Below are 57,671 nucleotides of genomic sequence, written 5' to 3' on the forward strand. Positions count from 1 at the left end.
TGCCTCTTCCAGCACCATCCGGATTTCAGACATCTTTTCGATGACCAGATAAACCTTGTGACCCAGCTTTTCGCCGATCAGTGCCAGGCGGATGTATTCGCGGTCTTTGTAGCCATTACACACAATCACCGTGCGGGTCATTCCCGCATGGCCCAGTACCGCCATCAGTTCCGCTTTTGAACCGGCCTCAAGGCCTAACGGCTCACCGGAATTAGCCAATGACTCAATGACGCGACGATGCTGGTTAACCTTGATCGGGTAAACCAGAAAATAGCCGCCTTCATAGCCAAACGATTCGCGAGCCTGTTTAAACGCAGCGTTGATAGAACGCAGGCGATGCTGAAGAATTTGCGGAAAGCAGAACAGCGCAGGAAGGCGCTGATGGTGATCTTTCTGCATATCTTTGACCAATTTGGCCAGATCGACGCGAGCTTCTGGGACGTCGGGGTCCGGGCACACGCTAATGTGACCTAACTCATTGACGTCATAGTAATTATTTCCCCACCAGGCAATATTATAGGTACGAAGCATTTCGCTGGCATTACGGTCATTCATGGCAACCTCCTGCATAGAGCGCAAATTTTCATGTTTACCCGTCGCTGACGAGCCGTGATGAATCATGTCGTCAGACATAACGAACCTCTTCTTTTTCTATACTGCTAATCACATCAGTACCTGAATAAACAGCCCACATAAGCATACCTGCAACATGCGGCGTCGACAGTGAAAAAACCGGTCTAGTGAAGTATGCCGTCACTTTATTACTCTTATTAGTGTAAAACACGTTGTCAGGCTCCGTGTTACGGGTCGCGAAAACTCGTTGTGAAAACCACCGGGCGAACGTGACCAGAAAGGCGTTAAACGCTTCTGGCAGAAAGAATAACAGGCAGATTAACCAGCCCTGGAGTCCTGTGTTGAATTTAACGACAGGCTACGTCTGGATACGGAAAAGAAGGGTTGAGTCGCTGACGCGGTCGCGTCAAAAGGGACGTATTGCGAAGGCAATACACTCAGTAAACAACGGATCATTAATCCAATCACCTCCACGCGCGCCGCAGCCATGCGGTCAGCTATCAATGAGAAATTCAAGATGTTGCGGATTAGATTACCTCTAACCGCCCGCGCGTTTATACAGAGATGCTGCCAGAAAAGCAAAATGAAAATTATCGCCAGTCATCTCTTGTAAAAGAAAAAATGGCCGATGTTTAAATGTGATGGCGGGCTAACACGAAAAACTACTGGCACTGAGACCAAAAGGTGACCTAGAATAGCCATCCAGATGTTAATCCGTCTATACCGATTAACCGATACATTGCTTAGCGGCTTTGATTTGAAGGTAAAGAAACTCATGGCTAAACACCTTTTTACGTCCGAGTCAGTCTCTGAAGGACACCCTGATAAAATTGCTGACCAGATTTCTGATGCGGTTCTTGACGCCATTCTGGAGCAAGATCCAAAAGCGCGTGTCGCTTGTGAGACCTATGTAAAGACCGGAATGGTGTTAGTCGGTGGTGAAATTACTACCAGCGCCTGGGTCGATATCGAAGAAATTACCCGTCGTACCGTGCGTGACATCGGTTATGTCAATTCTGAAATGGGCTTTGATGCCAACTCTTGTGCCGTATTGAGTGCCATTGGCAAGCAGTCTCCTGATATCAATCAGGGCGTTGACCGCCGCGACCCGCTGGAACAAGGTGCAGGCGATCAGGGTTTGATGTTCGGCTACGCGACCAACGAAACTGACGTATTGATGCCAGCACCTGTAACTTATGCACACCGTCTGGTTCAGCGCCAGTCAGAGGTTCGCAAGAGCGGTTCTCTACCGTGGTTGCGCCCGGATGCGAAAAGCCAGGTTACGTTCTTGTACGACGATGGCAAGATTGCCGGTATTGATGCCGTGGTGCTGTCTACCCAGCATTCAGAAGACATTAGCCAGAAAGATCTGCATGAAGCGGTGATGGAAGAGATCATCAAACCGGTTCTGCCTGCTGAGTGGCTGTCTGCCAATACCAAATATTTCATCAATCCGACAGGGCGCTTTGTTATTGGCGGCCCAATGGGTGACTGCGGTCTGACCGGTCGTAAAATCATCGTTGATACCTACGGCGGCGCTGCTCGCCACGGTGGCGGTGCGTTCTCCGGTAAAGATCCGTCTAAAGTAGACCGTTCTGCTGCCTATGCTGCACGCTATGTCGCCAAGAATATCGTTGCTGCGGGTCTGGCCGATCGCTGCGAGATTCAAGTGTCTTATGCTATCGGCGTGGCAGAACCTACCTCCATCATGATCGAAACCTTCGGCACAGAGAAAGTGTCTACCGAGCAACTCACGCTGCTGGTGCGTGAATTCTTCGATCTGCGTCCTTACGGCTTAATCCAGATGCTGGATCTGCTGCATCCGATTTATCAGGAAACGGCAGCCTATGGTCACTTTGGCCGTGAACATTTCCCATGGGAAAAAACGGACAAAGCTGCACAACTGCGTGAAGCTGCGGGTCTGTAATCCAGCAACGCAATAAAGACCAAACAGCGAATGAAGATTCGCTGTTTGAGGTTACTGATAAAGTCCGTAGAGCGAGAGCAACGGATAGATCGTAAAGACGCTGTAAACACGTCCCTGTGCGCTCGGCTTGCGCCATCCTTGGCGCAAACGCTTTACTCTTCTATTCCGTTACTCTCGTTTTCGTTCGACAAATAGGTTTGTCAACTGTCTGAAACGGCGAATTCTCATTCGCCGTTTTTCATTATGATTTCCCTCTGCTCCACCTATTGCGTCTCCCTGCCACTCAATTTATGCTCACAGCAATGAACACACCCCGAATCCCCATTGCCAGCCATCAGGCTGTGATGCGCTGCCTGCGTGATAAATTACAGCAGGCCAACCTCACCTTGCAGACTGACTACGCTGAACCCACAGTGAATTACCAGCAACGCGGTTCAACCGCTGGAACAGCCTGGCTGCAACACTGGGAAATTCGGCTGAACCCCGTCTTGTTGCAGGAAAATCAGCAGGCTTTTATCGATGAAGTCGTTCCTCACGAATTGGCTCATCTGCTGGTCTACGCCCGTTTCGGCCGTGTCGCACCGCATGGCAAAGAATGGCGCTGGATGATGGAAAGCGTCCTGCTCGTCCCGGCAAAACGCACGCATCGGTTTGCAGTGCAATCCGTGCAGGGGAAGACCTTTACCTACCTGTGCGATTGCCAACGGCATGAACTTACAATCCGTCGGCACAATCGAGTACAACGGGGCGAAACAGAATATCGCTGCCGTCGTTGCGGGAAAACCTTACGTCATGATGTAAAAAACTCTATTTAAACGGGAATTTCCAGTTTTAAAAACTGCTTTTACGTTTGCTTGCCGCTAAGACATCCGGTAGTCTGCCAACTTTACCGCCTGTGGATTATTTGGAATATGCTACGCAAAATTCTCGCTATCGCTGCCGTTGGCGCGGGTCTATTTTCGGCCATCGCGCAGAGTCAAAACATCAATAATTTTTCGCAGGCAAAAGCCGCCGCTGTCGACATTAATCGCGATGCGCCTGGGTCGTTCTACTGCGGCTGCAAAATTACGTGGCAGGGCAAGAAAGGTACGCCCGATCTGGAATCCTGCGGTTATCAGGTTAGAAAGAATGAACAGCGTGCCAGCCGCATTGAGTGGGAACACGTTGTGCCCGCCTGGAAGTTCGGCCACCAGCGCCAGTGCTGGCAGGATGGCGGCAGAAAGAACTGTAACAGCGACCCCGTCTACCGTGAGATGGAAACCGATTTGCATAACCTGCAACCTGCTATCGGCGAGGTAAATGGCGATCGCGGCAATGCCATGTATGGTCAGTGGAACGGTGGTGCATCCCAATATGGTCAATGCGAGATGAAGGTCGATTTCAAAAACAATCTGGCAGAACCACCGACTCGCGCCCGCGGCCAGATCGCACGAACCTATTTCTACATGCGCGACCGCTATCAGTTACGCCTTTCCAGCCAGCAGACTCAGCTGTTCGAAGCCTGGGATAAGCAGTACCCCGTCACGCAATGGGAATGTACCCGCAACCAACGCATCGCCGCAAAGCAGGGAAACCCAAATCCCTACGTTCAACAGGCTTGCCAGCGCTAGTTCGTCTACCTACTATAGCGAATCAGTTTCCAGTGCAACCACCGTCAAATGACGGTGGTTTTACCTATTTCTGGCGTCTCTGCGCCGGTTAATTTTCATTCAAAGGTCTTAATTCAGTATGCGAGTACCCCGCATTTTCCACCCAGAGACGCTCCCCCTTAACGGTGGTGAAGTCGAACTAAGCGACGATGCCGTCAACCATGTTGGTCGCGTGTTACGCATGAATACGGGCCAGTCATTGCAGCTATTTGATGGCAGCAATCATGTCTTTGATGCAGAAATTATCGCGGCGGGAAAAAAGAGTGTGCGCGTTAGCTTCGCAGCAGGTAAGTTGGAAGATAAAGAATCTCCCCTGCATTTGCATCTGGGACAGGTGATATCGCGCGGCGAGAAGATGGAATTTACCATTCAGAAATCCATCGAGCTGGGCGTCAATGTGATTACGCCGCTGCTGTCTGAACGCTGTGGGGTAAAACTGGATGCAGAACGTATGGAAAAGAAAATTATCCAGTGGCAAAAAATTGCGGTTGCTGCCTGTGAACAATCTGGCCGCAACTGTGTGCCGCTGGTTCGGCCAGCGATGACGCTGGAAGCCTGGTGTGCGGAGCAAGACAACGCGCTGAAATTGAATCTGCACCCACGTGCGACACAGAGTATCAATACACTACCGCTGCCGGTAGATCGGGTTAGGTTGCTGATCGGCCCGGAAGGCGGGCTCACCGCCAGTGAAATTACCATGACCTCAGAACACGGATTCACTGATATCCTGTTGGGGCCACGCGTCTTGCGCACAGAAACCACTGCACTCACCGCCATGACCGCCTTACAGGTACGTTTCGGCGATTTGGGGTAAAGGAGAAAAGAATGATCAAACTCGGTATCGTGATGGACCCAATCGACACCATCAATATCAAGAAAGACACCAGCTTTGCCATGCTGCTGGAAGCACAGCGCCGTGGTTGGGAACTGCATTATATGGAGATGAACGATCTCTATATGCACGCAGGCGTCGCGCGCGCAACAACGCGCCGCCTGAGCGTCCAGTACGACTACGACGGCTGGTACGATTTCTCTGGCGAGCAGGATATTGCGCTGGAAGAGTTGGATGTGGTGCTGATGCGTAAAGATCCGCCGTTTGATACGGAGTTCATCTACGCCACCTATATTCTGGAACGTGCGGAAGAGAAAGGCACGCTGATCGTCAACAAGCCGCAAAGCCTGCGCGATTGCAATGAAAAGCTCTTCACTGCCTGGTTCCCGCACCTGACGCCCGATACGCTCGTCACGCGTCGTGCAGACAAACTGCGTCAGTTCCATGAAAAACACGGTGACGTTATTCTCAAACCGTTAGACGGCATGGGCGGCGCGTCTATTTTCCGTTTGAAGCAGGATGATGCCAACGTCTCGGTCATCATCGAAACCCTGACCGAACACGCCAGCCGCTACTGCATGGCGCAAAACTACCTGCCTGCGATTAAAGACGGCGACAAGCGCGTGCTGGTGGTTGATGGCGAACCGGTTCCTTACTGCCTGGCGCGTATTCCCAAAAGCGGTGAGACACGCGGCAATCTGGCTGCTGGTGGTCGTGGCGAAGCACGCCCGCTAACCGAAAGCGACTGGAAAATCGCCCGTGACGTCGCACCAACGTTAAAAGCCAAAGGCCTGATTTTCGTCGGTCTGGACATCATCGGTGACCGTCTGACAGAAATTAACGTCACCAGCCCGACCTGTGTGCGTGAAATCGAAGCGGCCTACCCAGACGTGTCCATCACCGGCATGCTAATGGACGCGATTGAAAAACGTCTGGCCGCACGTACCCGTTAATACCAATTACGCAATCCGGCCCGCGCAACACGGGCCGTTTCTCCAACGCTGACGGATATCGATAAAAATACACAATGAATTTACAGCATCACTTCCTCATTGCTATGCCAGCACTACAGGACTCTGTATTTAAACGTTCGGTGGTCTATATCTGCGAACATAATGAAGACGGAGCCATGGGGCTGATCATCAACAAACCGATGGATCAGTTTTCCGTGGAAAATGTGCTGAAAAAGCTCAAAATAGACCCAACGCCACGCGATCCTGCCATCCGGTTAGATAAACCCGTATTTATGGGTGGCCCGCTGGCAGAAGATCGTGGTTTTATCCTACATACCCCCTGCTCCGGCTTCGGTTCCAGCATCAGTATTTCTGAGGACACCATGATTACCACCTCAAAAGACGTACTGGAAACGTTGGGCACCCCCAAGCAGCCAAAAAATACACTGGTCGCCTTAGGCTATGCCGCTTGGGATAACGGCCAGTTGGAAGAAGAACTGTTGGATAATGCCTGGCTGACGACGCCAGCCGACAAAGACATTTTGTTCCACACACCGATTGCCGAGCGCTGGCGAGCGGCAGCCAAAAAACTGGGTATCGATATTCATAATATCTCTACTGAAGCAGGACACGCTTGATGACCAGCAGAACCATTATTGCCTTTGATTTTGGGACAAAAAGCATCGGCGTCGCAATTGGTCAGGAGATTACCGGTACAGCACGTGCCCTCACATCGTTCAAAGCGCAGGAAGGCATCCCCGACTGGCAAAAAGTGGAGAAGCTGTTATCAGAATGGCAGCCCGATCTGGTCGTCGTCGGCCTGCCGCTCAACATGGATGGCACCGAGCAGCCGCTGACGGCACGGGCGCGAAAGTTCGCTAACCGACTGCATGGCCGTTTCGGCGTCGCTATTGAGCTACACGATGAACGCTTGAGTACGGTGGAGGCGCGCGCCGATCTCTTTGAACGCGGTGGCTTTAAAGCGCTGGATAAAGGTAGCGTAGATGCTGCCTCTGCGGTGATTATTTTGGAAAGCTGGTTCGAGGCTCAGTGTTAGAAAAAGCGGTGAGTATTTTTTAAAATCGCTGCAATGACGAACAAAGATGGCGTACTGGATAGCACGCCATAAGCAGTCATCCCGCATTGGCAGATTACCCGCCGACACGAGACAGCATTAATTAGGCATCGGGAAATTCACGGATGAAACGTTCAACGTCATCAACCATGGATTCCGTTCCCACAAAGAACGGTGAGCGCTGATGCAGTTTCTCTGGCGTGATATCCAGAATACGGTTTTTACCGTCGCTCGCTTTACCGCCCGCCTGCTCCGCCAGAAACGCCATCGGGTTGCATTCGTACAGCAAACGCAGTTTGCCTTTCGGATAGCTCGCCGTACTTGGATACAGGTAGATTCCGCCTTTCAGCAGATTACGGTGGAAATCTGCGACCAGTGAGCCGATATAACGCGACGTATAAGGACGCTGCGTCTCTTCATCCTGCTCCTGACAGTATTTGATGTATTTCTTCACACCGACAGGAAACTTGATGTAGTTTCCTTCGTTGATGGAATACATGTTCCCTTTTTCCGGGAAGCAAACTTTTTCATGCGAGAGACAGAACACGCCGAGTGACGGATCGTAGGTAAAAGCATGAACGCCATGACCCGTGGTGTACACCAGCATGGTAGAAGAACCGTAAACGATATAGCCCGCAGCAACCTGCTGGCTACCCGGCTGCAAGAAGTCCGCTTCCGTGACGGAGGTTCCCAGCGGCGTAATACGGCGGTAAATAGAGAAAATCGTACCGACAGAGACGTTTACATCGATATTCGACGAGCCGTCCAGCGGGTCCATCAGAACAACATACTTAGCGTTTTCCGCCTTATCGCCTTCAAAGATAACGATCTCGTCTTCTTCTTCAGAGGCAATACCTGCCACTTCACCACGCGCCTTTAATGCCGCTTTCAGTTTCTCATTGGCATACAGATCGAGCTTCATCTGCACTTCGCCCTGAACATTAGAAACGCCACTGGCTCCCAGGATATCAACCAGACCGGCTTTATTGATATCACGGTGAATAATCTTGGCACCCAGTTTAATAGCAGACAGCAGCGCGGTAAGCTCACCTGTGGCGTGAGAGAAATCGTGCTGTTTTTCGACGATAAATTCGCCTAACGTTTTCATAACACTATTCCAGAATCTACGGATGAAAAGCGGTTTCATTTCTGCACCGCCAACGTTTGCGCATGCAGTGTAGCCCAAAGAGAAAGTGAGTACCTAGTCAAATCCATTTCTTATGGCGGATTCATAGCGTTAGAATATGACGCAGACTCACTGCGAAGATGGAAAATGTATGCGTATTCATATTTTAGGTATCTGCGGCACCTTTATGGGTGGCCTTGCCCTACTCGCCCGCTCTTTGGGGCATGACGTCACGGGCTCAGATGCGAATGTTTATCCCCCCATGAGTACCTTACTGGAAGAGCAGGGAATCACACTGATTCAGGGATACGATCCGGCACAACTTACTCCCGCCCCCGACCTGGTCATCATCGGTAATGCCATGTCTCGCGGTAACCCGTGCGTCGAGGCCGTGCTAGAACAGGGGTTACCTTATGTTTCTGGTCCACAGTGGCTGCATGATTATGTGCTGCGCGATCGCTGGGTGATTGCCATTGCGGGAACGCATGGTAAAACCACTACGGCGGGGATGGTCACCTGGATTCTGGAAGATTGTGGCTACCAGCCTGGCTTTGTGATCGGCGGCGTTCCTGGCAATTTCACCGTTTCCGCACGGTTGGGTGGCAGCCCGTTCATGGTGCTTGAAGCTGACGAATATGACTGCGCATTCTTCGACAAACGTTCCAAGTTCGTCCATTACTGCCCAAGAACGCTGGTGCTCAACAACCTTGAGTTCGATCACGCCGATATCTTTGACGATCTGAAAGCCATTCAGAAACAGTTCCACCATCTTGTTCGACTAGTACCGGGCAGCGGGAAAATCATCTCTCCAACCAATGATCTTAACCTCAAACAGGTAATGGCAATGGGGTGCTGGAGTGAACAGGAGTTGGTCGGAGAAGAAGGCGTGTGGCGCGCACAGAAAGTGGCTATTGATGCCAGCCAATATCAGGTTTACCTGAACAATGAACTTGTCGGCGAAGTTCATTGGAAATTGGTGGGTGAACACAACATGCATAACGGGTTGATGGCCATCGCGGCGGCGCACCACGTTGGCGTCTTGCCCGCAGATGCCTGCCGCGCACTCGGTGGTTTTATCAACGCCCGTCGTCGTCTTGAATTACGCGGCACAGAACATGGCGTCGCGGTGTATGACGATTTTGCACACCACCCTACTGCTATTCTGGCTACGCTGTCGGCATTACGCAGCAAGGTGGGGGGAACAGCCCGTATTTTGGCCGTACTGGAACCCCGTTCGAACACCATGAAATTGGGGATGTGCAAAAACGAACTCGCCCCGTCATTAGCCCGTGCCGATGAAGTTTTCCTCTTCCAACCGACGCATATTCCGTGGCAGGTCGTAGAAGTCGCGGAAGCCTGCATACAACCCGCACACTGGAGCGCGGATATTGATACGCTGGTAGAAAACATCGTCAAAACTGCACAGCCAGGCGATCACATTCTGGTCATGAGCAACGGCGGGTTCAGTAACATCCACAATAAGCTACTGGATAGCCTGAAGAAGAAAGCGCAGAAGGCGGAAGAAGCTCAAGAATAACGCGTCAGAAGCCGCTGTTGTTCACACCGCCGCGGTGAAACGGTAGATAGCAAAAAGGACGGGAATCCCGTCCTTTTTCATAGTTGCATCACCCATTAAGAATGGTGCAATCAAGCATCAAACGGGTCACGCAATATCATGGTTTCGCTGCGATCTGGGCCGGTGGAAATAATATCAATCGGCACACCCGTAACTTCTTCGATACGTTTAATGTAGTTCAGCGCAGCCTGCGGCAGCTTGCTGTGATCTTTCACGCCAAATGTGCTTTCAGACCAACCCGGCACAGTTTCGTAAATCGGCTCAAGACCTTCCCAACCTTCAGCAGCCAGCGGGGTGGTATCCACTTCGGTGCCATTCGGCAAACGATAACCTACGCAGATCTTAATCTCTTTCAGACCGTCCAGAACATCCAGCTTGGTCAGGCAGAAACCTGACAGCGAGTTGATCTGTACCGCACGACGCACGGCCACGGCATCCAGCCAGCCAGTACGACGGCGACGACCTGTCGTCGCGCCAAACTCATTACCTTTCTGAGACAGATGCTCGCCGACTTCCTCAAACAGTTCAGTCGGGAAGGGACCTGCACCTACACGGGTAGAGTAAGCTTTAACGATCCCCAGAACGTAATCTACATAACGTGGACCCAGGCCAGAGCCAGTAGCAACGCCACCCGCCGTGGTATTTGAGGAGGTCACATACGGGTATGTACCATGGTCAATATCCAGCAACGTGCCCTGTGCGCCTTCAAACATGACGAAATCGCCACGCAGGTGCGCTTTGTGCAGCAGATCGGAAACATCAACAACCATAGCGGTCAGGATGTCGGCGATCGCCAACACATCGTCCAGCACTTTCTGGTAGTCGACAGCATCAACTTTGTAGTAGTTAACCAGTTGGAAGTTATGGTATTCGATGATTTCTTTCAGTTTGACGGCGAACGTTTCTTTATCAAACAGATCGCCAACGCGCAGGCCGCGGCGTGCAACTTTATCTTCATACGCTGGGCCGATACCGCGACCCGTCGTACCAATCGCTTTTGCACCACGCGCTTTTTCACGCGCGTTATCCAGTGCGACGTGATAAGGCAGAATTAGCGGACAGGCTTCAGAAAGCAGCAGACGTTCGCGTACCGGGACGCCACGCGCTTCAAGCTCCGTCATTTCTTTCATCAATGCGTCAGGCGCTAGCACGACACCGTTACCGATGATGCTGACGACATTTTCACGCAGAATGCCAGAAGGAATTAAATGAAGGACGGTTTTTTCACCGTTGATAACCAGCGTATGGCCCGCGTTGTGACCACCCTGATAGCGCACAACATATTTAGCCCGTTCAGTCAGCAGGTCAACGACCTTGCCTTTACCTTCGTCACCCCATTGGGTGCCCAGTACGACGACGTTCTTACCCATTTCAAGAATCACCAGGTTGCTTAAAAAAGGATTCTACCATCTCATTTGGATGCTTTCAGTACTTTTAGCACACGATTGCGCACATTTTTCCGCTTAATTTTAGCCACCCATCCGGCTACGCAACATGTAGTAGATCACGCACCCTGCAACAACTATTCCGCCGCCAAAACGGCGCAAAATATTATCCGGCAACTGTGCCATACCCAAAATCATCCGCCGCCAGAGGCGGGGAAACAGCAGCGGCCCCAGCCCTTCAAGCACCAACACCAGCCCAAGCGCCAGCCAAATCGTTGAATTCATAACCACCTCTTTTCCCACGCCAAGCACAAACGGGACTAAACCCTGTAAATGATCTCTGCCAGCAAACGACAAAAAAAAGCCCGGAGAATAACCCGGGCTTGATAACGACGTCAGTTAATAGCGATCAGCGGCGCGGTGCCATGCTGCTTTCCGGTGACTTCATGTAGCGGAAGAAGTCGCTATCCGGGCTGAGAACCATCACGTCCTGATTATTACTGAAGCTACTTTCATACGCACGCAGGCTACGAACGAAAGAGTAGAAGTCAGGATCTTCACTGAATGCATTCGCAAACAATTTCGCTGCTTCGGCATCACCTTCACCGCGGGTGATTCGCCCTTGGCGCTCGGCTTCAGCCAGCGTACGGGTCACTTCATAGTCTGCCGTTGCTTTCAGCTTTTCAGCCTCTTCCTGACCTTGTGAACGGTGGCGACGCGCTACCGCTTCACGCTCTGCACGCATACGTTGATAAATAGCGTCAGACACTTCGGTTGGCAGGTTGATTTGCTTAATCCGCACATCGATAACTTCAATACCCAGCGCAGCCATACTGTTAGGGTTGATGTGAGGTTCGTTGCTTGTCGTCTCTTTCTCAACGCGCGCAGCAGCCGAAGCAATCGCATTATCGGCCTCGGTGGTTTCACCCGTACCGGTATTCAGCGCTTCACGCACGTCCGACATCAGTTGACCACGTGAGTCGGTAACAATGCCTTTTACATCCAGACGACCAATCTCAGAACGCAGACGGTCACTGAATTTACGTTTCAGCAGCACTTCAGCCTGAGAGATGTCACCACCGCCCGTCGCCAGATAGTAGCGGCTGAAATCGCTGATACGCCATTTCAGATAGGAATCGACAATCAGGTCTTTCTGCTCTTTAGTGATGAAGCGGTCAGCCTGATTTTCCATCGTCTGAATACGCGCATCCAGCATTTTCACTGAGTCGATAAACGGAACCTTGAACTGCAATCCCGGTGCATAAATCAGCGGCTTGTTTTCGTCATCACGCAGTACTTTACCAAAACGCATTACAATGCCGCGCTGGCCTTCCTGCACCACAAACAGTGACGCATAGACCACCATCAGTACCAGGATCAGGATAAATAGTAAGGGCTTACGCATCGATTATTCTCTCCCTACTCGAGTGAAGTCATCACGCTGCGCATTTGCTTTGCGCTGATCCATGATATTTCCATTGTTACTGCTGCGCGTTGGGTTGCTATTCGCCGCACTGCTGCTGTTACCAGGCAAACGCAGTGGGTTAGCGCTGCTGTTGCTTTGCGTATTTTCACTGCCTTGTCCACGCAGCATCTGATCCAACGGTAGCACCATCAGGTTACTTCCTTTGTCATTGACCAGAACTTTACGGGTATGGCTTAGTACGCGCTCCATCGTTTCAATATACAAACGCTCGCGGGTAATTTCCGGTGCCGCTTTATATTCCGGTAATACGCGGGCAAAGCGGGCAACTTCACCTTGAGCTTCCAGAACGGTACGGGTTTTATAAGCGCGAGACTCTTCCAGAATACGCTGAGCCTGACCGTTGGCGCGCGGCTGCACTTCATTCGCGTACGCTTCCGCTTCACGAATGTATTGCTGCTCGTTTTCACGCGCGGCAATGGCATCATCAAACGCGGCCTTCACTTCTTCCGGTGGACGAGCGGTCTGGAAGTTGACGTCCAGCAGCGTGATCCCCATGTTGTACGGACGAACAGTTTCTTCCAGTACACGCTGGGTATCCGTACGCACAATGGTACGGCCTTCAGTCAAAATTTTGTCCATCGTGTACTTACCAATAACGCCGCGCAGCGCGCTGTCAGTCGCCTGACGCAGGCTGTCATCCGCATTGGTTACGCTGAACAGATATTGTTCAGGCTGTGTGACACGATACTGTACGTTCATTTCAACGCGCACGACGTTTTCATCCGATGTCAACATCACACCTGACGTCGCCAGTTCGCGTACCGACTCAACGTTCACCGCGCGAACCGAGTCGATAAAGGAGGGTTTCCAGTTAAGACCCGGCCCAACCAGATGGCTGAACTTACCAAAGCGCGTGACGACACCGCGTTCCGCTTCTTTAATGGTATAGAAACCCGTAGCAGCCCAGATGACAACCGCGGCGACGGCAGCGATACCGACGATCCGGCCACCCAGTGCTGGGCCGCCAGAATTTCCGCTGTTGTTCGAGCCTGAACCTTTCCCGCCACCCAGATCGCTGAGTTTTTTACTCAGCTTACGGAAGATGTCGTCCAGATCCGGAGGCCCCTGATCTCGGCCACCTTTATTATTATTTCCGCCAGAGTTGCCGCCATTATTGCTGCTGCTCCCCCACGGGTCGCGGTCTTGTCCGTTATTACCGGGCTGATTCCACGCCATGTTTTAGCTCCATTCTTTATGATAGGTGTTCTTCAGGTTCAATATCCCAGAGTCCGTCAGACTATTTCGCCGTACAGACTGTATCTACCAGTCAAATCAGACAATATAGTCCATCAGTTCCTGCTCTTTTTTGCAGAGGCGGTGCCAGTCGGCAATCGGCATACGAATAACCAAACCAATTTGCCCATCCTCTTCAATCCATTCTTTTTCTATTGCCTGAAGCTGGTAAAAACGACTACGCAAGCGTCCTGCCTGCGGGGGAAGATGCAACGTATGTTGTGCGATTTCCCCGGAAAGCCGCTCAGTCAATGCCTGAAATAACAACGGAATACCGTCGCCAGTCTGTGCTGAAAGCCAGACCCGTACCGGTAGATTCTCTTCGTTGCGATCGATACGCGGAACGAAATCATCCAGCATATCAATCTTGTTCATTACCAACAGCGCAGGTATCTCATCCGCTTCGATTTCCGCCAGTACGTCATGAACCGCCTCGATGTTCTCGTCAAGACGAGGATCGGCGGCATCAACAACGTGCAACAGCAGTGAGGCTTGACGTGTTTCCTGTAATGTAGCCTTAAACGCAGCCACCAAATCGTGGGGTAACTGACGGATAAAACCTACGGTATCCGCCAGCACTGTATCACCGACATCATCCACCTCAATGCGGCGTAATGTTGGGTCCAGTGTGGCAAATAACTGATCGGCGGCATAAACGCCCGCCGATGTAATCTTGTTAAACAGCGTGGATTTACCGGCGTTGGTATAGCCCACCAGCGAAACAGTGGGAACATCGGCACGAACCCGCGACCGACGTCCTTGTTCACGCTGCTTTTCTACCCGTTCGAGACGCGACAGTATCTGAGAGATACGATTACGCAATAAACGGCGATCCGTTTCAAGCTGGGTTTCACCTGGGCCACGTAAACCGATACCGCCTTTCTGGCGTTCAAGGTGCGTCCAACCGCGAACCAGTCGGGTCGCAAGGTGACGCAGTTGTGCCAGTTCTACCTGTAATTTCCCCTCGTGAGTACGCGCACGCTGGGCAAAAATATCTAAAATCAGTCCGGTACGATCGATCACCCGGCACTCACACAAACGCTCCAGGTTACGTTCCTGAGCCGGCGTCAGCGCGTGATCAAACAGCACGACAAACGCGCCAGTTTCTTTCACTACCTGAGCAATTTCTTCGGCTTTGCCCTCCCCGACAAAATACTTGGGGTGAGGTGCCTTACGACTACCAGTAACCACCTGCAAAGATTCAATACCGGCTGAAGAAACCAGAGATTCAAACTCTAGCAGATCGTCCGTATCTCTATCTTGCGAGAAAAAAATATGAACTAATATGGCCCGTTCACCTGATTCATAACGGTCAAACAAGCGAGTAACCTCTCAAACGAGCAAAAAACACCACAGCGAAGGAGCCGAGCGATGCGTCCAGCTCTCCCGCGCCGTGGTGAATTGACAATACGCCTTATTCAGCGTCATCAGCATCCTGCGACTGTTGCTGCGCAGTCGTGTTACTACCATGATAGTTGCTACCGCCGCCTGGATTGTTGCTATGGTGAGACACTGGGCGAGAAGGAACAACTGTAGAGATGGCATGTTTATAAACCATCTGACTGACCGTGTTTTTCAACAAAATCACGAACTGATCGAAAGATTCGATCTGACCTTGCAGCTTAATACCGTTCACCAAATAAATCGAAACCGGAACACGTTCACGACGCAAAGCGTTCAAGAACGGATCTTGCAAAGATTGCCCCTTAGCCATTCTATATTTTCCTTATTTGTATGTTGTTTGTAACAAAGAACCCTATGGCTCTAAAATAACGGTGTAAAAAAACTTGCACGCTGAGACTCATCGATTGTACACAATCACCCAACCTATGCACTAACAACCTCTATTACCTCGTCCAGTGCTTCCGTCGGTTTTTCGCTATCCAACCAGCAGACATCATCCCAACCGCGCAGCCAGGTCATTTGCCGTTTCGCTAACTGACGCGTCGCACAAATGCCTCGATAAACCATCTCATCGTAATCAATTTCACCGGATAAATATGACCACATCTGGCGGTAACCAACACAACGAATAGAGGGCATATTCGTATGAAGATCCTGCCGGGCAAACAATATCCGGGCTTCTTTCTCAAAACCCGCTGCCAACATCTGATGAAAACGCTGTTCAATTCGCTGATGCAACAATTCACGCGTCGCCGGGGCGATAGCAAACTGATGAACCTGATAGGGCAGTGCATCGCCAGACGTTTTTGTCAGCTCAGTTAAAGTGTTACCTGAAACGAAAAAAACTTCCAGTGCTCGCGAGAGTCTCTGCGGATCATTTGGATGAATCCGAATTGCCGCTACCGGGTCGATCTCACTAAGTTGCCGATGCATTGCTTCCCAACCGACTTCTTTTGCCTGCTCTTCAATGCGCTGACGCACCGCAGCATCGGCTGACGGCAGAGGAGAAAGCCCCTCCAGCAGCGTCTTGAAATACAGCATCGTCCCCCCGACCAGAAGGGGAATGCGCCCGGCGGCGATAATCTCCGCCATCTCGCGTAGCGCATCGCGGCGAAAATCAGCCGCAGAATAGGATTCAGCCGGATCGAGAATATCAATTAACCGATGCGGTGCCTGCGCCAGTTCTTCTGCGCTTGGCTTCGCCGTCCCGATATCCATACCTTTATAGATGAGGGCGGAATCAACGCTAATCAACTCCACTGGCAAATATTCTCGTAACGCCATTGCCAATGCCGTTTTTCCTGACGCAGTCGGCCCCATAATGAAAATAGCGGGCGGCAACGACGTTTTTTCTACATCACTCATGCTTTAACGCCTTGATGGCATCCTGGATGTCCATCATAAATAAAAGTTCAGACGGTGGCGCTTTCGCCAGTTGCGGACAAAGCCGTTCGACATCCGCCAGTAATTGTATAGCCTGAGAATGGCTCCAGTTATCCTGCTCGCTCTGCAATCGCGTTGCCATCCACGATGCTAACGCGCCAGACTCCACCTGCTGTGACTCAACCGTCTGATTGTCGGCCAGATAGCCTATCAGTTCAGAGATCAAGTTTTGTAAATTTTGTTGGCGCAATGGTAAAGGTACAGCACGCAACGTGGCACGCTGTGACTCAACCAATACATCAATACCAAAATGCGTCAGCAAAGCATGATGGGTAGACAACACGTTCAGTTCGGATTTGCTTAGCGTCAGCCGCTGAGGAATCAGTAACGGCTGTGCCCGTAGCCCCTCTTCAGACGGCGTTAATTGCACGACCTTCAGATAACGCTCAGCAACGGAAAGCGACAGCATCGCCAATCCTTTATGGTACTCCAACAGCGCATAGCACGGCGGATATACCGTCAGCACTCGGCCAAAACCGCTCGATTGACTTTCCAACGGGGACTCAACGGGCGCACGTTGCCTATTATTGTTGGCGGTGGTGTCCGCTGCGGTTCGCGTCAATGAGGCATCATGCAATATCGCAGGGGAGGCAGCGGTATCTGCCGAGGCAATAGTCGGCGGCTCGTCAGACGATGGTAGGCTATCTGTCGGTTGCAGCAGTGCCTTATACAGCTCGCCCTGCTTTCTCTGATACGGATTCTCCGGCTGATAGCCAGAATAGGCAGCTTCTCGCGCCTGACCAGAATGACCCGTACGCGGCGTTTTCTCCCCAGCCGAAGATGGCTTTTCAGTACGCGATGGCTGGGCAAAGTGGTTTTCACCAGCGGCGGAACGGTTCTCCTGCTGCCACTGTACAGGCTTCCCGGTTTCCGGCTCTGTCATGCCAAGCCCCGGCGCGGATGCCTGCTGTAGCACGGACATCACGGCCTGATAGATAAAGTCATGCACCAGACGAGCCTGATGGAACCGTACCTCATGCTTGGCAGGATGAACGTTGACATCAACCTGATGCGGATCGATCTCCAGATACAGCACATAAGCGGGCTGCTGATCGTCACTAAGCTGGTCTTGATAAGCCTGCCGGATAGCATGATTAATCAATCGATCGCGCATCATGCGCTGGTTTACGTAGCAATACTGCATGTCAGGCAGTTGCTTGGCACCAACCGGATCGGCAACCCAGCCATGAATAGTGAGATCGCCATGCTGCCATGACACCGCCAATGCATGTTGCAGGAACGTCGCACCGCAGATGTTGCCCAACCGACGTTCATACTGGCTTTTATCCGGTGCCGCTCGATACTGCCGCATCAGCTTACCGTTATGATGCAGCGTGATGGCAACATCAAAACGTGCCAGCGCAATGCGGCGCACCACCTCATCAATATGGGTAAATTCGGTTTTCTCGGTGCGCATAAATTTGCGGCGAGCGGGCGTGTTATAAAACAGATCCAGCACTTCCAGCGTGGTGCCTACAGGGTGGGCAGCAGGTTTAACCGTTACCGCCATATCGCGCCCTTCGGCATAGGCCTGCCAGGCCTCGGACTGTTCAGCAGTGCGTGATGTTAGGGTTAAACGGGAGACGGAGCTGATACTCGCCAGCGCTTCGCCGCGAAACCCCATGCTGACAATCGCTTCCAGATCGTCGAGCGTCGCGATTTTACTGGTCGCATGACGGGCAAGCGCTAACGTTAACTCATCCTTTCCGATGCCTGAACCATTGTCACGGATACGAATCAGCTTCGCACCACCGCGTTCAATGTCGATATCAATCCGAGTCGCCCCTGCATCCAGACTGTTTTCCACCAGTTCCTTCACGACCGAAGCCGGACGTTCAACCACTTCCCCGGCAGCAATCTGGTTAGCCAACTGCGGTGGCAACACCTGAATCGGCATGGCGTATTCCTCTTACTATCCTCAATCTATCGACATCGTCAGCATGAAGAATCAGGCGGACGGTATAATCAGCGTTTGCCCCAGCTGTACCGAACCGGAACGCAGATTATTTGCCTGTTGAATATCTTTCATGCTGACACCGTAACGGGCAGCGATCGCACTCAGGCTATCACCCTTTACGACCTTATGCCTCACCGGCGCTGCTTTTTTGGGCGCTGGCGTTGACGCCGTCTGTTTCGTTCCGGTAGCCGGAATATTCAGGCGCTGCCCAACCCAGACGATATCCTTGTTCAGCTTATTCACGTCACGCATTGCCGCGAGGCTGACACCATAACGCCGTGCAATCGAAGAAAGTGTTTCGCCACGCGCAACAGTATGACGCGTGCTGCCCGCACTCGCTTTTGCCGTACTGACGTTATCGCTCGACGTTGTTGTATTACTTGCCGCCGACTGTAGTGGGCGGCTTTCCTGCTTTGGGAGGGATTGCATCGGATGCGTCTGGAAGTAACTTCTCAGCCCCTGATAAATCGCATTGGCGATTTTTTCCTGATAATCGTTGCTTCCTAACAGCCGCTCTTCCGAGAGATTAGTGATAAACCCGGTTTCCACCAGCAGAGAAGGAATATCCGGTGAGCGCAACACACCCAGGCTGGCATGCTCTGGCCGCCGTTTATGCAAACCTCCAACACGCTGGAGCTCACGCAGCACCTTGGTCGCCACGTCATACCCAACGCGCTGGGAGTGGCCAAATTGCAGATCCAGCACCGCCTGACTGAGGTAAGGATCGGCACCGCTGTTCGCCAGCAAATCGCCCGCGCCGCCCAATAATTCAGACTGTTTCTCGTGCTGTTCCAGCCAGTTAGCCATTTCACTATTCGCACGGCGGTTGGATAGCACCCAGACCGAAGCACCTTTAGCATTGCGGTTCGGCGCAGCATCGGCGTGGATCGACACTAACAGGTTCGCGCCCTGCTTACGCGCCACGTCCGAACGCCCCATGACGGAGATAAAGTAATCGCCGTCGCGCGTTAATACCCCTTTAAATGCCGGATCGTTATTCAGCAAAGCTTGTAGCTTACGGGCAATAGAAATGGTGACATTTTTCTCCCGCAGCCCGTTCGTGCCAATCGCGCCAGGATCTTGTCCACCGTGACCGGCATCAATCGCTACAACAACGCGTTCATTTCCCTGCCGGGCTGGCGACGGCGAACCGCCGCTCACGACGACCGTCGGCTTGTTGGTAAACGGATTCTTTGCGGGTTCTGCCGGCGCACGATTTTGCTGCCGTGAAACAGGGGGCGTTGGGGCTTGTGCCGTTTTCGCGTTGTCACCCGTGATGGTGAAGACGACAACGTAACCCGAACCTTCTTTTTGCGTCACCGCCCGCGTTTTGGCCGCCTGCGTTAAATCCAGCACCAAACGCAGGCTTTGTGCATCCTGTGCATTGCTGGTTCGCACGCGCTTAATCAGATTTTGCCCGCTGAAATCTAACGGCAGCCCCTGAATGACGCCGCTCTGGCGAATATCGATAACCACTCTGGCAGGGTTGCTGAGCGGGAAAAAGGCATAAATCGGCTGGCCGCTAAAGCTTAATCGCACTGTGGCTTGGCCTGACGCGTTATCCACCTTGATATCCGACAGATTGGCGGCCAACGCCGATCCCGCAAGCAATAGCCATACGCCGATGAACAGCGTAACCATACGACTCATCATGATTCTGTTGTTCCTGGCTGAAGAGAAAAACGGTGTAACATCGCGTCTCCCGTAGCAGAGACAGCGGACAGTTCAGCCTGTCGGCCCTCATCCTGATAGCGCAAATGCAGCTCGATATCCGCGTCGGGCAGCACGCCAGCGCCCTGCTGCGGCCACTCAATCAGGCAAATAGCATCCTGCGTCAGGTAATCCCGAATCCCCATAAACTCCAACTCTTCCGGGTCGGCCAGTCGATAGAGATCAAAGTGGTAAACAGCCAGTGGAGACAACGCATAAGGTTCCACCAACGTATAAGTAGGACTTTTGACATTGCCCTGGTGACCGCGCGCCTGTAGGAAGCCGCGACTAAACGTCGTTTTCCCCGCGCCGAGATCGCCATAAAGATGGATAACACAAGCGCCGTCACAGGCTTTCGCCAGTGCAGTGCCTAATGAAATGGTTGCTGCCTCATCAGGCAGAAGTAAGACTATTTTTTTCATTCTATTGTTCTAAAAACATAAGTTCTAAAAACATCGGCGCTAAAAAAACACCCGATCAGGATTCACATATCGGAACAGCACGGGCAGTAAATCGGTTGCCAGCATACCCCGGGTACCACGTTGCGCTGCCAGCCAGTCGGCCGCCGCACCATGTACGACACACCCTGCACAAGCAGCATCATACAGCGAGAGCTTTTGTGCCAGCAAACCACCGACAATACCCGATAGCACATCCCCCATTCCCCCCGTCGCCATGCCGGGGTTTCCCACATCAGCAATAGCAACCTCTCCTTGCTGGCTGGCAATCACCGTTCCCGCACCTTTTAATACGACAACACCGCCATAGCGTTTTACCAGCTTTGTCGCCGCAAGTAAGCGATCACTTTCAATATCAGATACGCGGCAATTCAGTAAACGTGCCGCCTCGCCGGGGTGAGGTGTCAGCACGCGATTCTGCCGCTTATGCGGATTGATTGCCAGTAGGTTAAGTGCATCCGCGTCCCATAACATGGGTTTGTTACAATTTTCTGTCAGACGCAGCGCGTTTTTACCCCATTCATCTTGTCCTAAACCGGGTCCAATCACCACGACATCGGCCCATTCCACCCCCTGTCGCAGCGTATCTGTCGTCAATTCTTGCACCATCAGCTCAGGTCGAGCCGTCAGAAACGCGGATTGATATTGTTTGTGAGTAAGTACTCGCACTAAGCCTGCGCCGCTGTGTAAGGCCGCATCGGCAGCCATCAGTGCCGCACCGCCTAAACCCGCGTTGCCGCCGACCACCAACAGCCTGCCGTTATCCCCTTTATGTTGTCCGGCGGGACGAGGCGCCAGCCATTCGGGAAGCTGTGCCGCCGTCAGCCGCCGGATCGGCGCAGTTTGGTCACCCAACCACGTCTGCAATCCTAGCGAGTGATAATGCAATAATCCTACCTGCTCACGCGCGCGGCCAGTCAGTAACCCCGGCTTCAGCGCGATAAACGCCACCGTCTGTGCCGCACAGATCGCAACACCAGCACAGGCACCCGTTTCGGCATCTAAGCCAGAGGGAATATCGAGTGAAACAATAGGGGCGGGATAGGCATTCGCCTGCGTAATTAACGCCGCATAGGGTGCACGCGGGGCAGCAGAAAGTCCGGTTCCCAGTAGAGCATCCACAATGAGATCGATCCCGTCAGGCCACGACGTGTCACCCCCCAGCGCACAAACCTCTTCAATATGACCGCCCTGCTCCAGCCAGCGCTGCCGAGCAAGACGGGCGTCATCAGGCAGCAATTTGTCACTGATGCAGGCAACAACATCCACCTCAATGCCCGCCGCCAGCGCTAAACTGGCGACCACATAGCCATCGCCACCGTTATTGCCGTGCCCAGCCAGCACTCGCCAGCGTCGGGCAGAGGGATAACATTGTCGAGCCACCTGAAATGCGGCGTCTCCCGCACGCTGCATCAACTCCCACAATGAAAGCCCTGATTCACGGGCTGCACCAGCCTCTTCACGGCGTACCCACTCGGCGTAAAACACCGAGTCGGGTAACTCATCCTCTCGCTTCCAAACGTGACCCGTCATTCTTTGCTCTTGGTCTTCATTACAATGACTTAAAATTAGCAAGCAACCTAAACCACCGCCAGCATTCCGCGCTTCTCGGCAGGCATCGGCTACACCGCGCGGATATGGTAATATCACCACGTCTTGTTTATTTCTGTGGCCCATCATGTCATACCCCTACGATCTCAACGAATTAGCGCAACACATCAAACAATGGGGACAGGCATTGGGATTCCAGCAGGTCGGCATCTGCGACACCGATTTGTCCGCAGAAGAGCCTCGACTTCAGGATTGGCTGGATAAGCAATACCACGGGGAAATGGACTGGATGGCACGCCACGGTATGCTGCGGGCACGGCCGCATGAGCTGTTGCCCGGTACGCTGCGCGTCATTAGCGTTCGTATGAATTATCTTCCCGCCAAAGCCGCGTTTGCCAGTACTTTAAAGAATCCAGAACTCGGCTACGTCAGCCGTTATGCACTAGGCCGTGATTACCACAAGCTGTTACGCCAGCGTTTAAAGAAGCTTGGCGATCAGATTCAGGAATACTGTGGTGAATTGAATTTTCGCCCATTCGTCGATTCCGCTCCCATTATGGAGCGCCCTTTGGCTGCGAAAGCCGGGCTTGGCTGGGTTGGTAAACACTCACTAATTTTAAACAGAGAAGCGGGGTCCTGGTTCTTTCTTGGTGAACTGCTGATCGATCTGCCTCTCCCCGTCGATCGGCCACAAGAAGAACAGTGCGGTCGCTGTGTCGCCTGTATGACCACCTGCCCAACTGGCGCGATTGTTGCCCCTTACACCGTTGATGCCCGCCGCTGCATTTCCTATCTAACCATCGAATTGGAAGGCCCGATACCTGAAGAATTCCGTCCACTGATGGGCAATCGCATCTATGGCTGCGACGACTGTCAGCTTATTTGCCCGTGGAATCGCTTTTCACAACTTACCGACGAGACTGATTTCAGCCCGCGTGCCGCGCTGCACACACCGGAGCTGCTGGCGCTATTCGGCTGGAATGAAGAGAAATTTCTACGAATTACGGAAGGATCGCCGATCCGGCGTATCGGTCATCTCCGCTGGCTACGCAATATTGCCGTCGCCCTGGGGAATGCTCCCTATCAGGATAATATCGTATTAGCACTACAAACCCGCCTAGGTGAAAGCGAACTGTTGGATGAACATATTCACTGGGCGATTCGGCAGCAGCTAGCACGCCGCGCATCATTGGAAATTGACGTCCAATCCACACAGAAAAAACGACTCATCCGTGCAGTGGAGAAAGGATTACCGCGCGATGCATGAGCGGCTAAAACCGTTGCCATCAGTTTGCCGTATGCGCTGTGGATAAATAAAAAAAATCGTTGCCAATCAACTGTCACAAAAAGTACAAGCGATAGTTATAGCGTTTTATAAGTAAATTTTATGAATAAATATCAATAGGATACTCTATTGTATTTTATCAAAAATATAGTGGGGTTAATAAATAACCAACAGACAGTCTGTGGATAAGTCTGTTAAGAAGAATATGATTTTTTGTATTAACTGATAAAAAACGATGTGAATTGAGGTAACGCTAGCGCCCTAAATACGATGCTGTGAAAACAGCAAAAAACAGCTCACAACACAGAGCGGCCAGCATTATGAATTTCTTATTGTCCCTTGGCAAGGGCTGAGATCTAATTTTTACGATCGAAATGACGGCAACGCCTCTTTTATGAGACATCGCCGAGCAAAAAGTTAAGATTTTTGTCAGAGTAATAGGAGGGGGGCGAATTTCCCCCTCTCCCACAGGCCGATATTACGCCCGCGTTCTGATCAGGTAATCAAAGGCGCTCAAGGACGCTTTTGCACCTTCACCCGTCGCGATGATGATCTGCTTGTACGGCACCGTCGTACAGTCACCGGCAGCAAAGACCCCTTTCACACTGGTTTCACACTTGGCATCGATCTCAATTTCACCAATACGGTTTCTGGCAACCGTACCCTCAAGCCAGTGGGTGTTAGGCAGCAGACCAATCTGTACGAAGATCCCTTCCAGGGTTAAATCATGCACCGTATCGGTAACACGATCTTTGTAACTCAGCCCCGTCACCTTCTGCCCATCGCCTTTCACTTCTGTAGTTTGCGCATTCAGAATGATGTCAACGTTCGGCAGGCTACGTACCTTTTCCTGCAATACAGAATCCGCTTTCAGCTCCGGTGCAAATTCAAGCAGTGTGACGTGTTTCACCACGCCAGCCAAATCGATAGCCGCTTCTACACCAGAGTTTCCACCGCCAATCACCGCAACGTGCTTGCCTTTAAACAGCGGGCCATCGCAGTGCGGGCAATACGTTACACCGCGCGTCCGGTACTGATCTTCACCGGGCACATTCATGTTTCTCCAACGTGCGCCAGTCGCAATAATCACGCTACGCGCTTTCAGCGTTGCTCCGGATACGGTAATCACCTGATGCGGTTTACCCGGTTCTCCGCCAGGAATTAAGGCTTCTGCACTCTGTGCGTCGATCACATCAACATCGTAGTCATCAACATGGCTCTTGAGCGCCGTCGCCAGTTTGGCACCTTCCGTTTTCGGCACGGAAATGTAGTTTTCGATATCGACGGTATCCAGTACCTGACCGCCAAAGCGTTCACCAACCAAACCGGTGCGGATGCCTTTACGCGCCGAGTAGACTGCCGCTGCCGCCCCTGCCGGGCCGCTGCCGATGATTAACACATCATAGACGTCACGCTGGTTCAACTGCTCAACCTGTTTAGCGCCTGCGCCGGTATCGATTTTAGTCACAATCTCAGCAAGGCTTGTCCGCCCCTGGCTGAAATGTTCACCGTTCAGGAAAACGGTGGGAACGCCCATGACGTTACGGTTTTGGATCTCATCCTGAAACACGCCGCCGTCTATCGCGGTATGGGTGATCTTCGGGTTCAACACCGCCATTAAATTCAGCGCCTGCACCACGTCCGGGCAGTTATGGCAGGACAGCGAGTAATACGTTTCAAAGTGGAACGAACCGTCAAGATTGCGGATTTGATCGAGTAATTCTTTCGCTTCTTTCGACGGATGTCCGCCCACCTGTAATAACGCCAGGATCAGGGAAGTAAATTCGTGTCCCATCGGGGCACCGGCGAAACGTGGGCCGCTTTGTGAACCCGGGTTGGTAATCAGGAATGAAGGCTTACGGACGGATAGATCATTCTTTTCAATAAAGCTGACCTGATTGGACAGCTCGGCGATATCGGTCAGCAAGGTTCTAACTTCTGCAGATTTAGCGGAATCATCCAGAGTCGCAATTAACTCAACAGGTTTGGTTAATTTTTCCAGATAGGCTTTCAACTGGACTTTCATCGTATTGTCGAGCATCGGTCGTCCTTAATGAGGTAAATAGGTACAAAGGCAAAATAGTACGAAGCGTTGGCCCGAAAAGGAGCCGGGCCAGAAAAATCGGGTGCAGCGCACCCGAAAAACAGCCATATTTTCCGTGGTGTCAGCTTAGATTTTGCCAACCAGATCCAGAGACGGGGCCAGCGTGGCTTCGCCTTCTTTCCATTTAGCTGGACATACTTCGCCAGGGTGAGATGCAACGTACTGAGCGGCTTTGACTTTGCGCAGCAGGTCAGAGGCATCGCGGCCAATACCTTCAGCCGTGATTTCTACTGCCTGGATGATGCCCTGTGGGTCAACGATGAACGTACCGCGGTCAGCCAGACCTTCTGCTTCACGCATGTTTTCAAAATTACGCGTCAACTGACCAGTTGGGTCACCAATCATGGTGTATTTGATTTTGCCAATCGTTTCAGAGCTGCTGTGCCACGCTTTGTGCGTGAAGTGGGTGTCGGTGGAAACAGAGTAGATTTCCACGCCACGCTGTTGGAATTCGTCGTAGTAGTCAGCGACATCACCCAGTTCGGTCGGGCAGACAAACGTAAAGTCGGCCGGATAGAAGAAGAATACGCTCCATTTTCCTTCGATATTCTTCTCCGTCACTTCAATGAATTGACCGTCTTTGAAAGCCATGTTTTTGAATGGTTTAACTTGGGTATTAATTACTGACATCACGTTATCCTCATGTGTTTTTGCATGTGGCTAAAGTACAGAAACGTGATCGTTATCACCAATTCGTTGTCTTTATCGAATCAATAAGTAATACCTAACGTAGCGTGAAATCAGGGATACATGATCTCCATGTTCTTTTCACCAATCCTGATCGTCTTGAAGCGTGGCGCAACGGCCTCAATTTTTCCCTCCTTCACCAGTTCGATCAGGTGTTCCGTCTCCATCACGCCATACATACTGGCTGCAATCTGCCATTGTCCCTTTCCATCACGAACAAGAATCTTCCCACCACTCCCCCATCCTTCTCTGGGAAAAATGAGCACTTCGTTATGGTCATCACCTGTCAAATCAATAGCAAAGAGCACACACGCGGCTTCCCGGCATTGATTACCCAAATTATCCTTCTGCAACATGCCTTCGACGCCCTCTTCCAACGGGCCAACCCATTCGACCTGAACAGGACGGACTTTTGCTGGCTTCCCCTGCAAGCGGTCGCGCAGCGCCTGACGTCCTGCCGCATCCAATATTCGGTCTTGCTGCAATTCTTCAGCCAGCCAGTTGAATTGCTGTCTCCCTGCCATCCCTAACTCATCACGCAACGCCCATAGATCGAACTTATCGATCGGTGTTTTCCCGCTCATCAGGCGCTGAACCTGATTTCTCGCACTAAAGGCTTCTGGGCTGAGCAGCGGTGTATGCAGCAATACCATCAGTACGCAGGTCACAGCCGCGAGCAGCGGATTGCTCGTGCGTAAATGACCTAACCAGACGCCAGAACGTCGGATGACAGCCCATAGCATGGCTAGGCTGTAAAGCATGGCGATCGCTACGACAAAGAGTGACTGAAAACGGAAAGGAGTCAGGCCGTATTGTTCGATGCGCAGCCAGCTGGAGTAGCCCGCCAATGCGATCAAAATCGGTAGGCACAGCACGCTGGCGCTAACCAGCCCGCGTAAAACTGCCGGATAAATACGCCCTTCGCTATCATCTTGAGATGCGCAGTTAATCAAAAAGAGGTTCACGCCCATCAGACATAGAAGAATGAGGGTGGAACGACCCGTATTCCATATCGGTTCCAACCCACTAAAAGGCAGCGTCAAGGTGAAAATCACCGTGATCAACGCACTACACGGCAGCAGAAAACGACACGCCGATAGCAAGATCCCCCGCAGTAGTCCAACTACCGCTTCTTTGGTCATTCCGATGTACATACCAATAGAAAACACGACCGGTAAGAACAGCATATAGAACCGATAATGACCGAGTACTTTATTAACCTGCGAGAAACCCAACATGTTGAACAACATGCCGCACAATACGAGCAGCAGCACGGCCACCAGAACGACTAGCCAGGCCAACAGCACGGTAAAAATATGGCTCCAGGCGTGTTTGCAGAGAGCGTCATAAGACGGCCATCTTCCTTCACGGGTTGACCAGCAGCGAATAAAAGTACAGCAGATATAACCGAGAAGGATGCCGCACAGCACCCAAGAACCAGACAGACGATCTCGTCCACTGTCATAGAAAACCCAACCGCTGATCGCCGTCATCAGCACAGTCAGCACGCCGATCCATAGCCACGTTTTTTTCAAAAAAAGAGTACGTTCCAGCCATTGCAGGCTAATCCCGCCAACCGTCGCCATCGTTATCAACAACGTCTGAACGATGCCTTCTTTCATCTCCAGCGCCGTGACAAATAAAAGCCCCTGAAGCAGGCCAATAACCAAATAAAACCTTAACGATGGAGAACGGGCAAACATGGCAAATCCTTTTATCGAGACGAATCAATGAACGACCTACTGTAACATCGAACGTGTGTAACTTGAGTGAATAGTGTTTCTTCGACTGTTTACCGCGCCCGCCACTCTCCTGCCATTTTTAATGTTCATACCACCGTCACCGTTTAGTCATTTGCCATCGTTACACTGCCGCCGGAATTTCATAACGCATGGAAAAATAAAGGAATAATATAAATGACATCCCCAACGAAGGCTCTTTTGGCTACGGCAATAGCCTCATTAATACCGTTTAGCATCTCTGCGGCGGAAGCAGAACCCGCTTCTGCAATTGATGTTCTCTCAGGGTTTAATAAATTCTGGACTGCGGGTACAGCCTGGAATAACGGCATACCCACTACGCTTGGCGAGATCGTACTGCGACAGAATATCCAAACAGTGATTGATATCGCCCGTTCGCGCACTCAGGCGCAAGAAATATCAGCTTTTGAATTCGATGCTCAAGATGCCAATTACGCCGTCATCGCTGGTCTTGGCCCGCTAGCCAGTATCTTGAAAACGGAAACTGGCGCTTTCACAACGGTCGACGGTATTCCAGACCGCGCATACAGTAGTCGAGTAAGCGATGGCGGCAACGGACTTGGGTCTGCCGCCAGCGGGCTAGGCAAGGTCGTCGAACTCGTCAACGCCATGCGCTACCCAGCCTCCACCACGCCAGCCAAAAACAACTACAACTATCCACGTCCCTTCCGCCAAACGCTGGACGGTGAAGATCTAAGCTGGGTACTGCAACGCTCTCTCGTTGCCCGCGTGCCAGCAACGGGAAACGGTGATGGCGGTTTTCCTAGCGGACATACCAACGCAGGCTATCTCTCCGCTTTCGGTCTCGCGTACGCGGTTCCGCAGCAATATTCCGATCTGATCCTACGGGCTGGCGAGATTGGCTATAGCCGCGTCGTGACGGGTATTCACTCGCCGCTGGATGTGATAGGCGGGCGAATGCACGCGACCTATTACGCTATTCAGGACCTCATCGCCAATCCAACGCTGCGTGCAGAAGCCTACGATCAGGCACAGGCATTCTTCGCAGGGCAATGTGGTGGCACCATCACCGCATGTTATACCAGCGGCAGGAGTGCCGAGGCAGCCTACGCTCAGTATCAGATCGATAAAGCCCTATACGCTAAATACACCTTCGAAAACGCCTTCACCCCTATCGGTGACACCCGTGCCGCCGCGGTTGTTCCGCAAAACGCCGAAGTGCTGATCGAAACACGCTACCCCTACCTCACCGCAGCCCAACAGCGCGACATTCTGGCGACAACATCGAATGCATCAGGCGGCGTGATGGATAACGGCATGGGTTACGATCGTTTGAACCTCTTCAAGGCAGCAAATGGCTACGGTGCGTTCAACAGCAATGTTGCGGTAGTGATGAACGCCGCAAATGGGGGCTTATCTGCCGCCGATCTGTGGCTAAACGACATCACAGGCACAGGGTCCTTGACCAAATCAGGTAGCGGGCAGCTCACACTCGCAGGACGTAATAGCTGGAGTGGTGGTACAAGCGTATCAGACGGGACGCTGGTTGGTACTAATGGTCGGGCTTTCGGCACTGGCGCTATCATTAACAACGCAACGTTAGCTTTTGACATCAACACCGACGACACGCTCGCGAATGACATTTCAGGTAGCGGGATACTGCGCAAAGACGGTGTAGCTAAGCTGACCTATACGGGTAATGGGTCTTCCTTTACCGGTACAACGCAGGTGACAAACGGCAGATTGGCAATTAACGGCTCACTGGGCGGTTCAATCGTTGTAGCCGATGGCGCGACCGTTTCGGGTAGCGGTACGATAGGCAGTCTGACCGTCGCCAGTGGCAGTACGCTGGCACCCGGTAACTCGATTGGCACACTAAGAGTGAACGGCGACCTAACGTTAACCAACGGGGCTATTTATGAAGTTGAAGTCAATCCAGAGACGACCGAAAGCGATCTGATCGCCGTGACAGGCACGGCTACACTGGGCGATGCTTCCGTGCTGCACGTCGGCCAGAATGGGGATTATCGCATTGCTTCAACCTATACCATTCTGACCGCAGACAATGGCATATCTGGCACCTTCGGCGCGGTAACGAGTCGTTACGCCTTCCTCGATGCCAATCTGGGTTACACCGCTAATGCGGTAACGATGCAGCTCGCACGTAATGACATCACATTTGCATCGGTCGCTACCACGGCCAATCAGTCAGCCGCCGCCAATGCAGTAGAGTCCTTAGGGACAGGCAATGCCGTTTATAACGCAGTCGCAATGCTCGATCGAGGCGCACCACAGAACGCCTTTGACGCGTTATCGGGTGAAGGCTATGCCTCGCTGGCTGGTGCCATGACACGCGGTGCATTGACGGTCAGCGATACGGTTACAGAACACGCCCGTACCACGCATGATGATAACGTCTGGCTCAATGTTTATGGCGGTCGCCATGATGCAAATGGCGCTAACGGCACGGCTGATACTGACTATCGCAGCAATGGTTTTCTGCTCGGCATTGACGGTGCGCTGTCCGACAACATGACGCTCGGCATTTTCGCCGGAGCCGACAAGGGAGATGTTGACGTAAATGGACGTCGTTTCTCCGCAGATGTCGACAACTACCAGTTAGGTGCTTATGCCAATTACACGTATAACCGGTTGGGATTGACCTTCGGTACGGTCGGAAGCTGGGGCGATATAGCGGCGCAGCGCGACGTCACCGTCGGTTCCCTGAATGAGAAGTTGTCAGCGGATCTGGATGCCCGCACTCTCCAGGTATTTGGAGAAGCACGTATGAAATTCGATGCTAACGTGGTTACTGTAGAACCTTTCGCCAGATTAGCGCACGTCGCCAGTAAAATGGGCAGCTTCAGCGAAGCGGGCGGTGCTGCCGCATTAGGCGGAGAAGCGCTCAAAATGGATACCACCTTTTCTACCCTCGGCGTACGTCTGGAACGCAGCTTCGGCACGCAAGCACGCGCATGGACAGTGAATGGCAGCGTCGGCTGGAGACATGCTTTTGGCGACATCGCCCCTACGGCACGCCTGCACTTCATTGGTGCTGATAACTATAACGTGACGGGAACGCCACTGGCTGAAAATAGCGTACGCGTTGAAGCGGGCATCGGCAAAAAACTCACTGATAATGCGAACCTGTCATTATCTTATGGCGGCCAATTCGGTGGCGGCGTTACCGATAATGCCGCTCACCTGAAACTGAATATCCGTTTCTAAAATACAATGACAACGTAAGGCGATGGAAAAGCGTTTACCGCTTTACGTCGCCTTACCATCGTCACCTCACTGTCGTTTATTTATTTGAAAAAAGGCAGATGAACGGATTACGTTAACGCTCAATTCATTCAGAATAATCGCCTCTCATTATGAGCAATAAATACGAATGAAACGATATTAAAAAATAATCACTGGAATTAAATAATAACAAGGTAATAAAAACAGTGAATTTAATATATCAACATGAACCACAAACCCACGCCAACATAACCATAAGTAATTAAAGTTATTTACATAACTTGCCGATTTTAAAAATCACCATAGGATGGTTTTCTGAATTTTATGGTTAAGGATGAAAGGCTGTAGTCTCAGATGCCGCCAAATACGTTCTGGGGAATAAAATCCCACTCTAGACGAAGAGTACAACACCAAGTCATGGTGTTTGATGCGATCGACGAGTCACTTATGCCCGTGTCACAACTTATGGCTCAGATGTTGAAATCACAATGAGATAGACCACTCAGATGAAGCATTACATGAGTAAATCGGATATCAGCCTGCTACCTGGAAAACTGACGATGATTAATCTAAATAACCTCCCCACCACCAAAAACATTGATATTCGAGACTCAGTGAAAACCCACTCATCTGCGGCAACAGGTGACACATCAAATAAAACGGCATCACCTGTGCTATCAACTGAATCAACAATAAAAGATAAAAGCAGCGTATCGTCACTGGCACGCCAGTTGAGTGCTGCCGCAGCACGCGCAGAAGCAAGGGATGCCAGTCATAGCCGTAGCGAACTGGCGTCGTATGCACAGTCTGTTATTCAGGAGTTGGCTGGCGTCAGTTACATAAACAGCCACAAAACACATGCTGAAGAATTACCCGCCACTGACGATCCCGAATTGCTCGCTCGTGCCAAACAGGCTAACGATTTCGCGAATGGCCACGGTACAAACCCCTTTAAAGGGCTATCCCGCGATCAGCTCGCGCTTATTACTTATGACGACAGCAAGACCTTTACCGTCAACGAGCGCAGGGCGGCATTACTCGAGTCGAGTGAACAGGGAAGTGCCTGGAGCCATTGGGTCGTGGCACAGAGCAAACAAGAATGGAACGCGGGGGAGTTTAAACAAACAGAATTCTTCAAGCTCGTCCTGAAACACCATGAAAGCTTACCGCTCATCGAACAGGTACAGGCTCCCGCCAACTACGAATCTCGGCTCAATCATCTGATAGCAATGGATTACAATTTTGTAACCGGTGAGCCAGGAAAAAATGCGCATCCGCTGAACAGTCTGTTCGATTTGCTTTTACCGCGTAATGTCCAGATAGGAAGTCATATCACCACGACGGGAAAGGCTGAATAAGCCGAATAAACAGTCCCATAGTCGTCAATTTTCGAGGAGGGTGTTCAGGGGGAAACCAATAGCAAGCATGTGCTAATTTCCTGAACACCCACTTCCGGCTCAAAAAATAGCAACCGCCATACTCACAATTACCGTTTCTGGTGCCATCAACACGCTTACGGTGATAATTAAGGGAGTTGCACTTCACCAGCTTCCAGGCCAGAGATTTCTACGCCCTGCGTCACGGTTTTCCCCAGCGTTACGTTGGTTTTCTTTGGTGATGCATCGGCAGTCTGGCGATAAATGACATAGGTATCGCCATGCTCATCGGTATGCACGGCCTGTGCAGGCACAGCGATACCTTGCTCATTACGATAGACAATAATAGCCAGCCGTGCGCTCATTCCCAGTCGAATATTTTGCTTTAAGTCTGCCAACGGTGTATCAAGCGACACCACCACATCATAGTAAGCACCGCTGCCTGATATATCAGCAGCATCGGCCTGCATATCAATCGAAGCAATCTTGCCTGCCAGCGTCTGCCCGGCAAAGCCATCCCCGGTCACGTTAACTGCCATCCCCTCTTGTAACTGATGCAGGTCCGTTTCTTCTACCCGGGTTGCCACCTGAAAACGGTCCTGAGCAATAACACCAAACAGCGGTGTCCCTTGACTGACGAGTAAGCCAGGTTGGATGACCACAGGTTTGCCGTTATCCGGCATAGCGGGCCGTACCACAAAACCGCTGAACGGTGCCTTGACGTTCTGCCGTTCAACCTGAGTCGCCAACGCCTGATAACGAACCTGTGCATTGGTCAGTTCCATCTCCGCTATTTTGCGATCCTCACCGTTCGCACGTGCTAACACCGTTCGATACTCCTCTTGCGCCGCGATAACATCCTGCTCCTGAGTACGAATCTGCTGCTTTAACGTATCCACTTCCATTCGCGCAACAATGCCACGCTCGAACAGCGCCTGTGTATCCCGAAGATTGGCCTGCGTGTTGCTAAACGTTGACTGGGCTGAATTTACCGCACGCCGCGCCCGCGATACCTCAGAGCTTTGCTCCCACTGCTTGAGTGACTGCACCTCACGCTGTGCTTTGAGCAACTCAGCCTGCGCCTGACGGAGCTGAATCTCAATTTGTCCGGGGTCCAGTACCAGTAATGTTTGCCCTTGCTCGACGCGTTGCCCCTCACGCGCCAGTACCTCACGGATAACGCCTTCAAAAGGAGCCGCTAGCGTTGTCTGCGTCGCGGCCTGAATTCGTCCCACCAGCCCTAATTGATTTTCCAATCGCTGAGGCTGAATGGGTAGCCATTGCCCCTGAGGGACGCTTTCCTGCTCGCCCGAACGTCCAGTCAATAGCCACATAAACACACCAAGCGCCACAATCAGCGACACGACAATATAGTGACGCCGACGCAGTCGAGATAGAAAGCGATGTCTAATCATTAAGTGCAATATCCCAGCTTTGTAATGTAGTGCCCAGCGTCTCATCCAGTTCAGCCTGCGCATTAAGGTAGCTAATGAGCGCATTGAGACGGGCATTTTCCGCGTTGCGTAAATCGTTCTCGAAGCTCAACACCTGAAAGTTACTGGAACGGCCAACCGTGAGCTTTTCTCGCTCAATGTCCAGCTTACGGCGCGACAGATCTCGTGCACGTTGAGAAATCTCGAACTGCCGCCAGCGTGTCCCGATATCACGCACCGCATTGGCAACATCACGTTCAAGCTGCTGCCTAACTTCATCCAACTGAATGTACTGATTACGCACATTGACCCGCGCTTGAACCTCAGCCTGACGGGTACTCAGATCGCCAATGGGGATCTCCACCTGAACACCAACATAATTTTCCCAGGTACGTGAAGTGCTATTCTGTGCCGCACGGTCACGCACCTGACTCGCGCCGCCGACTAGCGAGACATCCCACAGGCGATCATTACGTGCAACCGCCAGACTGAGCGACGCCTGCTCGTTAGCGATAATCTGTGCAAGGTAAGCAGGCCGAGAGGCTTCAGCCTGTTTCAACGCCTGCGCAGCGTTGACATCAACGCGCTGTGCCTGCATGGATTCCGTTGCCACAATCAGCGTATTTAAATCCAACGCCAGAAGTTGCAGCAACGCAAGCCGCGCGGTATCCAGTTGGTTTCTAGCTTCCTCATACGCCAATTCCTGCGTGGCAACTTCAGCTTCGGTTTGCACAATTTCAAACTCGGCCATACGCCCTGCGGCAATCATCGCACGGTTGACGTCAACCAGTTGGCGCGCACGCGCCAGAACATCACGAGCGATTTGCAGTTGCTCCTGTGAACGTAGAAGTTCCCGATAGGCAGCGATAATCTGCGTAATAGTCTGCGAGACCGTAGATTTCAGCGTCAGACGATTGAGTTGTTCAGTCAGGCGCGCAATATGAACTGGCGCGGTAGTGACATCTTTACCTGCCCCACGAAGCAAAGGCTGAATCACCGTGATGTTGGCACCATCGTTACGCGATAACCCTGCGTTATCAGCCTGCGTGTGGCGGTAGGTCCAGCCTAGGCTGAAGCGGGTGCCATAAGGCGTGAGCAATGTCGATGTTGGCGTCAGGTTGCCCTGCCGATAGCGATCGCTTTGATTGCGATTGGAAAGATAGCTACCCGTCAGCGACAATTTGGGAGTAAAACGATCCTCCGCGACACGCAGATCAAATTTCTGCGAGATACGATCCAGATAGGCGCTGCGGATCGCGCGATTGTCACGCAAACCAAGATAAATGGCATCGCTTAGCGTGAGATCGATAGTTTGCGCATTTAGCGATACGCTAATGGTCGCCAGCCCTTGCCGCGTCGCCTGAGAAGGATTCAAAGCAGTTTCCGCGTACCCTTCATGAGCAGAAAATAAAACCAGTAAACATAGGAGAGATTTACGCATCGCGTAGCGCCTGCACAGGTTCAAGCCGAGCCGCTGTTATCGCTGGACTAAGCCCAAAAAACAGGCCAATCGCCAATGAACTGCCAATACCGAGGGGAAGTGACAATACCGAGAGTGAAAAAGCAGACCAATCGGAAAAAAAGACAAACAGCCACGCAGCCGTGACACCACACACCGCCCCGATCAGGGCTCCACAAGCGGATAGCACAACGGCCTCCAATAAAAACAGCCCCGCAATATCGCGCGGTCGCGCGCCCAACGCCATACGCACCCCGATTTCACGACGTCGTTCAGACACATTCATGACCATGACGTTCATCACCCCGACCCCACCGACCAACAGGGAAATCCCTCCCAGCCCCGCTAGCAACCATGAAAACATCCGTGATTGCTGCGCCATCCCCTCCAGCAACTGCCGTGGGATTTGCACATCGATATCCACCTTCGGCATCAGAGACACCAAATAATCCTTTAGCTGCGAGCCCGTTTGTACCAGCGTGTCGCTGCTGCTGTTACGTGCAATCACGCTGATGATTTGTGGTGTTGGCATGACACGGCGCATACCAGAGATCGGCATCAGGATAGAGTCGTCAACTGAGACGGGAACCAAAGGGTTGTTCCCCTGCGGCTGAAGGATTCCTACGATCTCAAATAAGTATCCACCCACCTGCACGCGTTCACCCAAGGCAGCCACGCCACCCTGCGATACCCATTGTTCCGCGACATTCGCCCCCAACACGATGTAAGTACTTTGTGCATCGAAATCGCTCAGGTAGCGACCTTGTGCGAGCTTTAATCCTAAGACTTCCGACAATTCAGCCCTGCTCCCCACAACCATGCCGGTAAACGAACGGCCGCGCAATCGCACCTCAGTCGCAGTAATAATGAGAGCCGTTGCCGCTTTAATATCAGGCAAATTTTGTCGCAAAACGGGGATATCCAAATCCGCAGGAACCAAACCAATAGCATGACTCCCCACCCGATTCTGTACGGCCGCGACCAGCAGGTCGCTGCCCATGCCTTTGAATACCCCCATGGCTTCGGCTTCCGCGTTGTGCCCGATGTTAAGTAACGCAACGACAGAACCGCACCCTACCGCGATCCCCAGCAGGGCCAAAACGGCGCGCCGCCCTAGAAGAATGAGACTGTTCAATGGCTCAAGCAGACGCTGTTGCAGCGAAGGACCATAGTGAGATTGTCGGGTCTGACACGCTTGCATTCGTAAACGACGGTCAGACATGCTTCACCTCATGGATTCGACCGTCCCGCACATGAATGCACCGAGCCATACGACAAGCGATACCTTCATCATGTGTCACCATCACTAACGTCGTCCCTTGTTCGCGGTTCAATGCCAGCAATAGCGTGATGATGTCATCAGCCGTTTGGCTATCAAGGTTGCCGGTCGGTTCATCTGCGAGAAGAAGTGCTGGCTCACCAACCAGTGCGCGCGCAATAGCTACCCGCTGGCGTTGACCACCAGATAAATCAGCAGGGCGATGATGGGTTCGCTCGGCCAAACCAACGCGCGCCAGCTGTATTTGCGCGGCTTGTCGAGCAGCCTGCCGAGACATTCCACGATAGATCAAAGGCAGTGCGACGTTATCCAACGCGTCCAGACGCGGCAGCAAATTAAAACTTTGGAAGACGAAACCAATGACCTGATTGCGCATGATGGCACGTTCATCAGCACTTGCCTTGGTCATATCTTGCCCAGCAAGCAGTAAACGCCCAGAAACGGGCTGATCGAGTAAACCGATGATATTGAGCAAAGTGCTTTTGCCAGAACCCGATGCGCCAACAATAGCGCAGCTTTGTCCGGCAGAAATGGATAGATAAATATCATGCAATACCGATTGAGAAGAAGCACCGGTACTGTAGGTGTGTGAAATAGCTTGTAAACAGATCAGGTCCGTTATTCTTGCATCAGACATCCTTGCCTCTTTGCCGATCCCCTAGAGCATCACATGAATCGGATTATCCTACTGTTTATGCTTTAGGAAAAGCCAAACTCTCCGTCATACGATCCAGAAATGCTTGCAAGTTCTTTACGCTCTGAGGTAAGCCACCGCTTTCCGAAGCTTGAATCTGAGACAATAGCTGCGCATCGTATCCTTTCGGCAATTGTGCTTCTTCAATTGCTGGTAAGGATTTGTAATGCTTCAGAATCTCTGACAATGTATCAGAAGAGACTTGTCCAGTACGGTTATACTCCTCATCCATTTTGGCGATCGCTGCACGCTTCCACTGCTGCTCTTGATCATAAGACTCCATCCAGGCCGCACGTCTTTCATTGACGGTGAAATCACCACTTTCATCGTAGGCGATCAACGCTAACTGCTCGCGGGACATCCCCCTGAACGGATTTGCACCATCACCATTCACGAAACGGGTCGCTTGTTTGGCCCTAGCTAATAACTCGGGGTCTTCTGTTTTAGGCACTTCGGCATCATGAGCGACTTTGTTCATATCATAGCTCGCGCCTAACAGCTTCTCAGTGACCGATCTGGCGATCGCCCCTAAACCATCACGATCGGTTCCTGCATCTCGGGCGACAGCCCGAACAGCAGCGTCGCTTAACTGACGAGCGAGTGCGGATACCTGAGTACTCTCATTGTTCGTCGCTGTTGCATTATTCTCTTGAGCCGATGCTATAGCCTTTTCATCAACAGCGCTTTTTCCAACCGTATTGGCCGGCATATAACGGCTGGATACCGCATCAAGTGAATTTATTTTTTCCATAATCTGCCCCTATTTAAAAGCAGCGATGCAATGACATTGAGCGAACCGCGGTGCTATACCAGCAAAGCTGAGCGAGTCAAAAAAGGGACGTCAATGATGCATGACGTCCCCATGACATACATAACAATAGCGCTAGCGATGCGTTTTATACAAAAAAGCGACCTCTCGCCTCTATCAGCAAAAATACATCGCCTACTTATTATTTCATTGTGAATTCAACATTCCACGCATATGTGGATAAGCTCTGTGAAGTAATCGTTGCAGTACAGACAGCCCCACCGCTCCCCTCCGCTGATTTATTCCATTTTGGCGCCTTTTTAGGGCCGCCAGGATTAAAAAGGCCGCCAGGAATGATGGTATTTACGAAGGTAGTACCGAATACGCACGTTTTACTGCCCATGGTATAACGAACAATTGCGGCATTAGCATCAGGGCTGATGACATTCTGAACCCGATAAATATCAGATCCCTTCGCAAGAACAGTCGTAGCGGGTTTGGGGCTGGCGCTGGCGTTAGTACTGACTTCATTGTTAGTAATAACTTTGTATGTCGCGGTTTCGTTGCCCAAATTTTTGAAAGTCACAGTCACTGGAGGCCCAGCATAAGCCGCTCCAGCAGCAAACATAGAAGTCACAATACTAGCCAGAAGCACCTTTTTAAAAGTCATCGCACTTTTCTCCATGTGTTAATGTTTTTTTGCTTGTATGACGGAACATCCGCCCAGCTCAGATGCGGCACAGACCTTGAATCTGCGCCACAAATCCATTCCAGTGGCGACGTAATATTACTTCCCCCACCATAATTCCAGAGGATCGCTAAAAAAATAACGTTAATCTTTGTGAAATTTAACGGCAAAGGTGAAAAAAACTTTAATTTATTTTCCTATAAACTCGTCGACATCATAAAGCATCAGAAATAATAAAAACCAACCGCAACAAATAAAAACACACACAGAAAAAACGATGATCACAGTAATAATTACCGTGATCATACTATTGAATACCAACATCAATTAAAAAATCACAGTCTAATCACAGACATGAATGATATATATTATGGAGAAATCAGCACCGTTATAGGCAAACAACATTCGACACACTTTAATGTTCATCGGTTAGATTTATTTTTTATAAACATTAAATTTTACTTTTCTTATTCCGTTAATAATGGATAGTGACTGCGGAATTCGTATAGGGCACCCAACCTCGCTGTAATACACTGGCTGGAAGGAAATCGTCATATAGGAACCGTTAACAAAGTACTGGATCTGCTGACACAATGGTTGGACGTTTATTGCCCCGTAACAAGGCTGTCAAGAGACTGACATCCTGATATCGATAGCAAAAAATACCACCATGATGCCTGATGCAGAAAAGCGCTGTAATGCGTAAAAAAACGTAAGAATACCCAGGAGAAATTATGAAGAAGGAATTCGTTTCTTTGTCCCTACTAATTGCTGCCAGTGTAGCAGCGTTCCCTTTGATGGCCGCCACTGGCAGTATCGGTGAAACACCACTATCAGCACAAATAAGATTTGTTTATTCCGATGGCTCAAGTACCCCTGCGTTGAACCAGTTTTATGCGAGTGCAACAAAGTTTCCCTCTGGAACATTGAGCAAAACTAAGAAGCTGACCCAGGTAAATTATAGCGTAGCGTCCTACCCCACTGCATATACTGAAAGTGTCGACATATGTTATTATCAACCTTATCAGACATCACCAACAAAATGTATTATTGTCCCTAAAGGTACATCTGGAACAACCTCTCAATTCAATGAATTACGTTTTGACCACGGTGTACGAATTCAAATTCAGCACAAACTTACGGGAAAACCCGGAGAGAATCTACACCCATTACAAAAAGAGAGTATTACCTGGGAATATACTTATTAGCCTAATTAATTATTCACATCGTTCTAATTGACGATAGCGATATATTTCGAGATTCCTTTAAAAAACAGGCAAGGGGAAATTTCCATTATGATTATCAATACATCCACAGCGGCATACGCTCAGATGAAAAATATATCAGGCGACGACCAAAAAACAGTTCGCCCCTTGCCTGCACAGGTAAATAGCGCGCAGGATGAGATATTATTGACCAAACAGGCTCAAATAAGTGGTAAAGGGTTGATGATATCTCGCTTGTTTGGTGGTACAGATACTATCCCGTCAGTGCAGACACAATTAACCGAAGCGACGATGCAGATGTCCTCTGTTAACTTCCTCACCAATGAGGATCGCAGTATGTTGTCCGAGTTGTACGCTCAGAGCCAACAACAAGGAACAGACTTGGGGTATGTGGACGCTCTGGCGAGAGATTTGGGTGACTATCGTATGTTTGGGGGCGTAAGTGCCAACGTCAATAACGGAGGAATATATGATACCAGTGGGCACATGCAGACCTTTAAATTTACCGAAACGGATACTGCAACAGCCGCACGCATACTAACTGGTGATGGGATCGCGAAAACATCACTGGATTCGGGATTTTTACGCTATGTGCTCGACCCTGGCTTTTCGTTCGATCATCAAACAAATTTTGAATTCCTGGAAGAAGTTGTGAACACTTTCGGTCAGGGGGCGGTAAATGAAGGTCAGTCTTTCTCTGGTAAATTCTCTGTCTATACACAGTCTGGAAATCAAAATTTCATTGTTGAAACCTCCAGCGAGATTACATTGCATTCTGAGGAACCAGACTTTCGAAATATCGATGGGGTATTCTTCGTCACCGAAACCGGGTTAAAGAATGGATTTAACCTTATCGATGGAAATCCTGTACAGGGACTTCCAATGATGATGCTGGATCTTCTTAAGACAGGTAATACGCTCTGGAATAATATGAAATAGCCGCGTTCGATGCTCGTTTCTGAACAACATGCCAAGAACTCAACTAAGCTAGCGTTAATCTTCGGCTACGCCGATGTTCTTAACCGTAGGAAAACCGGTGTCTAAAAGAGTCTTAGAGGTATCAATATTTAACAAGGATGAATAATAGGCGGTACAGCCTAATATCAGTGTATTGGAAGGTATTGGAAGGTATTGGAAGGTATTGGAAAAATACGATGAAAGATTTTGGAGCGGGAAACGAGACTCGAACTCGCGACCCCGACCTTGGCAAGGTCGTGCTCTACCAACTGAGCTATTCCCGCATAGAATCGGATTTACTCTCTTCTGCTTTCAGCAAAACCTATCGAAATCAGAATGCATAAACCCTGTTAGAGTGCGCGTAACTTAATGAATTTAATCGTTATTTACTAAATCATCAGTTCAACGGCCAGCATTATGTACCAATCAACTTAGCGTGGCAAGTCCTTTTCACTGAAAAACATCTCCGCGCGATTTCAGCCAGTACCAAGCAGTGGAAGCAAGCTCTGGACCAGCTTCCACGGGCCAACCACTCAGGCATCTGCGGTTTTTCATTACACCGTTTAGCGCCTCGGGAACCTTATATTATTAATTATATTTGGTTATACCAGTTGCTATCCCAGTTCCGTTGGTGGATCGCCGCAGCAGTCCCATCACGAGGGGCGGAACGTGCGAGGTGTCTTGTCAGGATATCAACCCCCATATCGATGGTTTCACCGTAATTATCTCGGCTAAGCGTTTTTTGGGTGTTAAATCCATCATGCGCATTAAACACCTCAATCTGGGCATCCGCCAAATCATTGGCCAAAGCGACTAATTCATCGGAGCCATTCAACGCTTTTTCCAAACGATCAATTTGTTCGCTATCCAAGCCTTCCGCCTGCGTTACAAAAAGCGTTCCATCTTTATTCACGCTAAACCCAAAAAATGCGTCCTTCAAGTCAGGGTGATCTTCAGCAAGCTGATCCAAGAAAGACGCATAAGTTTGATCCATTTGCTTCGTTAGCGGAGAAAGGTTACCCCAAGCATCATCTATCTTCTTTAGATAGGCGGCGTATATTTTGGCGCTGCCAGACGCCATTGCTTCCACTCGCCAGGCTTGTTCTTCTTCACTAAGAGGCCCTGGTTGGGAGACTCTCGCACCTTCAGCGGTTCTGAGTTGCTCAGATGTCGTATCGTCCAGCTTTTGCTTTGCGGCATAAGCCTGAAATTTAGCGAGGGCTTCCGGGCTTATCTCTACAACCTGGCGCCCAATGGTTTCCCTCGTTAACGCGCCGTTATTACTCGCGACATTCTGTTTTTCAGTCTGGCTATTCACCGCTAGATTACGTTGCCCTGAATATGCCACTGTGTGCGATCCAAATGTAGAAATACTATTCATAATACCATTTGCTCCTGTGTGTCATAATTTTATGTTTGTGTGACAAGGTTTCCCTGCAAATGTGCTCAATGTGACATGAGTAACGCTTTTTCCTCCTGCACCAACATCTTTCTGAGCTGGGCCACCAGTGCACTGTAAAATATGCTAATTATGTCTTCGGGTGTATGCGCAATACGCCCCCAAACGACTATAAAAGCCACCACGATTTCGGTTGAATTGATCCACCGCACCGAATATAGGTCTTGCTATTTGCTTATCTTGGAGGCCGCTAAAATAAGGGGATTTACCCTGACCGTAGGGTTGAGAGCGGACTAAATTAAGGTAACATTATTTCGCCCTGCTATAGTCTTAACGGTTATTTTTCAGAATTCTTTACAATAGTTTTTATATGTAATTATTGTTTTAAACATTAATTTACACCCTAAATAATTCGAGTTGCGTGAAGGCGGCAACCGAGCGAGTCCCCAGGAGCTTACCCAAGTAAGTGACTGGGGTGACAAATCTGCCGGGAGCAGATTTGAACGCTGCTTGCAGCGGCCCCAACGGGGCGAGGCTCATGGATGAGCCGAGTAACAAGGGCAGCCAACGCACAAGCAGCTTGAAGTATGACGGGTATATGACGGTAATTAATTAAGCGATCAATACTCACGACTAAAATCCACTTCTCCGCGCAGTACATCATCAGCATAAAAACGAGCAAGATTATCCAGAAATAATCGCCCCATCAGCCCCGGCACCATCGGTCCGGCAATATGTGCCGTCAATGTCAGGTTCGGCGTATTCCAGAACGGATGGCTGTACGGTAGCGGCTCTTGTCTGAATACATCCAGTACCGCGCCTGCAATTTGCGCATCACATAGCGCCGCCCGTAAATCATCATCGACTACCGCGCTACCGCGCCCTACATTAATAAACAGCGCCGAAGGCTTCATCGCGGCAAACAGATTGGCATTATAGATGTCGGTGGTCGCCGACGTGTCTGGCAGCAGGTTGATGACATAATCGGCCTCCGGTATCGCGACAGGTAGCTCTGCCAAACTCATCATCTTTTTAAAATCAGGCCGATGCCTTGGCGTACTGACGATGCCATATAGCTCAACGCCAAAAGGCCGTAGAAAACCTGCGACTTCACAGCCAATCTCTCCCGCACCAACGATCAGCACGTTTTTATCCGCCAGCGATCCCGGCAGGCGGTGATCCCAACGCCGCTCTTCCTGGCTGATTTGCCGCTCCCCCAGACGCAACTCATGCCTGAGCATGTAGGCAATCACATATTCTGCTATCGGCTGCCCAAACACCCCAACGGCGCGGCTTAAACGGTAATCTCGCGGTAACCCATCGGCCAACAGCGGCTTGAATCCTGCCCAGGTAGACTGTAGCCATTTCGGTTTGGCTCCCTGAGCCAGCAATGCCGCTGCGGTGTCTGGTTCCCCCAACCAAATTGGGCAGCTCGCGGCCTGCTCTGCCGTACCGTTTGACAGCCTCAGCTCAAGTTCCGGTGCCCCATGATTTAAAACAGGGCCGATTTCATCAGCACGCGAGTCCAGCAGCAGAATAGCGGTCATCAATACGCTCCGTCATAGGGTGAGGCACATATGTTCTCGCCCTGCGTTATCATCATTACGTTTAGGATTCGGCAGAAGCCTGAATAAGCGACGTCAATAACTTGCCGCGCTTCGCTTCCGATTTTTTCACCAGTGCGGCGAGCTTCTTGGCATTGCCCCAGATGAGATACAAAATATGTTCTATCACCGCGGGTTCCCGCTTCCGCACCTCTTCAACCAACTGTTCAAACAAGGCATCATTTTCTAGCGCAGGCAGCATATTCAGCTTGAGGCTTTCCGTCGCATGGCTCAGACAGGCGACCAGTGTCGCCACGTTCTGTACCGTCACGCCATGCTTATCGAAAAATGCACGGATGAAGCCATCGTGCACCGATTGGTGCTCGTCATCCACGCTTTCCATGTAATCTTTTACGAGCGGGAAATACCCTGCATCGGTCAGCCCCAGCCCAAATACCGCATAGCTTCCCGGCATACTGCACTTTTCGCCTTCCGAATCGGCGTACCATTCAAATTTCTCAATCGCAGCACGAGCATAATCCTCAAGAAACGGGTAGGTCGATGCATACTGCAACGCGTTAGCAAAAAAGCGATGGGTATCCGATTTTGCCACGCCTTTGACGGGAAGGTACTGTCGCGTCGACGATTTCAGAACAATCTTGTAACTCTTTGGAAAACCAAGCGCCAGTAAACGCGTAATGAAAAGTAGCGCCTGTTCATACGCTTCGGCGCTTTCCTGACGAATACGCACCGTGATGGTAGAAAACACATCATTCGCTACACATTCAACCCATTCATTCTTCAGGTTGATCTGCTCTTGTTCAAACGTGCCGCTTCCCTCTTCCATCATGCTGGCCGCACGTGAGTAGCCCAATTGCTTTGCGATATCCAGATATTCCAGCGCCTGGGATTTGCTGTAGGAAGGTTCATAACGCAGAATCATGACTGCCGCATAGAGCACTAATTCAACGGGGTGAAGCGTTTGTGCCTCCTGTACATCCAGTGCAATACCAGGCTTGAGGGTATAGATATCCGGTTCAAAGAAATATTCGGGCTTGGACACATCGCAATAGCGCAACAAAAATTGCTGATCGACCCACGTCCTTAATGCGCGGACAATCCTGCGCCGATGCTCCAACAATTCCGCATGCCCTGCGTTTCGCTGCTGAATGTGTTCAAACTGAGTTACGATCCAGCGGATATCCTGCGAGGGAAAGAGTTGGTCATCAAGCAGGTGACGAGCCAGAAAGAAGGTTTGCAACTCTTCTGTCGGTGCACTGCCATGGGTAAGGTGCCGATCGATATAAGCGTGAATAGACTCGAGTAGCTGCCGTTTTTTTGCCTCGTTGGTGAACGTAAATAGCGTAATCAGCAAGCGACCTTCCGTTGCTGGAAACACGGCACGGAAGCAAAACCGATAGTCAATCACCGCAGTATCTGCGAGTTTCTCAACCCGCAGGGCAATAGCCTGAGCCAGCGCAGGAACTACATCTTCCTCAATTTGCGCCACACTCAATTCCCCTTTTCGGCTACCGGGCGACAGCCCATCAGCGTCACTTTTCGATTCAGAGGATATCGACGTCCGGCCCGGCGCATAATCCAGTACTACATCGTTATAGATACCCGCTTGCAGTGTGGTTCGGGATACGATCTTATCAACACCGACCCTTTTCTCCAGCGCGTCAAACCATTCACTGATGACCTTAAGCGATTCATCCCGCAAAGGCAGGTCGTGTTGTGGTGATACTCCGGTTTCGTTTGAATGCTTATCCGTCATTTTTCTTTTTCCTTTTTATCGCAGGTGAAACATTGCCAAAAAAATAGTATTGATGCGTGTTTACCAACCGCCAAAGGCAGCACGACGCATGCTATTTTTGCCTTCCTCGCTACGCCATAGCAGTGAGGTGTAGCGAAGAGAGCGGGAGAGCTAAACCAAGATAACCGTCTATTTAAAATGGTATTTTGGTTATGATAGCGAAGGAAAATCAACGTGTTGGTGTAACAATGGATAGTACCGCATCTGCACGTCTTTGGTGACAGGAAATGACGATGGGTTGGCTTTTCTCATGGTGCAAAGAAGGCGCGAATGCTCACGCGGTGACAATCCCACGGCACCGGAAAACAAGTGCGGTGGGACTCAGGCTAATCAGGCAGTCAGTGTGGCGTTATCAATGACGAAGCGGTATTTCACATCGCCTTTGAGCATCCGCTCGTAGGCTGTATTGATTTCATCAGCGCGGATCAGCTCAATGTCTGACACAATCCCGTGTTCAGCGCAAAAATCCAACATCTCCTGCGTCTCAGGAATGCCACCAATCATCGATCCCGCCACCGTACGACGTTTCATGATCAGATTGAACACGTTGGGAGAAGGATGCGGTGACGCAGGCGCACCGACCAGCGTGAGCGCGCCATCTCGCTTCAGCAGGACCAAAAACGCGTCCAGATCGTGCGGTGCGGCAACGGTATTGAGGATTAAATCGAAGCTGCCTGCGTGCGCAGCCATTTCTTCAGCATGACGAGAAACCACAACCTCGTTTGCGCCCAGCGCTTTTGCATCATCGCGTTTAGATTCAGACGTAGTGAACGCAACAACATAGGCTCCCATCGCATGTGCCAGTTTGATCCCCATGTGACCAAGCCCGCCGATCCCCACAACGCCAACCTTCTTACCCGGCCCTGCATTCCAATGCCGCAGCGGTGAATAGGTGGTTATTCCTGCGCACAACAGAGGGGCGACGGCAGCCAGCTCCGCTTCAGAATGACGAACACGCAGCACATAGCGCTCATGCACGACGATTTGCTGAGAGTAGCCGCCAAGCGTCCACCCAGGCTCATCCGCTGTCGGACCGTTATACGTGCCGACCATACCATCACAGTAGTTCTCTAAACCCTCATCGCACTCTTCGCAGTGTCGACAGCTGTCCACAATGCAGCCAATCCCGACCAGATCGCCAGCCTTAAACGCGGAAACATGCGCTCCGACCGCAGACACCCGCCCAACAATTTCATGGCCGGGAACGCAGGGAAACTGTGTTCCTGCCCATTCAGCACGCACCTGATGCAGGTCCGAATGGCAAATGCCGCAGTACGCAATCTCAATTTGAACATCGTGAGCTCCTGGCGCACGTCGGACAATCTTCAACGGCTCAAGAGGTTTGTCGCCCGCATGGGCTCCATACGCGTGTACAAGCATGGCTATTTCCTTTTCTGTTGAGAAACAGACTATTTTCCTAAATCCCCTCAGCAAACAGGTATAGCATTCCGACTGTTTTCTTGCCTGATCCTCCATTTATTTATGTACAGGCTACCGGATTCGAAGCGCCTCTCATCATTTCGCCATCCCGACCTCTAGAGAGCAATGTTGGTAAACGCCAGAGAAGCACCTAACACGATCAGGGCAATGCCGATCCCTTTATCGACCAGATGCTGACGCTCGAGTAACCGGCGACGCATAGCCGGTGCGGCAAAAAACAGCGCAACAATACTGAACCAGACCCAGTGCGCCACCGACATGAATAACCCGTAGCCAAAATTATGGCTCATTGGGCTGTCGGGCTGCACGACTTGGGTATAGGTGGCGACGACAAACAGCATCGTTTTCGGGTTAAGAGCATTGGTGAAAAACCCCATACAGAACGCAGCCAGTGATGACGGCGCATGACCGGATGACTCTTCTAATTTTATTTTTATCGTATTGGTTAATGATTTATATCCCAGATAAATCAGATATGACGCCCCCAAAATCTTCATCGCGATAAACATCATCGGGGAGTTAACAATGAATACTGCGATGCCAAAAACGGTATACATCACATGAATCTGGACGCCGCAGGCAATGCCAAACGCGCTGAGTAGCCCAGTGCGCGAGCCAAACGCATAGCTGTTGCGGGTTACCATCGCAAAATCAGGTCCCGGACTGATAACCGCCAAAATAGTGATCGTCGCGACGGCAATTAACTCATTCATTAACATTTTCCTTGCTCAGCAAGCCATCATTTTTACGATGATTTTGCACAGATAGAAGACAGGTGGATTAACAGAGAAATACAGCGGTCAGTGATGTAGTACGGTGATTAACGATGCCATCCCTACAATATTTTCTCATTATTTAGTCTATTACACGTATTTACGCTGAAGCGCAGTTTGATTATTCAGCGTTTGCATGTGTCAAAAAAGCGATTTATCTTGGTGTAAATCTGTCAAATTTCATCGTGTATATGAAACTTCCCTCGTTAGCCTCTTTTCGCTTCTTTGAAGCGGCCGCACAAACAGGTAGCTTTGTTAAAGCCGCCGAGTCTTTGCATGTCACGCACGGCGCTGTCAGCAGACAAATTAGATTGCTGGAAGACGCGTTAGGCGTTGAACTGTTTGAACGACGTAACCGGGCGATCTTTTTAAACGCGGCGGGCCGTTCTTTGCATACGGTCACGCAGGCCGTCTTCGAGCAACTCGAAGGCGCGGTTTATCGGTTACAGCAAGCGGCGCAGGATGATGTACTGACGCTGTCATGCGAACCCACGATTGCCATGAAATGGCTGATTCCGCGACTGCCTGCTTTTAATCAGGCGCATCCCGATATCAAACTTCATTTGGTGGCTGCGGGTGGACCGATTGATTTTGTGCGTAGCGGCGTTGATCTCGCGCTGCGGCGTGACGACTTTCACTGGGAACCGCAAACGCATGGGGTAAAGGTATGTGACGAATGGATGGGGCCAGTAAGTCGCAATAAAGCCGAGCGCCAAGACAGCCTGGAGGGAATGCGTTTGCTCTACACCGGAACGCGACCAAGAGCGTGGGCAACGTGGCAGCGACAGACACACGTCTCCCTCCAAGGCACTACCAGAGCGGACTATGAGCATTTTTATCTGTGCATTCAGGCTGCGGTTTCAGGGTTAGGCATGGCGATGGCGTCTTTCCTGATGGTGCAAGATGAGATTGGAAACGGACAATTGCATGCACCGTATGGATTTGCGCGGGATGGCTCTGCTTATTACTTGCTATCGCCCGTCCCTCTTGAGCAAAATGAAAAATACGCACGGTTTCATACCTGGCTCATGAAGGAAGTTTCTACCTGCCTTTCCGGGGTTGAAGAACCTTGTTAACCCCCATACTGGAAGCACAATGACAGCACATTCCCGTGGAGCTAATTTCACGACACTGAACATGATTATTGCCGCCTCCCTCGTGGGGCTGGTCACTGGATACACGCTACCGCTAATCAGTTTGAAGCTGGCAGAACACGGGCACAGCACGACGACGCTCGGTATTCTGGCTGCACTCCCGGCGGCGGGAATGATGCTCTCATCCTTTGTTACCCCTTGGCTCAGCCGCCACCTGCACGCCAGATATCTGTTATCCGGCAGCCTGATCATTCTGGCGATATCAACCGTAGCCTCATTCCTACTGTCACACCCTGTTTCACTCATTTTACCCCGCCTGCTAACCGGGCTCGCTTCAGGGATACTTGTGGTGCTGGGAGAAACCTGGGTCACCAGCCGAGCCTCTGACAAACACAAAGCAACACTGACGGGGTTGTATGCATCCGTTTTCACAGGATGTCAGCTAATAGGACCGCTGCTTATTGCCGCTGGAGAGAATATTCAAACGTATGCGCTATGGCTGATTGGTGGCATCTCCGCCACATGTGCGTTCATGCTGAGGAATTGCGCCAATATGGTTCGGGCGGATGAACCGTCCTCTGCGTCTTATCGGGACCTTATCCCTTTTCTCCCAGCGATTGCTTCTGGCGTACTCTGCTTCTCCTTTTTCGATGCCAGCATACTGTCGCTCTTTCCACTTTATGGCATGGCGCAAGGGTTGGACGAAAAATCTGCGATCTTATTGGTCACACTCATCTTTCTGGGTGATGCCGTATTTCAGACGCCGATTGGCTGGCTGGCAGACAAATGCGGCATCATGAAAATCCACATCAGTTGCGGCATTCTTTTCTGTGTCATGCTGATATGCATCACCTTTTCGTTCTCCTCTCCTGCACTTCTTGCTACCGTCTGCATCATATTGGGTGCCGCAGCAGGTGGGCTTTATACCCTGTCCCTCGTTCGGGCAGGTCAGCGGTTCGCTGGTCAACGATTGATTGTGATGAATTCCCTTCTGGGACTGGTGTGGTCTGCTGGCAGCATCAGCGGCCCCCTATTATCCGGTGCTGCGATGACGTTCTACGGTTACGACAGCCTCATCGCCATATTGCTACTCATCGGCGTGTTGTTTGTTGGCCTACAAGGCGTATTAAGAAAAGAGCACGCACCGCCTTCGCTGAGTGAGGAGTGATGCAAAGTCACCAGCAGTCAGGACATCGCACTCTTGCGGGGGCAGACAAATGTGGCATCATAAAAAACCACATCAAAGGCGATATTTTTCTGCGTTAGGGATTGCCATGCCAATCATACACACGGATGTTTTATCTATAGATTTCCCCCCGAATTTCACTTCCGTTGAGCAAATCGGACAGGGTGCGCTCGGTCAGTATCCTACTGACGACAGCCTCGTCGTGCTGGATATTTATCCGGTTGATAGAGACTTACTACACAAAACAGAAACGGGACAAGCTGAGCAATACCGCTCTTTCTGTGGAAAAATCTATGGGAAACTCACCTGGCTTGAAGAAAAAACGTTAGCCCTTGAAAACGACAGCGCATTGTTAATGACAGCTGAAGGGATTTACGGCTTTGCTTACCTGTTCGCGTTTATCCGCTTAACCGACACGGTTTGCCTTTTCGCAGGGGGATACTGCCCGCTGGAGCAGCAACAAGCGCACTTCATAACAATGGAAGCCGCACTGCGCAGCCTGCGAATTGTCACTGCCACACCAGAAACGGCATATCACAGCCACCTGCAAGCGAAGGGAGCAGAAACGGCAACAACACAGGGCAACGATGTGAAAACAAAGCAGAGAAGCATCGTAGAGACACCAATCTACCCTCCTATAACGCTAGATCCTGCCCTGCTCCCGTTGCTGGCTGAACATTCTCCACAGCGCCAGCATCTTATGAACACATTACTCTCGGCTGATGCCATCACGCCTATCGCCTATGCCGTATCTGGCACTTTACGCAGTAGCATCGATTTCTATCATGGCGCAAAAGACGATCACTCAGGGCTGGGTAACCATCGGCTCGGCGGCCTGCCAGATTTACCTGTCGATATTCCTTACCCTTGTGTCAACGTCGCCAAGGACACCCTGCTCGCGTACGAAGAGTGCTGGGAAGCTGGTGATGACGAAGAAGAAGTCTGCATTTTTCCCAGAGACGACGTCACACAGACCTATCGTGTACCGTTGGAATTTATTGCGCAGTTAGACTGCCGTGATTTAGCCCCATTGCAGAGCTATTTGCCACGCGAAGGCACGTTATTCTTCTTTCTGGAATGCGGAAGTAGCCCTTTGACGACCAGAGGGAAAGTTATCTATGTGCAGGACACGGCAAGCCTGAGCAGTGGAAAACGCTTTGCCGAACTGGCTTTCAATGACGAGAAGACCCTCGGGCAAAAGCCCGCCTTTACACTGCATCCCAGAGCCAGCGTTACCGTACCCAGTTTTTACGCATTACGCCAAAATCCTCATATTGGTTCCATACTCTGCTCACGCATGAGTCTGGAACAGCAGGCAGCACTGGATGATGATGAATACGACGATGCGCTATCCCGCCTTGGCTTTGCACAATATTATGCCTGGAAGCTGCGGCAGTTGGGGGCATTCAATCTATTACCTGATAGTAAAGCGACTGAAGAGCAACTGGCCTGGATGACCGAGAACGACATGCTGCCATCGGGCTTTCCGCCAGATGAGCCGCTGCCTGAATATCAGGGTATTGCCCGAGTCAACGGCTGTGGTTTCAGCCAGCATGAATTACCAGAGTTGCAGGCAGCACAGCAATTGGGTGGCGAAGCACAAGACTGGCTGGTGCTGTTTCAGGTCTGTCTGGATGGGCAATTCCAGTGGGATGACGGCATACTGAACTTCATCATCCATCGCACAGACCTTGCCGCTCAACGCTTCGACCGGGTATTCATGGTCTGCGATTACTGAGAATTTGCGCTGATTAACAGGTAAGTCCGACGACAACCCAAAGCGAGTCGGTAGCAGTGATTGTCGTCGATACTGCGTGGTACAGACTTAAGACCTGGCGCCGATCTGCGTGAAGACATCTTGTAGCGTTGCAGCCTCGTAGGTTGGCGCAATATCCGAATCGTTGGCGGCTCCGTTTGCATTGAACCAACAACTGTCTATGCCGTACAGGTTAGCCCCAAGAATATCGGCATCGAGCCTGTCGCCTACAATGACTGCCTTGGTTTTCTCAAATGCGCTGAATTTGTTGGCTGAGAACTCAAAGAAGCGCGCATCCGGCTTGGCGAATCCACAAGCCTCAGAGGTGGCGACAAACGTGAGCCAGTCTGCCAGCCCCGAGTTCGCCACTCGCTTCGCCTGCACATACTCAATGCCGTTGGTAATAATGCCAACTTCACCGATCTCGGCAAGCGCTTCACAGATTTGAACCGCGCCATCCACCAACACCACGGTCTCAGGCAGGCACTCCAGATAGAGATTGCTCGCTTTGTGAGGATCGATATCGATGCCATGCAGAGAGAACGTGCGGCGGAATCGTTCTACTTTCAGTAAATCTTTGGTGATTTCCCCCTTCTCGAATTCACTCCATAGTTGAGAATTCTCGCGCTGATAGTCTGCAAACAGGGTGGTATTTTCAATATCGACGCCAAGGTGTGTCAGCGTGCGTGCGAACGAAAGCCGCTCAGAGGCTTTGAAGTCTAACAGCGTGTCGTCAAGGTCAAACAGGAAGTGGCGGTATTTCATAAATGTTGGTTACTCGAAATTAAGGAATCGTTTTGGGTGGAGACGGCCTGCGCGGGTTTAGCAGCCGTCAGCGCGCGGTTAACACCCAGAATCACAACGAGGAATGATAGCGTCAATATCCCAATCATCACCCATGGAAATGCGCCCGGACCTGCGCTGCTGAGGAGTAATCCTCCAATAACGCCTCCAGCCGCGACAGCGGTGTTCCATGATGTAGTAGACATCGACTGTGCGACATCTACGGCATCAGACGAAAGATGGGTCATTGCCGTTTGCGTGACGACAGAGAATCCCCCGAAAGAGATTCCCCACATAAAGACGGCCAGAACCAAAATGACCTGAACATCGGACCAAAGGCCCAGAAGTAGCGTCGCTGCGGCGAATAACATAACTTCGGCAGGGCCGAGACGATTTAGATTTCCATCGACGATGATGCCAGACAACACAAGGCCAAAAACCGCACCGGCTCCGAAAATGAATAGCACGCCGTTGAGCCAGTCACCCATGGCAGAAGCGACGAGGAAAGGTTCGATGTAAATATAGAGAATGTTGTGCGTGACAATATAAGTGAGGATCAGCGCAAGCGTCGCCCCGACACCGCGCTTGGCGGCGACCTGAGGCAGCGATATCCGTTTATCGGCCGATTCACCCGGGAAGTCAGGAGCAAAAATTGCGATCCAAACAACGAGGAGCACCGCGATAACCGACACAAGTCCAAATGCCCCCTGCCAACCGATCGCTGACCCGAGAAGGCCACCAATCGGTACACCGAGAACCAACGCGGCCGTAGAGCCCGCGCCGACAATAGCGATAGCACGCCCAAGTAACCAACGAGGAACCATACGGGATGCGTACCCGGCAAGCATCGACCAAACCACCCCGCCGAACAGACCTGCAACAAAACGGGCGGCCAGTGATAAAACGTAGTTATCCGAAACCGCAGTCACCGCATTAACGATGGCGAATCCGCTAATCACAACGAGTAACAGGGGTTTGCGCCGCATTCCCCGCGTCAGCGCCGTAGCGGGAATCGCGGATAAAAGCGCCCCCAGCGCAAATGCGGTAATGAACTGACCAGCCAGACTTTCGGAAACATCCAGACCGGTAGCGATCGAACTGAGGAGCCCAGCGGGCATGATCTCAGTCAGTAAGGTCAGAAATGCGGCTGTCGCAAGCGCGAGAAGCTTTAGCACGGGGAGAGACGGGGATGAAATTCGATTTGCACTCAAAATAATTATTTACCTGTAACGCTGGCCTGTCGTGGCGCACTCATTTTCTGCCACCTGAATAGAGATGATACCACCACATCCGTATACAAACAGGTAACATGATGATTCCTGAAAGTCACCATGCTGCGGATACGCATTCAGGAGAGCTATACGTGGATGGTAAATAATGTTGAAAATATCCTTCTGTAATATATTTATTAGGTATTGAAAAGAATAGGTTATTCGGTCTCATCTATTTCACCACTGTTCAGTATTCAATGTTATTCATTCATATCTAACAATATGATTAAAAATAAAAAACCGATAAAAATAATCTTTCAATGAAATTGAAAAATAAGTTACTCATTCATTATTACCAGACTACTTAATAATAGCATTTTTAATAAAAGCGATTCAAATAAAAACCCATACCATACAATTAGATAAGTAAAAACAAAGAAATTAATAGCTATTTACACATCTCAATTATTGCCATTTCATCAGCCTCAACTATACATAATATTCGCAATGTATAATAAAAAAATTGATTAAATTCTGCGGCGAAATTCTATTTCGTCAAGTGGCTTGCTGTCCCTAAAAGGCAGTAAAAACACACAGCTAAAAAAATCATTGCTACGTTCTACCTGTTGGATGATATTTCCATCCAACAGAGTTGGCGGCACCTCCATCCGGCGGTATATCGTCTAGTTTTTCTTGTTTTAGGTACTGATTTTATTTCCGGACGTCACGGAAAACATCGCTTCCGTTTGCGTCAATTACAGACTGAGCCAGGGGAAATCGTGATCTTGAAAAGATCGACATTAGCAGTAACCAAAAGAGGAGCACCTGCTTATGCGACAAGACATACGAACCATTGGCGTTTGCCTGGTTAGCCAGGATGAAGGATTAACACAGGATCTGGATGTCGTTTTGAAAAGTGTCAATAATTTGCTCTGCGGCAATATTGATGTCCCCAAGAGTATAACGCCAGACGGTACCTGCCTGCCCTATCGGCGGGTTCTATCTCAGGCAAGTCAATACCTGTCATCACAGCGGCGTGACAAAACGTTATCACTGACATTGCGGCGCTTTGATTCTATGGCAACAGCAAATCACGCGATGACAGCACACCATCCACCACCTATCGAATGTGTGTTATTAGATACACGTCACGAAGAGCTACACGGTTCAGAAGATCCCTTTACCCAATTCACCCCGAAGTCATCAGAGTCACGGTTTTCACCGTGTTCTGCCATGTTGCTTTGCAAAGAGGAACTTCTGGGTAAATGGATGGGCAGACTCGGAGGAAATCGATTAGTCAGGGTTCTACACGATTGTCCGTGGCAACGGCGGGCCGATATCCTTCGTTTGGTGCTGGATCATCTTGAACATGCACACTTCAACCGCCTGCTGGTACGTGCTTGCCAAAAAACGGAAGGCCCTGGGATATTAGCGCAAACGATTTATCGTCATATGACCGAGCGATGGGGCGATCAATGGGATTTTCACTTCTACACCGGGTCAATGGTGGCAGGGTTCATCGACTCAATGAAAACCTTACTTCACGGTTCAGAAAACCGCTGTCTGACGGGTAATAATGAGCATGCTCTTGCCGTCAGCGCACTGGCAGGATGGCAATTATATGGGCGCTCCTATGTGATTGCTATAACGTCCGGCATGATCGATGAAGCACGTGGGACATTATCAAACCTCAAGCGTGCCGCTGCACCAGGCCTGATTATCTGCGCGGACTCGCCGCAAACAACCTGGTATCCATTTCAGGGAACGCTTGACGCCGATAATGACGGGCATGAAGTTATTACTGCCCGTGGCTTATGGCATTGCTTCATCCGCACACCCGATGAAATGCCCACCGGTCTGCAAGGTGCTTTTCGCTCACTAGATGAACGTCCGGCGCCTACCTTTGTTTTAGCCACGCAAAACATCCTTGAATCTCAAGCAGACAACCTCAAAATCGAGATTCCTTCCCACATTCCCAGGAAGGAGGAACTTTCCGCACAGCAACGTGAACAGCTAGATCAGGCAGTGTCAGCCATCAATCATGATAACGCCCGCATCCTGTGGCACTGCGGACGGCTTACTGCTCGAGAGCGCAAACGCATCCTAACGCTGGCAGAACGGGCCGGAATAGCATTAGTCGACAGCATCATTCACCCCGGCAGCGTGTCTGCTTATAGCGATGGCACTCTGGTAGATAACTATCTGGGTACGCTTTCCATGTATGGCTTCAACCGCGCCGTCTATGAGTTCCTGGAAACACCAGCAGCAGAAGGAGAAGGCACACCCTGGCTGTTTTTCTTAAAAGGCAAAGTTGAGCAGTCAGCAACACCTTACTCAGAAGGTAAGCTCAAACGTAATTTCCGCATCGCTCAGGTTAACCGCAACCCGGCACACCTTTCACCCTTTACCGATCTGGGATTGGATATTCAACTGTCTGATTTCCTAGACTATCTTGAACCTCGTCTACAAATCGACAGCACCGTATTGTCTTATCGTCGTGCTGGGCTTAAGCGGCTGCGACAGCTGCCGACAGCGTTGCCAAGCGATATGATCGAAACCATGCCTATGACATCCAATCATTTCTTCCACAGGCTAGGCCAACTTATCGCCGAACTTATTGAGAACCACGATTATCGCTATACAGGGGTCTACGATGTAGGCCGCTGTAGCTTATCGGCCATCCGTAATGTGCCACGTACCGGTCCTGGTTTCTCCGGCTGGTATGGCCGTGCGTTGATGGGAGATGGTCTGATGTCGTTACCCTATATCGCACTGAAGAACGAACACAATATTTTAGCTTTCGTCGGCGATGGTGCCCGAGCAATGGTACCGAATATTGAGCAACGTCTGGCCTGGTCATCAGTTAAGGGCGTGACAGGGCGTGGCGGTAATGTCACGGTCTTTTACCTGACCAACGGCGTGCTCTCCATGATTCAGACTTATATGGACAAACGTTATGCGCTCAATGCCAGTTGTCAGGTCAATGTGCCCTTGATAGAGCTGGATAAGGGGCCTTCTCATCGCGTAATCGACGGAATCAACGTTCATCACCGCGTGCTGCGTCAGTTCTGTCCAGCACTGTTACGTGAAGCCTTATTGGCACCAGGGAGAGTCAACTTCTTCGACATCTGGCTTGGACATAATTCTGAGGGTGATGGCTTGAGTCTGGCCTCTGAGGACTCTTGGAACCGTATTCATATTGGTAATGAGGGAACACCATGAAATTTGGCTTTATTGCCCATCCAACATCCAGAGAGCTTCTAAATCAGGTAAAACTGATCGATATGGCTGGCCGAATGCTGGAAGAACAGGCAACGGGTTATGATCCTATGCTGTGGCAACGGCGTAATCTGGTCCCGTTTGCCGAATTCAGCCGCATCGTTAGCGCCAGTGGTGCCCAATGCGAGGGGATCTTACAGTTCATGCCG

General features: G+C 50.9%; 47 protein-coding genes and 1 tRNA gene (2 of these 48 only partly in view). 18 read left to right on the plus strand and 30 right to left on the minus strand.

The features are described 5' to 3' along the window. Positions 1-633, minus strand: the 5' portion of a protein-coding gene (speA, locus tag EDI29_RS05915) for a biosynthetic arginine decarboxylase (protein ID WP_137740133.1). 1,347 nt of this gene lie to the left of the window's left edge; 633 of the gene's 1,980 nt are visible here — the first part of the coding sequence; its start codon is at positions 631-633; the stop codon falls past the left edge of the window. 715 nt (positions 634-1,348) lie between these two features. Between speA and metK the strand changes: the two genes are divergently transcribed. The 7 genes from metK to ruvX all read left to right on the plus strand — a co-directional run bounded on the left by metK (position 1,349) and on the right by ruvX (position 6,991). Beyond that, the gene (metK, locus tag EDI29_RS05920; RefSeq protein WP_014701545.1) at positions 1,349-2,500 is read left to right on the plus strand and encodes a methionine adenosyltransferase; all 1,152 of its coding nucleotides are present in this window, start codon (positions 1,349-1,351) and stop codon (positions 2,498-2,500) included. Between the two features lie 302 nt (positions 2,501-2,802). Then, the gene (locus EDI29_RS05925; protein WP_137740134.1) at positions 2,803-3,315 is read left to right on the plus strand and encodes a SprT family zinc-dependent metalloprotease; all 513 of its coding nucleotides are present in this window, start codon (positions 2,803-2,805) and stop codon (positions 3,313-3,315) included. Between the two features lie 96 nt (positions 3,316-3,411). After that, positions 3,412-4,110, plus strand: coding sequence for a deoxyribonuclease I (endA, locus tag EDI29_RS05930; RefSeq protein ID WP_137740135.1), 699 nt, complete (start codon positions 3,412-3,414; stop codon positions 4,108-4,110). Between the two features lie 118 nt (positions 4,111-4,228). Then, positions 4,229-4,963 (plus strand): 16S rRNA (uracil(1498)-N(3))-methyltransferase, encoded by a 735-nt coding sequence (rsmE, locus tag EDI29_RS05935; RefSeq protein WP_137740136.1) that lies wholly within the window; start codon positions 4,229-4,231, stop codon positions 4,961-4,963. A gap of 11 nt (positions 4,964-4,974) precedes the next feature. Further along, positions 4,975-5,934 (plus strand): glutathione synthase, encoded by a 960-nt coding sequence (gshB, locus tag EDI29_RS05940; RefSeq protein ID WP_014701549.1) that lies wholly within the window; start codon positions 4,975-4,977, stop codon positions 5,932-5,934. A 74-nt stretch (positions 5,935-6,008) separates the two neighbouring features. Further along, positions 6,009-6,572, plus strand: coding sequence for a YqgE/AlgH family protein (locus EDI29_RS05945; protein WP_137740137.1), 564 nt, complete (start codon positions 6,009-6,011; stop codon positions 6,570-6,572). After that, entirely contained in the window at positions 6,572-6,991 is a 420-nt protein-coding gene (gene ruvX / locus EDI29_RS05950; protein ID WP_137740138.1) for a Holliday junction resolvase RuvX, read from the plus strand. The genes EDI29_RS05945 and ruvX overlap by 1 nt, the downstream gene beginning before the upstream one ends. A gap of 121 nt (positions 6,992-7,112) precedes the next feature. Here ruvX and fbp read toward each other — a convergent pair whose 3' ends face one another. Beyond that, positions 7,113-8,117 (minus strand): class 1 fructose-bisphosphatase, encoded by a 1,005-nt coding sequence (gene fbp / locus EDI29_RS05955; RefSeq protein ID WP_107170090.1) that lies wholly within the window; start codon positions 8,115-8,117, stop codon positions 7,113-7,115. A 169-nt stretch (positions 8,118-8,286) separates the two neighbouring features. Between fbp and mpl the strand changes: the two genes are divergently transcribed. Further along, positions 8,287-9,672 carry a UDP-N-acetylmuramate:L-alanyl-gamma-D-glutamyl-meso-diaminopimelate ligase gene (gene mpl, locus EDI29_RS05960; RefSeq protein WP_137740139.1) on the plus strand — a complete coding sequence of 462 codons (1,386 nt, stop codon included), beginning with the start codon at positions 8,287-8,289 and terminating at the stop codon, positions 9,670-9,672. A 110-nt stretch (positions 9,673-9,782) separates the two neighbouring features. Here the strand turns inward: mpl and EDI29_RS05965 are convergent, their stop codons facing one another. The 11 genes from EDI29_RS05965 to nnr form a co-directional block, all read right to left on the minus strand. Further along, positions 9,783-11,081: an adenylosuccinate synthase gene (locus tag EDI29_RS05965; protein ID WP_014701554.1), complete on the minus strand. Its 1,299-nt coding sequence runs from the start codon at positions 11,079-11,081 to the stop codon at positions 9,783-9,785. Positions 11,082-11,180: 99 nt separating this feature from the next. Next, positions 11,181-11,381: a DUF2065 domain-containing protein gene (locus EDI29_RS05970; RefSeq protein WP_048262534.1), complete on the minus strand. Its 201-nt coding sequence runs from the start codon at positions 11,379-11,381 to the stop codon at positions 11,181-11,183. Positions 11,382-11,505: 124 nt separating this feature from the next. Then, positions 11,506-12,501, minus strand: a complete 996-nt coding sequence (gene hflC, locus EDI29_RS05975; RefSeq protein WP_137740140.1) for a protease modulator HflC — start codon at positions 12,499-12,501, stop codon at positions 11,506-11,508. A gap of 3 nt (positions 12,502-12,504) precedes the next feature. After that, a complete protein-coding gene (hflK, locus tag EDI29_RS05980; protein ID WP_137740141.1) occupies positions 12,505-13,758 on the minus strand; it encodes an FtsH protease activity modulator HflK in 1,254 nt (417 codons plus the stop codon). A 96-nt stretch (positions 13,759-13,854) separates the two neighbouring features. After that, positions 13,855-15,135: a ribosome rescue GTPase HflX gene (gene hflX, locus EDI29_RS05985; RefSeq protein WP_107170086.1), complete on the minus strand. Its 1,281-nt coding sequence runs from the start codon at positions 15,133-15,135 to the stop codon at positions 13,855-13,857. Positions 15,136-15,229: 94 nt separating this feature from the next. Continuing rightward, positions 15,230-15,529, minus strand: coding sequence for an RNA chaperone Hfq (hfq, locus tag EDI29_RS05990; RefSeq protein ID WP_107170085.1), 300 nt, complete (start codon positions 15,527-15,529; stop codon positions 15,230-15,232). Between the two features lie 113 nt (positions 15,530-15,642). Next, positions 15,643-16,584, minus strand: a complete 942-nt coding sequence (gene miaA, locus EDI29_RS05995) for a tRNA (adenosine(37)-N6)-dimethylallyltransferase MiaA (RefSeq protein ID WP_137740142.1) — start codon at positions 16,582-16,584, stop codon at positions 15,643-15,645. After that, positions 16,577-18,559, minus strand: a complete 1,983-nt coding sequence (gene mutL / locus EDI29_RS06000; protein ID WP_137740143.1) for a DNA mismatch repair endonuclease MutL — start codon at positions 18,557-18,559, stop codon at positions 16,577-16,579. The genes miaA and mutL overlap by 8 nt, the downstream gene beginning before the upstream one ends. 51 nt (positions 18,560-18,610) lie before the next feature. Further along, complete coding sequence (gene amiB / locus EDI29_RS06005; RefSeq protein WP_137740144.1) at positions 18,611-20,272, minus strand: N-acetylmuramoyl-L-alanine amidase AmiB; 1,662 nt, start codon at positions 20,270-20,272, stop codon at positions 18,611-18,613. Then, positions 20,269-20,751: a tRNA (adenosine(37)-N6)-threonylcarbamoyltransferase complex ATPase subunit type 1 TsaE gene (gene tsaE, locus EDI29_RS06010; protein ID WP_137740145.1), complete on the minus strand. Its 483-nt coding sequence runs from the start codon at positions 20,749-20,751 to the stop codon at positions 20,269-20,271. Before tsaE ends, amiB begins: the two co-directional genes overlap by 4 nt. Positions 20,752-20,790: 39 nt before the next feature. After that, positions 20,791-22,320 (minus strand): bifunctional ADP-dependent NAD(P)H-hydrate dehydratase/NAD(P)H-hydrate epimerase, encoded by a 1,530-nt coding sequence (gene nnr / locus EDI29_RS06015; protein ID WP_137740146.1) that lies wholly within the window; start codon positions 22,318-22,320, stop codon positions 20,791-20,793. A 145-nt stretch (positions 22,321-22,465) separates the two neighbouring features. Between nnr and queG the strand changes: the two genes are divergently transcribed. Then, entirely contained in the window at positions 22,466-23,605 is a 1,140-nt protein-coding gene (gene queG / locus EDI29_RS06020) for a tRNA epoxyqueuosine(34) reductase QueG (RefSeq protein WP_137740147.1), read from the plus strand. Positions 23,606-24,101: 496 nt separating this feature from the next. Here queG and ahpF read toward each other — a convergent pair whose 3' ends face one another. From ahpF to EDI29_RS06035, 3 genes are all read right to left on the minus strand, one after another. Further along, the gene (gene ahpF, locus EDI29_RS06025; protein WP_137740148.1) at positions 24,102-25,664 is read right to left on the minus strand and encodes an alkyl hydroperoxide reductase subunit F; all 1,563 of its coding nucleotides are present in this window, start codon (positions 25,662-25,664) and stop codon (positions 24,102-24,104) included. Positions 25,665-25,793: 129 nt separating this feature from the next. Then, entirely contained in the window at positions 25,794-26,357 is a 564-nt protein-coding gene (gene ahpC / locus EDI29_RS06030) for an alkyl hydroperoxide reductase subunit C (protein WP_010287114.1), read from the minus strand. 110 nt (positions 26,358-26,467) lie between these two features. Then, positions 26,468-28,117 (minus strand): DUF4153 domain-containing protein, encoded by a 1,650-nt coding sequence (locus tag EDI29_RS06035; protein WP_137740149.1) that lies wholly within the window; start codon positions 28,115-28,117, stop codon positions 26,468-26,470. Between the two features lie 213 nt (positions 28,118-28,330). Between EDI29_RS06035 and EDI29_RS06040 the strand changes: the two genes are divergently transcribed. Both EDI29_RS06040 and EDI29_RS06045 read left to right on the plus strand, forming a co-directional pair. Then, a complete protein-coding gene (locus EDI29_RS06040; protein WP_137740150.1) occupies positions 28,331-31,363 on the plus strand; it encodes an autotransporter domain-containing protein in 3,033 nt (1,010 codons plus the stop codon). 536 nt (positions 31,364-31,899) lie between these two features. Then, a complete protein-coding gene (locus tag EDI29_RS06045; RefSeq protein WP_395303154.1) occupies positions 31,900-32,739 on the plus strand; it encodes a hypothetical protein in 840 nt (279 codons plus the stop codon). 167 nt (positions 32,740-32,906) lie between these two features. Here the strand turns inward: EDI29_RS06045 and EDI29_RS06050 are convergent, their stop codons facing one another. The 6 genes from EDI29_RS06050 to EDI29_RS06075 all read right to left on the minus strand — a co-directional run bounded on the left by EDI29_RS06050 (position 32,907) and on the right by EDI29_RS06075 (position 39,040). Then, positions 32,907-34,172, minus strand: a complete 1,266-nt coding sequence (locus EDI29_RS06050; protein ID WP_137740151.1) for an efflux RND transporter periplasmic adaptor subunit — start codon at positions 34,170-34,172, stop codon at positions 32,907-32,909. After that, complete coding sequence (locus EDI29_RS06055; protein ID WP_137740152.1) at positions 34,165-35,631, minus strand: TolC family protein; 1,467 nt, start codon at positions 35,629-35,631, stop codon at positions 34,165-34,167. Before EDI29_RS06055 ends, EDI29_RS06050 begins: the two co-directional genes overlap by 8 nt. After that, positions 35,624-36,871, minus strand: coding sequence for an ABC transporter permease (locus EDI29_RS06060; RefSeq protein ID WP_137740153.1), 1,248 nt, complete (start codon positions 36,869-36,871; stop codon positions 35,624-35,626). The genes EDI29_RS06055 and EDI29_RS06060 overlap by 8 nt, the downstream gene beginning before the upstream one ends. Next, a complete protein-coding gene (locus EDI29_RS06065; RefSeq protein ID WP_137740154.1) occupies positions 36,864-37,565 on the minus strand; it encodes an ABC transporter ATP-binding protein in 702 nt (233 codons plus the stop codon). The genes EDI29_RS06060 and EDI29_RS06065 overlap by 8 nt, the downstream gene beginning before the upstream one ends. 55 nt (positions 37,566-37,620) lie before the next feature. Further along, on the minus strand, positions 37,621-38,373 hold the full coding sequence (locus tag EDI29_RS06070; protein ID WP_137740155.1) for a hypothetical protein: 753 nt from the start codon (positions 38,371-38,373) through the stop codon (positions 37,621-37,623). 199 nt (positions 38,374-38,572) lie between these two features. Next, a complete protein-coding gene (locus tag EDI29_RS06075) occupies positions 38,573-39,040 on the minus strand; it encodes a hypothetical protein (protein ID WP_137740156.1) in 468 nt (155 codons plus the stop codon). 752 nt (positions 39,041-39,792) lie between these two features. On the opposite strand from EDI29_RS06075, the gene EDI29_RS06080 reads away from it, so the two are divergent. Both EDI29_RS06080 and EDI29_RS06085 read left to right on the plus strand, forming a co-directional pair. Beyond that, a complete protein-coding gene (locus tag EDI29_RS06080) occupies positions 39,793-40,266 on the plus strand; it encodes a hypothetical protein (RefSeq protein WP_137740157.1) in 474 nt (157 codons plus the stop codon). 87 nt (positions 40,267-40,353) lie between these two features. Further along, positions 40,354-41,223, plus strand: coding sequence for a hypothetical protein (locus EDI29_RS06085; RefSeq protein WP_137740158.1), 870 nt, complete (start codon positions 40,354-40,356; stop codon positions 41,221-41,223). A 226-nt stretch (positions 41,224-41,449) separates the two neighbouring features. Here the strand turns inward: EDI29_RS06085 and EDI29_RS06090 are convergent. From EDI29_RS06090 to EDI29_RS06115, 6 genes are all read right to left on the minus strand, one after another. Further along, positions 41,450-41,525 (minus strand) — tRNA-Gly (locus EDI29_RS06090). A 308-nt stretch (positions 41,526-41,833) separates the two neighbouring features. After that, the gene (locus EDI29_RS06095) at positions 41,834-42,622 is read right to left on the minus strand and encodes a hypothetical protein (protein ID WP_137740159.1); all 789 of its coding nucleotides are present in this window, start codon (positions 42,620-42,622) and stop codon (positions 41,834-41,836) included. A 638-nt stretch (positions 42,623-43,260) separates the two neighbouring features. Next, entirely contained in the window at positions 43,261-44,187 is a 927-nt protein-coding gene (locus EDI29_RS06100) for a D-2-hydroxyacid dehydrogenase (protein ID WP_137740160.1), read from the minus strand. A 61-nt stretch (positions 44,188-44,248) separates the two neighbouring features. Next, positions 44,249-45,961, minus strand: a complete 1,713-nt coding sequence (locus EDI29_RS06105; RefSeq protein ID WP_137740161.1) for a DUF6138 family protein — start codon at positions 45,959-45,961, stop codon at positions 44,249-44,251. A gap of 369 nt (positions 45,962-46,330) precedes the next feature. Next, positions 46,331-47,380, minus strand: coding sequence for an NAD(P)-dependent alcohol dehydrogenase (locus EDI29_RS06110; protein WP_137740162.1), 1,050 nt, complete (start codon positions 47,378-47,380; stop codon positions 46,331-46,333). 155 nt (positions 47,381-47,535) lie between these two features. After that, on the minus strand, positions 47,536-48,153 hold the full coding sequence (locus EDI29_RS06115) for a LysE family translocator (RefSeq protein WP_137740163.1): 618 nt from the start codon (positions 48,151-48,153) through the stop codon (positions 47,536-47,538). A gap of 251 nt (positions 48,154-48,404) precedes the next feature. Here EDI29_RS06115 and EDI29_RS06120 point away from each other — a divergent pair, with 251 nt between their 5' ends. From EDI29_RS06120 to EDI29_RS06130, 3 genes are all read left to right on the plus strand, one after another. Beyond that, on the plus strand, positions 48,405-49,289 hold the full coding sequence (locus EDI29_RS06120; protein ID WP_137740164.1) for a LysR substrate-binding domain-containing protein: 885 nt from the start codon (positions 48,405-48,407) through the stop codon (positions 49,287-49,289). 19 nt (positions 49,290-49,308) lie between these two features. Next, positions 49,309-50,475, plus strand: a complete 1,167-nt coding sequence (locus EDI29_RS06125; protein ID WP_137740165.1) for an MFS transporter — start codon at positions 49,309-49,311, stop codon at positions 50,473-50,475. A gap of 106 nt (positions 50,476-50,581) precedes the next feature. Further along, the gene (locus EDI29_RS06130; RefSeq protein ID WP_137740166.1) at positions 50,582-52,231 is read left to right on the plus strand and encodes a DUF1963 domain-containing protein; all 1,650 of its coding nucleotides are present in this window, start codon (positions 50,582-50,584) and stop codon (positions 52,229-52,231) included. Positions 52,232-52,318: 87 nt separating this feature from the next. Here EDI29_RS06130 and EDI29_RS06135 read toward each other — a convergent pair whose 3' ends face one another. After that, positions 52,319-53,014: a YjjG family noncanonical pyrimidine nucleotidase gene (locus EDI29_RS06135; protein WP_137740167.1), complete on the minus strand. Its 696-nt coding sequence runs from the start codon at positions 53,012-53,014 to the stop codon at positions 52,319-52,321. After that, positions 53,011-54,207 carry an MFS transporter gene (locus EDI29_RS06140; RefSeq protein ID WP_277751447.1) on the minus strand — a complete coding sequence of 399 codons (1,197 nt, stop codon included), beginning with the start codon at positions 54,205-54,207 and terminating at the stop codon, positions 53,011-53,013. The genes EDI29_RS06135 and EDI29_RS06140 overlap by 4 nt, the downstream gene beginning before the upstream one ends. A gap of 867 nt (positions 54,208-55,074) precedes the next feature. Here EDI29_RS06140 and EDI29_RS06145 point away from each other — a divergent pair. Both EDI29_RS06145 and pigE read left to right on the plus strand, forming a co-directional pair. After that, entirely contained in the window at positions 55,075-57,465 is a 2,391-nt protein-coding gene (locus EDI29_RS06145) for a decarboxylase (protein ID WP_137740169.1), read from the plus strand. Further along, on the plus strand, positions 57,462-57,671 hold the beginning of the coding sequence (gene pigE / locus EDI29_RS06150) for a prodigiosin MAP biosynthesis aminotransferase PigE (RefSeq protein WP_137740170.1). 2,328 nt of this gene lie beyond the right edge of the window; only the first 210 of its 2,538 coding nucleotides appear in the window; it begins with the start codon at positions 57,462-57,464; its stop codon lies off the right edge, out of view. Before EDI29_RS06145 ends, pigE begins: the two co-directional genes overlap by 4 nt.

Origin of the sequence: Pectobacterium polonicum (assembly GCF_005497185.1) — a bacterium.
Classification (GTDB): domain Bacteria; phylum Pseudomonadota; class Gammaproteobacteria; order Enterobacterales; family Enterobacteriaceae; genus Pectobacterium; species Pectobacterium polonicum.

What these genes read in the sequence shown, in the direction of transcription:
- metK (WP_014701545.1), top strand. Translation starts at nt 1,349, where the DNA reads ATGGCTAAACACCTTTTTACGTCCGAGTCAGTCTCTGAAGGACACCCT.
- EDI29_RS05925 (WP_137740134.1), top strand. Translation starts at nt 2,803, where the DNA reads ATGAACACACCCCGAATCCCCATTGCCAGCCATCAGGCTGTGATGCGC.
- endA (WP_137740135.1), top strand. Translation starts at nt 3,412, where the DNA reads ATGCTACGCAAAATTCTCGCTATCGCTGCCGTTGGCGCGGGTCTATTT.
- rsmE (WP_137740136.1), top strand. Translation starts at nt 4,229, where the DNA reads ATGCGAGTACCCCGCATTTTCCACCCAGAGACGCTCCCCCTTAACGGT.
- gshB (WP_014701549.1), top strand. Translation starts at nt 4,975, where the DNA reads ATGATCAAACTCGGTATCGTGATGGACCCAATCGACACCATCAATATC.
- EDI29_RS05945 (WP_137740137.1), top strand. Translation starts at nt 6,009, where the DNA reads ATGAATTTACAGCATCACTTCCTCATTGCTATGCCAGCACTACAGGAC.
- ruvX (WP_137740138.1), top strand. Translation starts at nt 6,572, where the DNA reads ATGACCAGCAGAACCATTATTGCCTTTGATTTTGGGACAAAAAGCATC.
- fbp (WP_107170090.1), bottom strand. Translation starts at nt 8,117, where the DNA reads ATGAAAACGTTAGGCGAATTTATCGTCGAAAAACAGCACGATTTCTCT.
- mpl (WP_137740139.1), top strand. Translation starts at nt 8,287, where the DNA reads ATGCGTATTCATATTTTAGGTATCTGCGGCACCTTTATGGGTGGCCTT.
- EDI29_RS05965 (WP_014701554.1), bottom strand. Translation starts at nt 11,081, where the DNA reads ATGGGTAAGAACGTCGTCGTACTGGGCACCCAATGGGGTGACGAAGGT.
- EDI29_RS05970 (WP_048262534.1), bottom strand. Translation starts at nt 11,381, where the DNA reads ATGAATTCAACGATTTGGCTGGCGCTTGGGCTGGTGTTGGTGCTTGAA.
- hflC (WP_137740140.1), bottom strand. Translation starts at nt 12,501, where the DNA reads ATGCGTAAGCCCTTACTATTTATCCTGATCCTGGTACTGATGGTGGTC.
- hflK (WP_137740141.1), bottom strand. Translation starts at nt 13,758, where the DNA reads ATGGCGTGGAATCAGCCCGGTAATAACGGACAAGACCGCGACCCGTGG.
- hfq (WP_107170085.1), bottom strand. Translation starts at nt 15,529, where the DNA reads ATGGCTAAGGGGCAATCTTTGCAAGATCCGTTCTTGAACGCTTTGCGT.
- miaA (WP_137740142.1), bottom strand. Translation starts at nt 16,584, where the DNA reads ATGAGTGATGTAGAAAAAACGTCGTTGCCGCCCGCTATTTTCATTATG.
- mutL (WP_137740143.1), bottom strand. Translation starts at nt 18,559, where the DNA reads ATGCCGATTCAGGTGTTGCCACCGCAGTTGGCTAACCAGATTGCTGCC.
- amiB (WP_137740144.1), bottom strand. Translation starts at nt 20,272, where the DNA reads ATGATGAGTCGTATGGTTACGCTGTTCATCGGCGTATGGCTATTGCTT.
- tsaE (WP_137740145.1), bottom strand. Translation starts at nt 20,751, where the DNA reads ATGAAAAAAATAGTCTTACTTCTGCCTGATGAGGCAGCAACCATTTCA.
- nnr (WP_137740146.1), bottom strand. Translation starts at nt 22,320, where the DNA reads ATGACGGGTCACGTTTGGAAGCGAGAGGATGAGTTACCCGACTCGGTG.
- queG (WP_137740147.1), top strand. Translation starts at nt 22,466, where the DNA reads ATGTCATACCCCTACGATCTCAACGAATTAGCGCAACACATCAAACAA.
- ahpF (WP_137740148.1), bottom strand. Translation starts at nt 25,664, where the DNA reads ATGCTCGACAATACGATGAAAGTCCAGTTGAAAGCCTATCTGGAAAAA.
- ahpC (WP_010287114.1), bottom strand. Translation starts at nt 26,357, where the DNA reads ATGTCAGTAATTAATACCCAAGTTAAACCATTCAAAAACATGGCTTTC.
- EDI29_RS06035 (WP_137740149.1), bottom strand. Translation starts at nt 28,117, where the DNA reads ATGTTTGCCCGTTCTCCATCGTTAAGGTTTTATTTGGTTATTGGCCTG.
- EDI29_RS06040 (WP_137740150.1), top strand. Translation starts at nt 28,331, where the DNA reads ATGACATCCCCAACGAAGGCTCTTTTGGCTACGGCAATAGCCTCATTA.
- EDI29_RS06045 (WP_395303154.1), top strand. Translation starts at nt 31,900, where the DNA reads ATGAGTAAATCGGATATCAGCCTGCTACCTGGAAAACTGACGATGATT.
- EDI29_RS06050 (WP_137740151.1), bottom strand. Translation starts at nt 34,172, where the DNA reads ATGATTAGACATCGCTTTCTATCTCGACTGCGTCGGCGTCACTATATT.
- EDI29_RS06055 (WP_137740152.1), bottom strand. Translation starts at nt 35,631, where the DNA reads ATGCGTAAATCTCTCCTATGTTTACTGGTTTTATTTTCTGCTCATGAA.
- EDI29_RS06060 (WP_137740153.1), bottom strand. Translation starts at nt 36,871, where the DNA reads ATGTCTGACCGTCGTTTACGAATGCAAGCGTGTCAGACCCGACAATCT.
- EDI29_RS06065 (WP_137740154.1), bottom strand. Translation starts at nt 37,565, where the DNA reads ATGTCTGATGCAAGAATAACGGACCTGATCTGTTTACAAGCTATTTCA.
- EDI29_RS06070 (WP_137740155.1), bottom strand. Translation starts at nt 38,373, where the DNA reads ATGGAAAAAATAAATTCACTTGATGCGGTATCCAGCCGTTATATGCCG.
- EDI29_RS06075 (WP_137740156.1), bottom strand. Translation starts at nt 39,040, where the DNA reads ATGACTTTTAAAAAGGTGCTTCTGGCTAGTATTGTGACTTCTATGTTT.
- EDI29_RS06080 (WP_137740157.1), top strand. Translation starts at nt 39,793, where the DNA reads ATGAAGAAGGAATTCGTTTCTTTGTCCCTACTAATTGCTGCCAGTGTA.
- EDI29_RS06085 (WP_137740158.1), top strand. Translation starts at nt 40,354, where the DNA reads ATGATTATCAATACATCCACAGCGGCATACGCTCAGATGAAAAATATA.
- EDI29_RS06095 (WP_137740159.1), bottom strand. Translation starts at nt 42,622, where the DNA reads ATGAATAGTATTTCTACATTTGGATCGCACACAGTGGCATATTCAGGG.
- EDI29_RS06100 (WP_137740160.1), bottom strand. Translation starts at nt 44,187, where the DNA reads ATGACCGCTATTCTGCTGCTGGACTCGCGTGCTGATGAAATCGGCCCT.
- EDI29_RS06105 (WP_137740161.1), bottom strand. Translation starts at nt 45,961, where the DNA reads ATGACGGATAAGCATTCAAACGAAACCGGAGTATCACCACAACACGAC.
- EDI29_RS06110 (WP_137740162.1), bottom strand. Translation starts at nt 47,380, where the DNA reads ATGCTTGTACACGCGTATGGAGCCCATGCGGGCGACAAACCTCTTGAG.
- EDI29_RS06115 (WP_137740163.1), bottom strand. Translation starts at nt 48,153, where the DNA reads ATGAATGAGTTAATTGCCGTCGCGACGATCACTATTTTGGCGGTTATC.
- EDI29_RS06120 (WP_137740164.1), top strand. Translation starts at nt 48,405, where the DNA reads ATGAAACTTCCCTCGTTAGCCTCTTTTCGCTTCTTTGAAGCGGCCGCA.
- EDI29_RS06125 (WP_137740165.1), top strand. Translation starts at nt 49,309, where the DNA reads ATGACAGCACATTCCCGTGGAGCTAATTTCACGACACTGAACATGATT.
- EDI29_RS06130 (WP_137740166.1), top strand. Translation starts at nt 50,582, where the DNA reads ATGCCAATCATACACACGGATGTTTTATCTATAGATTTCCCCCCGAAT.
- EDI29_RS06135 (WP_137740167.1), bottom strand. Translation starts at nt 53,014, where the DNA reads ATGAAATACCGCCACTTCCTGTTTGACCTTGACGACACGCTGTTAGAC.
- EDI29_RS06145 (WP_137740169.1), top strand. Translation starts at nt 55,075, where the DNA reads ATGCGACAAGACATACGAACCATTGGCGTTTGCCTGGTTAGCCAGGAT.